This is a genomic window from Flavobacterium qiangtangense, from assembly GCF_042658345.1.
GTDB lineage: Bacteria > Bacteroidota > Bacteroidia > Flavobacteriales > Flavobacteriaceae > Flavobacterium > Flavobacterium qiangtangense.
In genome coordinates, this window is record NZ_JBHSQB010000007.1 from 461,373 (window position 1) to 519,043 (window position 57,671).

The window sequence follows — 57,671 nt, forward strand, 5'->3', positions numbered from 1 at the left end:
CGTTAAAAGCCATTCCCATATTGGAAACCAATAGGAAAAATGCTAAAATTAAACTTGTACTCTTTTTAAAACTCATCGAATTGAAACTTAATTCGTTGCAAACATATCAAAAATTCGAAGGAAAAACTGTTTATGACTTGTTATTTTTTTTTTCTAATTGCTTCTGATAATAAAAAGCTGGAACAAATAACAGCACGAAAAGTGGCTGGATCAAAAATCTTCTGACATAAAAAAGAAGCAAATTATTGGCTTCCGCCGAAAAAGTTAAGATGACAAAAAAAGCAATTATTAAGATGATAAAAAATATCAGGTACAAAACCGAAGCAAATTTGGTCAATGAAAAATCCTTGAATAAAACCTGAATTATCGCCAGAGAAACGATCGAATTTAAAGCGTATCGTAATAATAAACTGAAAAATAATTTGAGCGAATCATATTCGGGAAAAGGCAAATTTGAATAATCTGTCTTAAAATAATTTAAAAACGGATCATAAAATAAATCTTCAAAAGCACGGATTATGGCCAGCAAAAAGACGAGCGCAATTGAAAAGGCGATTTCCTTTTTATAGTTAAGAAGCTTTTGCATAAGACGAAAATTTTTGAACCCAAATTACCCACAAACCGAAAACGACTCCATAAATAAACAACGGAAAAATCACGCCGTGCAACAGATGTTCGTATTCTGGATAATGGAAAAGCGCAATTGTCAACAGCGCAATTCGCAAGACATTCAATAAATGTATGATTAAAACTCCGATGATTAAAAATAAGATTGTGTGTTTCAGTTTTCCTTTGAAAGCAATTACAAAAGCCACAAAAAGAATCATCACGCTCATCGCATTGCAACCTTCCACTACTCTTGCCAAATATTTTTCATTTAGAAATAATTTCATGCACGCTTGCCCCAGATGCGGAATTGTGTACGCGTCTTGACCAATGAATTGCAGTAAATCTTCGGTTTGATAGGCCACAAATTTTGTCATTCCGTCGATTTCCAATTCTTTTGAATCAAAACTATTCAAATACATTTGGTAGCAGAAAGTAAGGATTCCGTAAGTCACAAAAAACTTTAGGAGGAAAATAAAAAACGGGCGGTAAAGCTGGAAATACTTTTTCAAAAAATTGAGTTTTAACAAAACTATACAATTTTATCGTCTGTCAAATAAATACTTTTGTAAAAAAATTATCAATTATGACTTTCGAAGAATTAAAACCAAAGGTTCAAGATATATTACACCATAAAGACACATTGCGCGACGACAAATTATTACAGCTTTGTCATCTTTTAAAAGACAATATTGATTATTATGACTGGGTTGGATTTTACTTCCGCAATGGCGAAAAAGAAGAATTATTACTGGGGCCATACGCCGGAGAGCCAACTGATCACACGGTAATTCCGTTTGGGAAAGGAATTTGCGGACAAGTGGCAGTTTCAAATGAAAACTTTGTGGTTCCAGATGTAAAAGCTCAGGATAATTATATCGCTTGCAGTTTTACGGTAAAATCTGAAATCGTGGTGCCGCTTTTTGTGGATGGAAAAAATATTGGACAAATTGATATTGATTCTAATGTATTGGACCCATTTTCTGACTTGGACGAAAGATTCTTGGAATTTGTAAATGCAGAAGTAGCGAAGTTATTTTAATTTAAAGATTTAATTATTAAAAGATTGCATTCGCTTTTTCGAACAATTTTCAAATTCTTCAATCTTTAAATTTTTTAATCTCAAATTAATAGTTACCTTTGCACACGAATAAGAAAAACTTGTTCATACATAATAATCATTTAAAATAATATTAGCATGTACTTAACTAATGAAGTTAAAGCGGAAATCTTCGCTAAACACGGAGGAAAAGCTGAAAACACTGGTTCAGCAGAAGGTCAAATCGCATTATTCACATTCAGAATTAGCCACTTGACAGAGCATTTGAAAAAAAATCGTCACGATTACAACACTGAGCGTTCACTTGTACTTTTAGTAGGTAAAAGAAGAAGCTTACTTGATTATCTTAAAAAGAAAGATATCAACAGATATCGTGAGATTATCAAAGAATTGAATATTAGAAAATAATTCAATAGAAAAGAGGTGCTCACGCGCCTCTTTTTGTTTTTACACATATTGCAATAAAAGTTTGGTTTTTCATTGGGTTTTAGAACAATAACTACACACAACAACTACAACACAACTAAAACCCATTGTTTAATCAATTAGAGAATTAATTTATGATTCCACAATTATTTGTAGAAAGCATCGATTTAGGTGATGGCAGAAGCATCACAATCGAGACAGGTCGTTTAGCAAAACAAGCTGACGGTTCTGTAGTAGTAAGAATTGGAAAAACTGTAATTTTAGGTACAGTTGTTTCCGCAAGAAAAGCAAGTCCAGGTATCGACTTTTTACCGTTAACGGTAGATTACAGAGAGAAATTTGCTGCAGCAGGTCGTTTTCCTGGAGGTTTCTTCAAAAGAGAAGCACGCCCAAGTGACAACGAAGTATTAACAATGAGATTAGTTGACCGCGTTTTGCGTCCGCTTTTCCCATCAGATTACCACGCAGAGGTTCAAGTTATGATTCAGTTGATGTCTCATGATGAAGACGTTATGCCAGATGCTTTGGCAGGTTTGGCAGCTTCGGCAGCACTTGCTTTGTCTGACATTCCTTTTGAAACATTGATTTCTGAAGCTAGAGTTGGAAGAATTGACGGTAAATTTATCATCAACCCATCTCGTGCACAATTAGAATTGTCAGATATTGACATGATGATTGGAGCTTCAACAGATTCTATCGCGATGGTGGAAGGTGAAATGAAAGAAATTTCAGAAGCAGAAATGGTGGAAGCCATTAAATTTGCACACGAACACATCAAAGTACAAATCGCTGCTCAAGAAAGATTGGCTGCCGCTTTTGGAAAAAAAGAAGTTCGTACGTATGAAGGAGAAAGAGAAGATGAAGCAATTTACGAAAAAGTAAAAGCTGCTTCTTACGATAAAATTTACGCGATTGCAAGCAAAGGTTCGGCTAAACACGAACGTTCAGCTGCATTTGACGAAGTAAAAGAAGAAGTAAAAACGTTATTTACTGACGAAGAATTGTTGGAAAACGGAGATTTAGTTTCTAAATACTTCAAAAAAGTTAACAAAGAAGCTGTTCGTAATGTAACTTTAGACTTAGGAACACGTCTTGACGGAAGAAAAACTACAGAAATCAGAGATATCTGGTCTGAAGTAGATTACTTGCCATCAGTTCACGGTTCTGCATTGTTCACACGTGGAGAGACTCAAGCTTTGGCTACGGCAACTTTAGGAACTTCTAGAGAAGCCAACCAAATCGATTCACCATCTGAACAAGGAGAAGAAAAATTCTATTTGCACTATAATTTCCCGCCATTTTCTACAGGAGAAGCGCGTCCATTGAGAGGAACTTCAAGAAGAGAAGTTGGTCACGGAAACTTGGCTCAAAGAGCGTTGAAAAACATGATTCCTGCTGATTGTCCTTATACAATTCGTGTGGTTTCTGAAGTATTGGAATCAAACGGTTCGTCTTCAATGGCAACAGTTTGTGCAGGAACTTTATCTTTGATGGATGCTGGTATTCAAATGATCCGTCCGGTTTCTGGAATCGCGATGGGATTGATTACTGACGGAGATCGTTTTGCCGTTTTATCTGATATCTTAGGTGATGAAGATCACTTGGGTGATATGGATTTCAAGGTAACGGGTACTTCTGAAGGTATCACGGCTTGTCAAATGGACATCAAAATTGACGGATTGAAATATGAAATCATGGAGCAAGCTTTGGCTCAAGCTCGTGACGGACGTTTGCATATTTTAGGAAAATTGATTGAAACTTTAGACAAACCAAGAACTGACGTTAAAGTTCACGCTCCAAAAATCATCATGCGTACTATTCCTGGTGCTTTCATTGGTGCATTAATCGGACCTGGAGGAAAAGTAATTCAAGAATTGCAAAAAGCTACAGGAACAACTATCGTGATCAACGAGGTTGACGAGCAAGGTGTTGTTGAAATCCTTGGAACTGATCCTGACGGAATCGCAGCTGTATTGGCTAAGATCGATTCTATCATTTTCAAACCACAAATGGGAGAAGCTTATGAAGTGAAAGTAATCAAGATGTTGGATTTTGGTGCAGTTGTAGAATATACAGAAGCTCCAGGAAACGAGGTTTTATTGCACGTATCTGAATTGGCTTGGGAAAGAACTGAAAACGTAACTGATGTTGTTAACATGGGTGATGTTTTTCAAGTAAAATACTTAGGTTTAGACCCAAAAACAAGAAAAGAAAAAGTTTCTAGAAAAGCGTTGCTTCCAAGACCTCCGAGAGATGAAAATGCTCCAAGAGAAGAAAGAGCGCCACGTCCTGAAAGACGTGACGATCGTAGAGACGACAGAAAATAATAATTATTCTTTTTTAAAGGTTAATTCAACTAAAACCCCATTTCATTTTTGAGATGGGGTTTTTAAGTTTTATCTAATTCGTGAAATCAAAAAGTGTTAAAATGAATTATGAAATATTTTTGTAAGATATTTTACCTACATTTACTTTCTTAACATTCCATTTGCATTTTCGATATTATGACCACAAAACCACTTTTATCAGTTTGCTCAATAATTTTATACTCGCAAGTTTGCTTTTCCCAATCTTCAAACAATTCTCTATCTAATTGGTTTGATGCGACTATAGGCAAAGAAAATTTAAGCATCAGCAACGGTTTTATTGCTAATGAGCAATATATTACCAACAATTCAAATTTGTATTTCAAAGATTCCAAATTTTCTCTTGGTTCAGTTTCTTACGAAGATCAGTTTTACGCTGATTTATATATAAATTACGATTCTTACAATGACGAGCTTCTACTGAAACCAAATGGTACCGAAGACTTAAAATCGATAATTGTCAAAAAAGAATACACGTCAAGCTTTACTTTTTTAGGCAGAAATTTTGTGAATTTGACATACAATAAAAAAACTTCGGAAAATTTTTTAAACGGTTACTTTGAAGAGAAAATATTCGATAAAAATTTAATTTTATATACGAAATATGCAAAAACCAGAAGTGAAAAAATCGATAAAAATCAGTTAATCAGTGAATTTTCTAGTTTTAATCAATTCGTAATTTTACACGACGGAAAATATTTTAAATACAGCCAAAGCGCTATCGAGCAGTTATTTCCAGATTTGAAAAATCAAATAAAATCTTTTTATTCTGAAAACTCAATTATTCAGAAATCTGATGAAAAGTCTTTTGTTGAAATGTTATTAGAACGAATCAATTCCTTATCCAAATAGTTTATATGAGAAATTTAATCTTAGCATTGTTGTGCACTTTTGGGTATGCTTCTTATTCGCAAAATAATAATGAGAATTACAATCTCGAACTTCAAAATGCAACGCTAAAAAACGCGATTGAAAAAATCGAATCAACCACAAAATACAGGTTTTACTTCGATCCACAGTGGATTGAAAAAGACAGCACGGTCGTATCTAAATCATTTTCGCAAAAGAATATAAAAGAAATCGTAGAATCTGTTTTATCAAATACCGATTTCAATTTTTTAATTCAAAACAATAAAATTGTCTTAACTAAAAATAATATTATCAGAGACAACCTTCCTGATAATTATTTTGGTAAATCACTTGAAAATCCTGCGTCTTCAGGCAATGTCGAAAGTCCTATTTTTCGTGAACAACCAATAGTGCAAACTGAGAAAGATTTTGATCCAAACATTATATTTATAGGAAAAGAGTCAAAAACTGATAACAAAAAATCAAAAAAACTCACCGGATACTTAAAAGATATAAAAACGAACAAGCCTGCTCCTGATGTAACCATTCGAGTAAAAGGGAAAAATATTAGCGCTATCACCGACGAAAGAGGGTTTTATACATTGCAAGTTCCAAGTGGTGTCGTAACTTTAGAAACAGAATCGATAGATTTCAACAAGATTGAGCGAAAAGTGGTTTTGTATAGCGATGGAAAACTTGATCTTGAGTTATCAGAAAATGTAACGCTTCTTCAAGAAGTATTGATTAATGCGAAGGCAAATGAGAAATTGGTTAGCACAAAAACCGGTGTAACTTCCATTGATCTTGAAAATTTAAAAAGGGTTCCTTTAGTTCTTGGAGAACGCGATATCTTTAAAGCCGTTACCATTTTACCTGGTGTGAAAACAACTGGCGAAGGCGCTGCAGGATTTAGTGTTCGAGGCGGAAAAGAAGATCAAAACTTAATTCTTTTAGATAACGGATTAATCTATAATCCGTCGCACTTCTTTGGTTTTTTCTCGGCGGTAAATCCATTTACGACACAAAAAGCAGATTTATACAAAGGAAGTATTCCTGCAGAATTTGGCGGAAGACTTTCATCTGTTTTTGACATAACTTCAAAAAGTGGCGATGAAAATAAATTCTCCGGCGAAGGAGCAATTGGTCCGGTCACAAGCAATCTTGCAGTAAGCACACCAATAATAAAAGGAAAATCAAGTCTTATGGTTGGCGGCCGAGCTACTTATTCTGACTGGATTTTGAAATCTTTAGACGATGAAAACTTAAAAAATAGTAAAGCTTCTTTTTATGATGCCATTGTAAAATACAGCCACAAGTTTAACGAAAATAATAGAATTGAAGCCACATTTTACATGAGTAATGACAAGTTCAATATTTCATCTGATTCTCTTTTTAATTATAGCAACAGGCTCGCGACTTTAGAATACAATCACAAATTTAATGATAAAAATAACGGCCAATTAGTCCTTACAAATACTGAATATAAATTTGGAATCGACTATGACAGCGATAATTTGAATGCCTTTGATTTTGGATATAAATTAAATGAAACGCAAATTTTAGCAAAATTTAATTATTTGTTGAATGACAAGCACAAAATTACTTACGGAATTTCAAGCAAATTATACGGAATTAGACCTGGATTCTTAAATCCAAAAAATGAAAGTTCGCTTTTAAACAGAACTGACATTGATAAAGAAAGAGGTTTAGAATCTGGCATTCACATTTCTGACAGCTACACGATTAACGACAAACTTTTAGTCGATATTGGTTTGCGTTATTCTACTTTTTCGGCTTTAGGAGAATCTACACAAAGAATTTACCAAGCTGGCGCCCCAATTACTAACGGATCTGTTATTGAAACGCGAAATTTTAAAAAGAACGAAGCTTTTAAAACTTACGGCGGATTAGAACCTAGAATCTCAGCTCGTTATTTTATCGCTGACGATTTCTCGGTTAAAGCAAGTTATGACAAGGCTTATCAATATATTCATTTACTTTCAAGCAATACTACTCAATCGCCAACAGATACTTGGAAACTTTCTGACATGAACGTAAAGCCACAAGTTTCACAACAGTTTTCAGTTGGTTTCTTTAAAAACATCAACTCAAAAGACTTAGAACTAAGCGTGGAAGGTTATTATAAAAAATCAAAAAACTTTTTAGATTACAAAACTGGAGCGACATTGCTTTTAAACGAAAATATAGAAACAGAACTTTTGCAAGGAGAAGGAAAAGCGTATGGAGTTGAATTCTTAATCAAAAAAACAGCTGGAAGATTAAACGGATGGCTTGGCTATACTTATTCGAGAACATTGATAAAATTAGACAGTGAATTCACTGAAAACAGGGTAAACAATGGTGATTTCTTTGCAGCAAATTTTGACAAGCCACACGATTTTAGTTTAATTTTAAATTATAAAATTACTGAACGATATAGTTTTTCTTCTAATTTTATTTATCAAACCGGCAGACCAATCACTTACCCAATTGGTTCTTATCAATATGGAAATGCCGAATATACACTTTACAGCGACAGAAATAAATTTAGAATTCCAGATTATTTTAGGCTAGATGTTGGATTCAATATCGAAGGAAATCATAAAATTAAAAAATTGGCACACAGTTTTTGGAACATTTCAGTCTATAATGTGTTAGGCAGAAATAATCCTTATTCTATTTATTTTGTAACTCAAAGTGGAGAAATTAAAGCATATCAAACTTCAATTTTTGCGATTCCGATTCCAACGGTGACGTATAATTTCAAATTCTAAATGGGCATGAAAAATAAATTTCTAATAAAAACAACTTGCTTTATATTGCTAATCATTAGCACGATCAGTTGCGTTGATCCTTATCATTTAGAATCAACGAATTTTGAAGAAGCAATTGTAATCGAAGCTACGATCACAAATGAGCTTAAAAAGCACGAGGTTAAATTATCAAAAACATATCGATTTGAAGACAACGGTCCAACATTTCAAAGTGGCGCTTCTGTATATGTTTCAGACGATATGGGTAATACCTATGATTTTGAAGAAGATAATGGAAAATATATCTCCGTTTCAGAATTTCAAGCAATGCCACAGCGAAAATATCAACTGAATATAACTACAAGCGATGGAAAATCATACATTTCAAACGAAGAAATACTAACAACTTCAATTCCAATTTCTGATGTCAACGCAATTGTAACCACGAAAGAAGGACAACGTGGCGTGCAGTTGAACGTGAATAGTTTTGATCCAACAGCAACTTCCAAATATTATCGGTATGAATATGAAGAGACTTTTAAAATCGTCAGCCCTTCGTGGGTGGCGTTAAATTTAAACTATAATGAGCCTCCAGTCGATGATTTTTATTACACGATCAGAGATAACGATTCAAAAATTTGTTATTCTACTGAACTATCGAACGAAATTATTTTAAAATCGACGGCAGAACAAAGTGAAGACCGTGTTCAAGATTTTGAAGTGCGATTTATCAGCGATCAAAATTATATAATCTCACACCGTTACAGCATTTTGGTTAAGCAATATGTAGAAAATTTATTTGCCTATAACTTTTATGCAACGTTGCAAAAACTATCCTCTTCAGAAAGTATTTTGTCGCAAACCCAACCAGGTTTTTTATCTGGAAACATAAAGAGCACAACCGACGCGAATGAAAAAGTAATCGGTTTTTTTGATGTTGCGTCTGTTTCAAAGAAAAGAATTTTCTTTAATTATGCTGATTTATTTCCGGGCGAACCTTTGCCTCCGTTTAAAATTGATTGTGATCCTGGAATATTTGACCTTAATCCGGAAATCAATCCTAGAGCTGATTTAATTCATATTGTAAATACCGGCAACTTGTTATATTTTAATTTTGAAGCTAACATTTATTACATGGTTCCACCACCGTGTGGCGACTGCACGACATTTTCTTCTAACGTAATACCTTCATTTTGGGAATAAATAAAAACATAACATCAGCACTTTTTTTGTTGTTTTCGCTTTGTTTAAGCGCACAACAAAATACAGTTTTCAGCGCGCCATCAGTTGAAAAAACTACGCCAGAATCACTTTTCTTGCACTTAAACGCAAGCACTTTTGTCTCTGGAGAGACGCTGTTTTATAAGATTTATAGTTTAAATCAGGTTGATAATACGATTTCTCAAATAAGTAAAGTGGCTTATGTGGAACTGATTGATTCAAAGAAAAACAGTATTGTAAAACATAAATTATTTTTAAAAGAAGGATTGGCTAAATCCGATTTATTTGTTCCAATTACTTTAAAAACAGGAACGTACAAATTAATCGCTTACACAACTTGGATGCTTAACAAGAAAGAATCTGATGTCTTTCAGCAAGAAATTTTTATTATAAATCCTTTTGAAGAACTTTCTGAAAACAATATCGCGAAAGAAAATGAGAATTATGTTGCTACAAAAGTGAACGGTAATTCTTTACCGACAAATAGCACTTCAGAATTAAAAGTCAATTTAAATAAAAAAACATTCAATCAAAGAGAAGAAGCCATAATTAATTTCACTTCAAGCAAAAATTTGTCCGGAAATTACTCTGTTTCCGTAAGAAAAACTGATTCATTACCAAGTCCCTTTATGTTTTCGGCATTTGACTTTAAAAATAATTCGAATAAGTCATCCGTTTCGTTAGACTCAAAAAAAATAATTTTACCAGAAATGAGAGGCGAATTAATATCCGGAAAAATTGAGGCCGAAGATAAAAATTTGCAGGTTCAAAATATCGCAGTTGCTTTGAGCATTCCCGGAAAATCTTTTGTTTTTAAAATCGTAAGAACAAACAAACAAGGTGAATTCTTTTTCATTATTGACCAAAATTACCAAAATCAAGAATACGTAATTCAAGTCATCGGAGAAAAAAATATACAATATTCTGTGTCAATAAATAAAAAGGAAACAGTCGATTTAAGTAAATTAAGTGTTGCAAATAATTTCAAAATAAATTCAAAAATTAAAAATACTTTAAAAGAACGATCTATTTCTAGTCAAATTGAGAATGCATATTTTTCTAAGAAAACCGACAGCGTCACAGCAGTTAATCAAAAATATTTTTATGACCCATCTTCAAAGTCATATCGACTCGATGATTATACTCGATTTGCTACATTAAGGCAAAGCATTACTGAAGTTGTAAAAGAGATGAGTTACTCAAGAAGCGGTGGAAAATACATATTTCATTTAAAAGATTTTACAGCACAAACGCAAGTTCAAGAACCCGTTTTGACGTTAGTTGATGGAATTCTTGTTCAAGATGTTAGTGATATTATTGATTATGATGCAAAAAATATCGAAAAAATAAACATTGTTCCAAAAGGATATATTTATGGAGGAACCGTGACCAGCGGATTTGTGAGCATTTTTACAAAAGACGGAAGTTTTAATACCGACGCGCTTTCAACAAAGTTTTTCAATTTTAATTTTGATGCCGTACCGCAAAAAGAAAAAATTTACTTTGAGCAAATTTACGATGCCCAAACAAAAAGTTCTAGAATTCCAGATTTTAGGCAACAGCTTTTGTGGCTTCCGGAGTTAAAATTGACTGAAAAAAACACAAAAATTTCGCTATTTACCTCTGATATTCCTGGTAATTATGAAATTTCAGTTGAAGGATTTAGTGAAAAAGGAGAGCCAATATCTTTAAAAGAAACTTTTATTGTTGAATAATTTACAAACCCCATTTTGATTAAATGGGGTTTATTTTTATTGCCTGTAAACGACACCAAACATTAAACTCTGCGAACCAAAACCTTTCTCGAGTTTTTCATTAAAAAGTCCATACGGTGACCATTGATAATGACATTGCAAACCCACGTTTTTATAGTTTATTTTGACTCCTTGTGACAGAAAAAAAGTTGTCAAAACTTCGCCAGAATGCTCTCCTTTTTCAAATTGCAAAGTATTTGGCGCACTATAAACATTTAAAGCCAAACCGATTGCTGAGTTCCATTCTGCGTTGAAATTAGTTGCCTTTTGCGAAAGCGGAATTACTTTTGAAAACCGCGTTCCGATGTTTATTCCAAAGTATTTTGATTTGTATTTTACGATAGAATCTTGGTACTTAAAATTAGCTTCCACAGGATTTTTAGGAATAAAAAAATTGAATCCTAAGTCGACAAAATCTTCCTTGTTAATTTTATTTCTAAACCAAAAGCCGAACGAGGGTGACATTTCAAATTGCTTGGAGAGTTTTCCAATAGGTTGCAAAAAACCAGCTTCCACATAAATTCTCTCATAATCTGTTTCAGAAGAAACATCAAGAAAATCTTGAGCTTTTGCTTGAAAACCAATTATCGAAATCAAAATAATTAATAGCTTTTTCATAATTACCAATTTATTAAAGGCAAAGATCTTTTGCTATTTACATTCCAAATTCCGAGTTGAAAACCTTTTGAAAATGACTTGTTGTAAACCCCAATTTGAAGTCCGTCGTTTCTTTTCGCCCGATTTATGACACCAAAGTGCAAACCATTTAAATCTTGTGATTGATTGTAAATTCCAAAAGTAGCACCTGAAAGTTGGTTGTTTCCATTGATTATTCCAACAGACAATCCATTTTGTTTCCCTGCCAATGTTCCGAGTGGCGCCAAAGAAATTCCGTTAAAATTATTGAATTTATTGCCAAGCGAAATATTCAAACCGTTCATGCTTGTTGTTGTAAAAAAGCATCCAGTACTTAAATTTATTCCGTTTAATTTCAAATTTGGCGTCGTTGTCCAATCTTTAATTTTCATAAATCTTTCATCCTCAACCGCAATACTTTTGTCTCGTTTGTGCGCTTTAATAAACTCTGGAGTATGCATAATCATCATAAATCCAACTAAAGCTCCGGCTATTGGCGCAGGATTTACTTCTAGATTCATTCCGTTAATTGTCTGAGAAACAATTTTCTTGTTATCTATATGACCGATTCCAAAAGTCAATCCGTTGACATTATCCACTTTTTTTGAAATCGGAGAAAGACTGAACAATTGCGATCTCAAATTTGGAACTTGTAAACTGTCTTGTGAAAATCCTCTTATTGAAAAAAAGACTAGTAATGCTAAAATTTTAGTTTTCATAATTATTTTTTTAAAGATGTATTAATAGCAAATCGATTGTAAGAATTGTAGCTTGTGCCTCCAGCCATTAGCAGAAACATGCTGCTACTTTCATAAAATTTTTGGGTAAAAAGCGTAGAATCTTTTGCAATTGCAATACGAAGTCTGTCAATTTTTGTCTTGCAATAAACCGGCGGAAAAAAAACCTTTTTCTTTTCGAAATAAATCTCGAAGTATTTTTTTTTCAATTTTCCCTTAAAAACCTGTTGCTGTGGCTTTTTAAAATCAGGATTATTGTACACTATTCTCAAATCTCCAGAATCATCAAAACTAAGTTTGACATCAGTAGCTTTGTGACTAATCCCGAATAATTCGAGAAAATCAACTCCGCCAATATTTGTGGGCTGATTTTGAATTTCTACATTCATTTTTTGATTAATCTCTAACATATCTTTTTTTCTAAAATCGCTTGAAGCACAAGAAAAAAAGACAAAACACAATAAAATTGAAACTGTTTTCATAATGATTTTGTTTAAATTATTATCCAAACTTATTGCGAAATACACACATCAATTTGCTTTAAACAATAATTTAAAATCTTATATTTGCGATAATCGCAAAAGACATGGATAACCAAGCTATTTTACTGGGAAAAATCAGAAAGCAATTGGACAATAATTCTTCATTAATCGAAGAAATTGCTTCTGTGTTGCAAATAAGTTATGACGCATCGCACCGAAGAGTTTCGGCAAAAAGCAAATTTTCTATTGATGAAACTGTCAAGCTTTGCCAGCATTTTTCAATTTCTATGGATAAAATTTTTGGCGGAAAAGAAAATCAAGTCATTGCAGAAAAGACGAAAGAAATTCATTCGTTAGAAGATTTGGCCACTTATTTCAGACAATCCGCTTCCAACTTAAAACATTATGGAAGCAATTCTAAAATGTATTATTCTGCGAAAGATATTCCGCTGTTTTATACCATTGGAGGAACTTTCCTTTCTAAATTCAAATTATATGTCTGGCTGAATCTTTTGATTGGAAGTGAAAATCAGGAAAGTTTCGAGAAATTTACTTTAGATCAATCACTTTTGGAGTACAGTTCGCAATTGCAGACAGTTTATGACAATTCAGAAGTACACGAAATTTGGAATGACACGACGATAAACAGCACGTTGCAACAGATTTTATATTTCTTTGAATCAGGATTATTGTCACATCAAAACGCACTTTCACTTTATGATGACTTGAAAAAATTATTGCAAAAAGCAGAGGAAAAATCCAGTAAAAATTCTTCAAACTATCATTTGTATTATAACGAACTTTTGATTTTGAACAATAATGTGTTGATGTCAAAGCCAGAAAAGAAATCACTTTTTATTCCTTACACGATGCTGGGTTATTTTATTACCGAAGATATTTCTACTTGTGACAATGCTTCTGAATATTTTTTGCACCAAATCAAGAATTCGAAGTCCTTAAATCTTTCTGGAACACGAGATCGAAAATTATTTTTCAATAAAGCGAATCAAAAAGTAGATTTTTATCTACAGAAAATCAACCAGTTAGATTTAGAATTATAATTATTTTAGAACAAATAAATATTTCTTTGAAACTTTTGTAACTTTTTGACAACTCATTACGTATAACAACCTGAATACTTAAAATTTAAGGAAAACCTACATGAGACAACTCAAAATTACCAAGCAGGTAACGAATCGTGAAACTGCTTCTTTAGACAAATACCTACAAGAAATTGGAAAAGTTGACTTAATTACCGCCGATGAAGAGGTAGAATTAGCACAGAAGATCAAGGCGGGAGACCAAAGAGCATTAGAAAAATTGACAAAAGCCAATTTGCGTTTCGTGGTTTCCGTAGCAAAACAATATCAAAATCAAGGACTTACACTTCCCGATTTAATTAACGAAGGAAATTTAGGTTTAATTAAAGCCGCACAACGTTTTGATGAAACGCGTGGTTTTAAATTTATTTCATACGCAGTTTGGTGGATTCGTCAATCAATCTTGCAAGCTTTGGCAGAACAATCTCGTATTGTTCGTTTGCCGTTGAACAAAATTGGTTCTATCAATAAAATCAACAAAATGTATGCTTTGTTAGAGCAATCTAATGAAAGACCGCCTTCTGCTGAGGAAATTGCGAAAGAACTTGACATGACGGTGAATGACGTAAAAGAATCGATGAAAAATTCTGGCCGTCACCTTTCAATGGATGCACCGCTTGTGGAAGGAGAAGATTCAAACCTTTATGACGTTTTGCGTTCTGGTGAGTCTCCAAATCCAGATAGAGAATTGATCCACGAATCTTTGCGTACAGAAATTGAGCGTTCATTGGAAACTTTGACGCCAAGAGAAGCTGACGTAGTTAGACTTTACTTTGGTTTAGGCGACCAACACCCAATGACTTTAGAAGAAATCGGTGAAACTTTCGACTTGACTCGTGAGCGCGTGCGTCAGATTAAAGAAAAAGCAATCCGCAGATTGAAACACACTTCAAGAAGTAAAATTCTTAAAACGTATTTGGGATAATCAATTGCAAAGTTTTCTAAAATCAATTTTGATTCTTAGAATAAATTTGTAAATTGTTTTCTGAAACAAACACATACAACAATATTTAACGCAACAACAGTTTCAAAACTGTTCGTTTTTTGATTGATGATTGAAACTCCGGCTGATTACCGGAGTTTTGTTTTTTATAAACCAAAACTTCCGGTCTGTTCGCTATCGCTCGGGTTTCCGGAGTTTTGTTTTTTATAAACCAAAACTTCCGGTCTGTTCGCTATCGCTCGGGTTTCCGGAGTTTTGTTTTTTATAAAACTTCACAATTCAAAATTCTAAATTGAATATTCAAATTTCGATTAAATAAATAATTTGGGCGTGCCACCAAAAAAAAGCTAGCGCATTTTTCTGCTGTCGGGCTTACCGCTCCCAATCTTTTATTTTTTTTAAAGAAAAAAAATAAAAGATTTCCGCTCAAATCCCTCACGCTCACGATTTCAAAATAGCACTCTTGCTTTATGACAACTTCACAATTCAACAATTCCAAATTGAATATTCAGCGTTCAAAAAGTATTTAGAATTTGTACCTTTGCAAAAAATTTGAATGTCCAACTAGGAATTTTCAATTTTCAACACAACAAACAACTACAAAATGAAAAACACATTAATTGCACCATCAGTTCTTGCAGCTGATTTTGGAAATTTACAGCGCGATCTTGAAATGATCAATAAAAGCGAAGCCGACTGGTTCCATATTGACATCATGGACGGCGTTTTTGTTCCGAATATTTCTTATGGAATGCCCGTTTTAGAAACTATTCAAAAACACGCTAAAAAAACGATTGACGTTCACTTGATGATTATTGACCCTGATCGTTACATCAAGACTTTCGCATCGCTTGGAGCAAATGTTTTGAGCGTACATTATGAAGCTTGCAATCACCTCCACAGAACGCTTCAGGCGATCAAAGCTGAAGGAATGAAAGCTGGAGTTGCGATTAATCCGCATACGCCAGTAAGTTTGTTAGAAGACTTGATAAATGATATTGATGTCGTTTGCGTAATGAGCGTAAATCCTGGTTTTGGCGGCCAATCTTTCATTGAATCGACATATAAAAAAGTAAAACAATTGAAAGAAATTATTACCAGAAATAATGCTTCGACTTTAATCGAAGTTGATGGTGGCGTAACCAATAAAAATGCAAAGCAATTGGCTGATGCCGGAGCTGACGTTTTAGTTGCCGGAAGCTATGTTTTTAAAGCTGAAAATCAAATCGAAACTATTGCAGATTTGAAGAAAATCACTGCAATTTAATTTATTATAAAATACACATTAAAAAGCCTGCAAAGAAATTTTGCAGGCTTTTTTATTCAAATAAATCGCCTTGTTGTGGACCTTTATCAGGATTTTTTAAATCTAATTTTAATTCTTTGTTCAATCGTTCGATAAAATAAGAAGCCAACAAAGGTGATTCAAGCTCAACATTTTGATGAACGAAGAAATATAATTTCTCCAATCCTTCTTTGCGCCATCTTTTAATTCTTTCAATCCAATCATCTAATCTTTCCACATCTGACGGATGATTTGCTCCAACATATCTGATAAAAGCTACAGAATTTGTCAATCTCATGTGCAATATATCACGTCTTCCGGCGGTATCGACAATGATGTTTGTCATATCGTTTTTTTCTAATAATTGGCAGAATTCATCTTGCACTTTTGGGTCGCTGAACCATTCGTTATTCCGAACTTCGATGCCAAGCGGCACTCCTTTTGGAAAATCTTCGACCACTTTTTTTAGTCGTTCAAAATCTTTAGGCTTAAAATTATCGTGCAACTGCAAGAAAGTCATCCCGAGTTTTTTATCGAAATTGCTGATGGAATTGCAGAAATCGTTTACCGCTTCTTTCACATCAATCAATCTTTTAAAATGGCTGATGGTATTGGTCAGCTTTGGAAAAAATTTAAAATTATCGGGAGTTTTATCTTTCCACGTTTCGACTTGTTCCCAAGAAGGCATTCTGTAAAAAGTCGCGTTCAATTCAATCGAATTAAACTGTGTGGAATAATAGGCCAATTCATCTTTTGTCCCACGCGGATAAAAACCTTTAAGTTCGCTTCTGTTCCATTTTGCGCAACCGACGTAGGCTTCAAAATCATTTCCTTTTGAAGCGCTCAAAACCTTTTTGGTTTCGGGAGCATCTTTCGGCAATTTAAAATCTACCGAACCGGGATTATCTACTTTTCCAAAATCCATATCTTTTTATAGGAAAGGTACGAAATATGTTAGGTAAAAAAAAAGCTCGTTTTCGGAGCTTTTTGAATTTAATTCTTTAATAATTTTGAATTGAAGAGATTGTTATTGGCTTGATCTAAAATTTTTACAACATACATTCCCTTCTCCAAAGCAGAAATATCGATTGGATATTCATCTCCGACTGCTCCAGAAATTGCTTGTTTTAAAACCAAAGATCCTTTCAAATCATACAATTCAACTTGACTCGGAATTTCTTGCAAAGCGTTATGATTCATTTTTAAATTAAATGTTTCAGATGCTGGATTTGGATATAGCAACATTTTATTATTTGTAGCAAAACTTTCTGTACCCAAAAATTGATCATAATTAATTATGAAAGGCATATCAACGGATAAAGTTGAACCTCCGTCAACAATCGGCGCCCACGCAGTTCCGTTATGTTGTTTTGCATTCCAAGCTGGCAAATTAACCGTTCCGGCCACGGTAACCGAAGGGAAAAACATAGCGGCATTGTTTGTTGGATGCGCTTGATAATCTACCCAATATGTTCCGGGGGTAAGATTTATTGCTATTGTAGCTCTGATTCTCCAAATTTTGCGAGTTGTTCCCGGTACAGCATTTCCAATTCTATAAGACAATGCATCACCACTGCCCGAAACTGCATAGGCATTTGCCGTCAAGTTTCCGGCCAAAACTGTTGAAGTTGCAACAGAAGGATCACCACTCCAGATTTGAACTCTTAATTGATCGATTGGAGGGACAGTTCCAGTGAAACTTGTCTGATAACAGTAAAAGTCAATTGATGTAACATTAAGTTGCTGACCAGCAGGAACCGTAAAATCGTCTGCCAACCTATAGGTGGTTGCGCCAGATGTCAAATAGTAACCAGCAAGACCGAGCGAGGTATTTGTTACACCGCCCACACTCTGAAGCTCACTCCAGGTATATCCGGATGGTGAGGTTGTTGCTCCATTTGCCGTCGTGGTTCCTGTTGTAAAACCTCCATTATTGTAAAAAGCTTGAGAAAACATTGGCGATCCTGCAAACAGAAGCGAAATAAATACCAATAATTTTTTTTGAGTAATTTTTTTCATAGTTGGGATTATTTAAGTTGTTGATAACAAATTTAATTTATTTTTAAATACATATTATCAAATTTTTAAATAAATATTAGCATTATTTTATTCTTATTTATTAAAAACTAAAATATAATTTACTAAAAAACAAAAAACTCAAAGCATTTTTAAAATCTAGAACTTATTTAAAGTTGATCATTTTCCGCACCCTTTCGTATAATTCAGGAAATTCTCTTCGAAAGATTTCTGGCGATTCAAAGAAATGTTCTAAAATTACTGCTAGAAACTCGAATTGATTCTCAAAAGCGTAATCTCTAAAATATTTTTTAGAAACTAACTCAGAAAATAGTTGCTCGTTTTTATAGAATTTTACGATTTCATCAAATTCATCATAAAAAATAATGGCACTTGGGTCGTTACTTTTCATGGTGTGAAAATGTAAAACGTGTGAAAATTCATGAAGCCCGAGATTTATGTTATCGTTCGAGGTTTGGAGTCCCAAAAGAAAGTCTTCCCATGAAAAAACGACGGCTTTCAATCTCGGATTGAATTCACCTTTGTGATACGTTTCATTAATTGTAGAGAAATACTGGCGCGGATAAATAATAATTTTAGTAAACTGTTGAATGATGTACTGTCTCATGCCAAAGGTCAGCATCACATAAGTTCCAGCAATGATAATCATCATTTCGGCGGTAATTTCGATGTCTTTCCCGATAAATTGATAGTTTTTCAGGAAGCAACTTACTCGATGTTCAAAGTAAACTTTTCTCCTATCCGGCAGTCTTCTGTAAAAGGGAAATTCATTTTGCAGTATTAATCTGTATTGTGATTTCAACTTCTTTGGAAACGGATAGAAATAAAGATATAATGGCCTGCTATAAATAAAAATATAGCCCGATTCAACAATTTTAAATACTAGTGCGATACTAAAAATTAAAATTGGTCCAATCAATAAAATAAGAAGAATTATTTTAAAAATCATCTGGCAAAAATTATAAAAAAAGCCAAACAAATGTTTGGCTTTAAAATGGTGACCGCGGAGGGGTTCGAACCCCCAACCCTCAGAGCCGAAATCTGATATTCTATCCAGTTGAACTACGCGGTCAATTTGATTGGTTTTTCGATTATTGGATTTTTCGATTGTTCGAAGAATCAAATAATCGAAAAATCTAATTTACGATAATAATTTCTTTACGATTGTAGAAATCGTTTTTCCGTCTGCTTTTCCAGCTAATTGAGCAGCAGCTTCGCCCATTACTTTTCCCATTGACGCCATTCCTGACGCGCCTGAATCTGCTATGATTTTTGCGACTATTGTTTCTACTTCTTCTTCAGATAATTGTGCTGGAAGGAATTTTTCGATAACTGCAGCCTGCAATAATTCTGGTTCGGCCAAGTCTGGTCTCCCTTGTTCTACATAGATATTTGCGCTGTCTTTTCTTTGCTTTACCAATCTTTGCAAAAGCTTGATTTCGTCTTCTTCAGAGATTTCTTCTTTTGAACCTGTTTCAGTTTGTGCTAATAATAAGGCAGATTTTACGGCTCTTAATGACTCAAGACTTAATGTGTCTTTGGCTCTCATTGCCGTTTTAATTTCTTCGTTGATTTGAATTTGTAAGCTCATTTTATTACGTTTTATGTACGTTCTGTTTGCGTTATTGTTCTGTTGTTTAAAGAAATGCGAATGGTTTCTCAATTAACCCCGATTGCAGGGAAAATCCTTTTTTATTTTTTCTTTAAAAATAAAAAAGATTGTACCGGAAAGCGGGAATTGCCATCACTGAAAATGCCCGACGATTCGTTTCTCAATATTATGTGATTGCTTCGTTCCTCGCAATGACGATTTTCGCAACGAATGCGAAGATAAAAAAAATAACCCGAAAACTCAATGAATTTTCGGGTTATCGGATAATGGTTTTGAGTTAGTTAATCTACGTTATCGTGAAGGAACGAGTTGTTTGAACGCAACTGTAAGTCGTCGTTGCTGTCTGTTCCTAAAGACATCCTAGATTTGCTATTGTCAGCCTGAGTATTGTTTAAATCGATACCCATTCTTTTGTATGCTGGTTCTTTTTCAAATTCGTCAACTCTCGATGGATTGTTGTGGAATTTATAATTAAATTCTTTCATTTTCATTCTTCTCTCGTCAGCTCTTTTTTTCAAAGTCTGCTCGATTGTCATTTCCAACGGAGAAATTTCTTCGAAAGCTGGATTGTTGAATTTTGGAGTTTCTACTTTCATAGTCAATTCTAATTCTCTGTCCACCGGTTTTTCAACAACGGCAACAGGCTTAGATTGAACCAATTCGTTTTCAACTTCCATATATTCTTCAAGAGAATATCTAACGATTCCTTTTTCATTTAATTCAGTCATCGGAACAACTTGAACTGGCTGATTTACTTGGATTTCTTTAGTTTCGTTTGACAATTCGAAAAGAATTCTGTCTTGTTTTGGAGCTTCTTTTGGCGCTTCAACTTCTTGTTTTACAGGAAGGTCAAACGAAAAAGTGATTTGCTCTTCTTCTTTATACGCTACGAATTCTGGTTGAAAAACTTCCATTTCTCTAACTTCAGGAGTCGTGATGTAAAATTCGTGCTCGCTGATTGGCGAAACAATTTGGAATTCAACATCGATGTTTTTGATGAATTCTGTTGTTTTAACTAAGTCAGAAACTGGCGCAACTGGCTCAGCAGGAACGATTGGTGCAACCGGAGCGACGAATTGTACTTGTTGAACTGGCTCTTCTACCACTTTTACTGGCTCTTCGATTTTTGCATCAAAAACATTATAGTCTTCTAATTCAAAAACGACTCTTTCAGTGTTCGCTACTGTTTTTTTTTCTTCTGGAGCAGAAAAATCAAATGATGAAACTACTGGTTTTGGAGACAAATCGTGACCCATTCTTTGGTTTTCTTCAAGAGAGTGGATTATTTTTTTTGGCTCTGTATTTACGATTTCATTTTGTTGTTCTACGTTGAAACCTGTAGCAATAATTGTTACAGCGATTGAATCTCCTAGCGTTTCGTCTTCACCAACACCCATAATGATGTTTGCGTTGAAACCTGCTTCCACTTGAATGTGGTCGTTGATTTCACCGATTTCGTCAATCGTGATTTCGTTAGTTCCAGAAACGATAAGCAACAATACGTTTTTGGCACCAGTAATTTTGTTGTCATTTAACAACGGAGAATCCAATGCAGAAACGATTGCTTCTTTTGCACGGTTTTCACCGATTGCCGTTGCAGAACCCATTATTGCAGTTCCGCTGTTTGACAACACAGTTTTAGCGTCTTTTAAATCGATATTTTGAGTGTAGTGGTGCGTGATTACTTCAGCAATTCCTCTTGAGGCTGTTGCCAAAACTTCGTCCGCTTTTGAGAAACCGGCTTTAAAACCAAGGTTTCCGTAAACTTCTCTCAATTTATTATTATTGATTACAATCAAGGAATCAACTTGTTTTCTTAATCTTTCAACACCCAACAAAGCTTGGTCTTGACGCACTTTTCCTTCGAATTGAAAAGGAATAGTCACGATTCCGACAGTCAAGATATCTCTATCTTTTGCCAATTGAGCGATAACCGGCGCAGCACCAGTTCCTGTTCCACCTCCCATTCCTGCGGTGATGAAAACCATTTTTGTGTTGGCATCCAACATTTTTTCAATGTCAGCAATACTTTCGATTGCAGATTGTTGCCCAACTTCTGGGTTTGCTCCAGCACCAAGTCCTTCAGTTAAGTGAACACCTAATTGAATTTTATTAGGCACAGTGCTATTTGCCAACGCTTGAGAATCTGTGTTGCAGACAATAAAATCTACACCTTTAATTCCTTGTTGAAACATGTGGTTAATCGCGTTGCTTCCGCCACCTCCGACACCAATTACTTTAATTACATTTGATTGATTTTTAGGTAAATCAAATGAAATGCTTCCAAAATCTGAGTTGCTCGTCATAATATTTGGTTTTAATTTCTTTTCTTTTTCTTTTTAATTTTTTCGGCTAATACTTTATCTGCCTCGTTATTCTGCATTATCTAAAAATTCTTTGATTTTGTCTATATACTTGTCAAAGAATGATTTTTTCATTCGTCCTTCTGTGGAAGTTGGTTTTTCTGCCATCGCCACTCGTTTTGGAGCTTCTTCTACGTGAACTTCTTCTTGTTCGTAAACTGGTTCTGCAACGACCTCTCTTCTGATTGGCGCTACAACCACTTTTTCAACTTCTAATTCTTTTAACGGAACCGCGCTAACTGTATTGTTTCTGATGCTGTTCATCACTAATCCAACTGCCGTTGCATATAAAGGACTAGAGATTTCTTCGCTAGAATTTCCAGCTAAATGCTCGTTTGGATATCCAATTCTAGTATCCATTCCGGTGATGTATTCCACCAATTGTTTCACGTGTTGCAATTGCGCGCCACCACCTGTCAAAACAATTCCTGCGATTAATTTTTTGCGAGGGTCTTCGTGACCATACGATTTAATTTCGGTAAAAACCTGCTCGATAATTTCAACAACGCGTGCGTGGATGATTTTTGACAAATTTTTCAAAGAAATTTCTTTTGGCTCTCTTCCTCTCAAACCTGGAATTGAAACAATTTCGTTGTCTTTATTTTCTCCTGGCCAAGCTGAACCGAATTTTACTTTCAATAATTCTGCTTGTTTTTCAATAATTGAACATCCTTCTTTGATATCATCTGTAATCACGTTTCCTCCGAAAGGAATTACAGCCGTGTGACGAATGATTCCGTCTTTGAAAATCGCCAAATCTGTTGTTCCACCACCGATATCTATCAATGCAACACCAGCTTCTTTTTCTTCTTGACTTAAAACGGCATCGGCTGAAGCCAAAGGCTCTAACGTCAATCCAGATAAATCTAAACCTGAGCTTTTGATACATCTTCCCACATTTCTGATAGAAGAAGCCTGACCAACGACAACGTGGAAGCTAGATTCTAATCTTCCGCCGTACATTCCGATTGGTTCCTTAATTTCGGCTTGACCGTCAATCTTAAATTCTTGTGGCAAAACGTGGATAATTTCCTCTCCAGGAAGCATCGCTAATTTATGCACTTGATTGATTAACAAGTCGATATCATTTTCACTGATTACTTCTTCAGGATTGCTTCTGCTGATGTAATCGCTGTGTTGAATACTGCGAATGTGCTGTCCTGCGATTCCCACGACAACGTCTTTAATCTTGTAACCTGAATCCACTTCAGCTTCGTGAACCGCTTGCTGAATTGACTGGATTGTTTGAGTGATATTATTTACAACACCTCTGGCAACACCCAAGCTTTTGGACTTTCCTACACCAAGGATTTCCAATTTTCCATACTCATTTTTCTTGCCAATCATAGCGACAATCTTGGTTGTCCCAATGTCTAAACCTACTGCAATGCTCTCTTTTTCCATATCCTAATTTTTGGTGCACACTACCTGTTGCGTAAACTTCAGATTTACTGTCTTGTAATTATTTATCAAACTGTCTTGAACCGCCTTTTGAAAAAAGGCTTTGTAGTTCTTGAACTTTTTATCAACATTTATCGTCTTGCCAAAATCGATGACATAATTAAAATTTCTGTTCATCATTTTAAGGCTTCCGTCTGGCAAAATTTCCACTCCAATGATGTTTTTTTGCAAGAAATCATCTTCATAGATATAGCGAAAAACCTTCGTCAAGTCTTCGCTATTTTTTTTGTTTATTGTACCCGAAATAATCGGAACTCTAGCCGTAAAATTGTCCGATAACGGCATCTTATGTCCTTCATAATCAACATAAAAAGAACCATTAGACCCGAACACTCTTGCTACTGGAGTTTTCTGTTTTACCACAGCTTTCAAGACACCATCAACCGTCACAAATACTTCACACTTTTGTATCATATTGTGATTATTAAGGTTTTGCTCCAATTCCTTCAAATCTACCTTATCTTTTTGAATGTTTTTCACACTCGAATTATTTTCTATTAACAATTTATTAACCGCTTCTTCGGTAATAAACGGACTATTTTCATCCACAAATTCAACAATGGTTTTCTTCAATTTTCGCTCTTCATTTCGTTTCGAAGTGAACGAAAAAAGGAAGATTACCAATGCAAACATCCCTATCAATTTTACATTTATCCAGTTAAACTTTTTCATTTAATGCTTGTTTAATTGGTTTTACTAATTCACCGATATCGCCCGCGCCAATCGTGACAATTACTTTTGCGTCGCTACTTAAAATTACGGAAATTAATTCAGATTTTGCAACTAATTTCTTGTTATTATTTGTTATTTTTTCTAAAAGCCAATTAGAATTCACTCCTTCAATCGGCAATTCTCTAGCCGGATAAATATCTAACAAAATCACTTCGTCAAACTGCGACAAACTTTCTGCAAAACCGTCGATAAAATCTTTTGTTCTGCTAAAAAGATGCGGTTGAAAAATGGCCAAAACTTTTTCATTTGGATACAATTCTCTAACAGCTTGATTTACTGCATTAATTTCTGTCGGATGATGTGCGTAATCATCAATGTAAACTAAATTTTCTTCTTTAATTTGGTACGAAAATCTTCTTTTCACACCTTTAAAACTGAATAATGCTTTGGCAATGTTGTCGGTCGGGGTGCCGTAGGTATTTGCCATTGCCAAAGCGATTAAAGCATTGGTCAAATTATGTTTACCTGGTAAATTAAATCTCAAATCTTTTATCGTTTCTGTTGGCGTTTGCACGTCAAAAACATAAGCGCTATTTTCAATTCGAACATTGAACGCTTTGTATTCTGCATCTTCATTTACCGCCACCGAAATGCCTTTCAACGGCAATCCTTTTGCAATAAATAACTTATTTTTATCTTCAACTTTATCCGCAAATTCAACGAACGAAGCTTCAATTGAAGCCGTGTCGCCATAAATATCTAAATGGTCTGCATCCATTGACGTGATGCAGGCAATATTTGGATGCAAATGCAAAAACGAACGGTCAAATTCGTCAGCTTCTACAACAGTTACTGTTTTTCCACTTCCGATTAAATTCGAATTATAATTTTCTACAATTCCGCCTAAAAACGCTGTTACGTCAGCACCACTTTCGTATAAAATATGTCCGAGAATACTGGAAGTTGTCGTTTTTCCGTGTGTTCCGGCAACTGCAAAACAGAAGGTGTCTTTAGTAATAATTCCAAGAACTTCTGCCCTTTTTTTGATTTGATATTCTCTTTCCAAAAAGTAATTCCATTCAGAATGTGTTTTTGGAACCGCCGGCGTGATAATCACCAATGTATTTTCTACGAAATAATCCTTCGGAATTAATCCAATCGAATCTTCAAAATGAATATCAATTCCGATGGAAGCCAAATCTTGCGTCAGCTCCGTTTCAGTCTTATCATATCCAGATACATTTTTTCCGATGGCCTTGAAATAACGCGCCAAAGCACTCATTCCGATGCCTCCGATTCCGATGAAATAAACGTTATGTATCTGATTTAAATTCATTTTTTTATTTAGTCATAATGTCGTAAAGTCACAAGTCGTAAAGTCGTTTGACCTTACCACTTTTGACTTTCGACTAATTTAATTATCTCGTCAACAATATCTTTTGTCGCATTTGGCGTGGCCAGTTTTTTTATGTTTTGACTTAAGCTATTTTGTAAATCTTGGTCGCTTAAAAGATTATTGAAAGTTTCGGTGAATTTTGTATCCAATTCACTTTCTCTAACCATTAAAGCGCCGTTTTTATCCACAATTGCTTTGGCATTTTTTGTCTGATGGTCTTCCGCTACATTTGGCGACGGAATAAAAATAACTGGTTTTCCAACCAAACATAATTCTGAAACCGATGAAGCGCCAGCTCTTGAAATAATGAAATCTGCCGAAGCGTAAACCAAATCCATTCTGTCAATAAACGAAACGACTTGAACATTTTCTTTCTCGTTGAAATGTTGGTATTCGTCAATGTAGAATTTTCCGCATTGCCAAATAATCTGCACATTCTGAGATGTGAAATTCACCAATTCTTTTGCAATTAATTGGTTGATTCTTCGTGAACCAAGGCTTCCGCCAAGAATCAATAATACTTTTTTATCAGCGTCTAATTTGAAATATTCCCTTGCTTCTGCATTTTTTCCGTGAATGTCAATTAAATCTTGACGCACCGGATTTCCTGTCATTACAATTTTATTCTTCGGAAAAAATCGCTCTAAATTTTCATACGCTACGCAAATTTTGTTTGCTTTGGCGCTCAACCATTTATTTGTAATTCCCGGATAAGAATTCTGTTCTTGGATTACTGTCGGAATTCCTGCAAAACCGGCAACTCTCAATAACGGTCCGCTGGCAAAACCACCAGTTCCGATGACTACATTTGGTTTAAAATTCTTTACAATAGTTCTTGATTTCAACAAACTGTCAAAAAGTTTGAACGGAAAAAGTGAATTATCAAGCGTCAATCTTCTTTGTATTCCTGAAATCCAAAGTCCTTTTATTGGATAACCAGCTTGTGGAACTTTTTGCATTTCCATTTTGTCTTTTGCTCCAACGAACAAAATTTCGCAATCAGGAAAACGCTCTTTTAATTCATTTGCAATAGCGATTGCTGGGTAGATGTGTCCACCAGTTCCGCCTCCGCTTAATATGAATTTCAATTTTTGCATTTTTTATTTAAACTTTTTTACCGCAGATTTTTAGATTTTTTTTCTGAAATCTTTGTATTTTTTTTGCCACAGATTACAAGGATTAAAAGGATTTTATTGCAACGTTCCCTCGACTGCGCTCGGGATGACAGACTATTAAATCTTAAATCTGCAATCTTAAATCATTTCCCCATTACCGCTTTCATTGGATTATCGCTTAAATCCTCAATTGCGTATCGTTGTTCTACTTTTTCGTTTGTGTATTCGCTTTCTTCCTCTTCATTTTTTTCTTCTTCATCGTCTATTTCGCCGTTCATTTCTCTTTCGATTAATCTTTGAAGTGCTTCTTCACGTTTTGCTTTTTCAAGAATTTCTTGAGCAATTTCCTCGTCTTTTTTGGTTACGCTTAAAATGATTCCGAGGGAAACGCAGGTCATCCAAATGGAACTTCCTCCGCTACTTATCAACGGCAATGTTTGTCCGGTTACTGGCAACAATTCTACGGCGACAGCCATATTTATCAAAGCTTGGAATACGATTGGAAATCCTAATCCGACGACTAGTAATTTTCCGAATAATGTATTTGCTTTGTGCGAAGCGATTAAAAATCGAATAAAAAGGATGATGTACAAAAACATAATCACGACGGCACCAATCAATCCGTTTTCTTCTACAATGATTGCGTAAATAAAATCGGAAGAAGATTGTGGCAAGAAGTTTTTCTGAACACTTTTTCCTGGTCCGACTCCATAAAATCCGCCTGTTGCAATTGCAATTTTTGCTTTTTCTATTTGGTAATTATCTTCGTCTGGTTTGTCGCTTGTGAAATTTTCAATTCGGCTTACCCAAGTATCCACACGGTTTGGGAACGCATCTGGAAAAGCTTTTGCAATTAATATGAAAAATGTCAAAGCAATTATTCCGGTTCCGATGATAATTGCTAAATATTTCAACGGATATTTTCCAACGAAAACCAACATCGAAACCATTGCAAAAATCAAGGCCGCTGTAGAAAAGTTAGCCGGAAGAATTAGTATTAAAATCGCAAAAACCGGAAGCCATAATTCTAAAGCTGACTTTTGGAATGAATCTTCAATTTCTCTTTTCTTGGCCAAATACCTTGCCACATAAATCATCAAAACCATTGACGCCAATGTGGAAGTCTGGAAACCAATTCCGATAAAAGGTATGTTAATCCAACGGCTGGCGTTTGCTCCACCGATGGTTTTTCCTTGCAATAAAGTGTAAAGTAAAAGCAACCAAACGATTGGCAAAGCCACCATAGAAATTGCTTTGAAATAATGATACGGAACTTTATGTACCATATAAACAATCAAAAATCCGATGCCAACGTGCGCAAAATGTTTAATCAAAAAGCTCACCGTATTTCCAGAACCATTCGCGCTGTGCGCCAAATTACTACTCGCGCTGTAAACCGGCATAAAGGAAATCAGCGCCAAAAGGGCGATAAATGCCCAAATGACCTTGTCTCCTTTAAGATTGTTTATAAACTCTTTCATAATCACTTACATTTTTATTTTTGGCTTTTCTTGACTTTGATTCTGTGATTGCTTCTCCCGAAATTTCGGGACTGCAATGACAAAACTTACTTATAAATTCTGAACGGCTTGCTTAAATTGTCTTCCTCTGTCTTCGTAATTTTCGAATAAATCAAAACTTGCACACGCTGGAGAAAGCAAAACTGTATCGCCTTTTTCAGTCATTCTTTGTGCTAATTTTACAGCGTCAACCATATTTTGTGCTTCAATCATTTCATCAACCACATCGCCAAAAGCATCAATAATTTTTTTGTTATCAATTCCAAGGCAGATGATTGCCTTCACTTTTTCGCGAACCAATGGCATCAATTCTGCGTAATCATTTCCTTTGTCAACACCACCAACAATCCAAACTGTCGGCGTGTTCATGCTATCCAAAGCATAAAATGCTGCGTTCACATTGGTTGCTTTTGAATCATTCACATACTGAACGTTTTGAATTTTCAGCACTTTTTCCAAACGATGCTCCACACCTTGAAAATCAGAAAGACTCTCACGTATCGTAGATTTTCTGATTCTTAACAATTGCGCAACTGTTGAAGCTGCCATTGCATTTTTCACGTTGTGTTTTCCTTCTAGGGCTAGTTTGTCTTGTGGCATAACAAATTCTTCGTTATTGATGTTTATATAGATATTTTCTTCTGTTGCAAAGGCGCCGTTTTCAAAGGTTTTTGTCATTGAAAAAGGCAATAATTGCGCTTTTGTTTTATTCATTTTAAGCCAATTTGTGATGGCTTCGTCGTCAGCATCATAAATCAGAAAATCTTCTTCTGTCTGGTTTTCCGTGATCCTAAATTTCGCTGCGATGTATTTTCCGTAATCGTAATCATATCGGTCTAAATGGTCTGGACTTATGTTCGTGATTATGGCAATATGCGGTTTGTAATCTATGATTCCGTCCAACTGAAAACTGCTCAATTCAAGAACATAAACATCATGTTTGTCATCAGCAACCTGCCAAGCGAAACTTTTTCCGATGTTTCCGGCTAAACCGACGTTGATGCCGCCTTGCTTTAGCAAATGATAGGTCAGCATTGTGGTTGTCGTTTTTCCGTTGCTTCCTGTGATTCCTACGGTTAGAGCTTTTGTGTATGGAATCGCAAATTCTATTTCAGAAATTACTTTGATACCTTTCTCCAAAATTCTCTTCACCATTGGCGACTTATCAGGAATTCCGGGGCTTTTCATCACCACATCTGCATTTAGAATTAAATCTTCTGTATGCTTTTCCTCTTCCCATTTGACGCCGTGAAGACCAAGAACTTCTTTGTAATTATTTTTTATTTTTCCGAAATCAGAAACGAACACATCGTATCCTTTTTTCTTCCCGAGAATTGCAGTTCCAACACCGCTTTCTCCTCCGCCTAAAATGACTAACCTTTGTTCCATTTATCTTAGTTTTAAGGTTACGATTGACAGAATTGCCAGCAAAATTCCCACGATCCAGAAGCGGGTCACGATTTTACTTTCGTGATAACCCTTCTTCTGGTAATGGTGATGCAATGGCGACATCAAAAATATTCTTCGGCCTTCGCCGAAACGTTTCTTTGTATATTTAAAGTAAGAAACCTGCAAAATCACTGAAAAATTCTCTGCCAAGAAAATCCCACACAAAACAGGAATCATCATTTCTTTTCTAACTGCAATTGCCAAAACAGCAATAATACCACCGATGGTCAAACTTCCTGTATCGCCCATAAAAACAGAGGCGGGATAAGTATTGTACCAAAGAAATCCGACGAGCGCACCGACAAATGCGGCGATGTAGACCGTCATTTCCCCGGAATTTGGTATGTACATTATGTTCAAATAATTCGAGAAAATAATATTTCCCGAAACGAAGGTGAAAATTCCTAAAGCTACTACTGAAATGGCGGAAGTTCCTGCGGCTAAACCGTCGATTCCGTCAGTAAGATTGGCTCCGTTTGAAACCGCTGTGATGATAAAAATTACGACTGGAATAAAAATCAACCAAGCGAAATCTTTATAATCATCTCCCATAAAAGAAAGAATTTCGGCATAATCAAATTCGTTATCTTTAAAGAAAGGAATCGTTGTTGCCGTTGATTTTTCTTCTAGAGGCGCTGCAGAAACCGTTGTTTGGTTTGTTGCAAAAATATTCGTGTTTCCGGTATCAGTTCTCACGGTAACTTGCGGATGGAAATACAAAACCGTTCCCACGATTAATCCCAAACCAACTTGCCCGATAACTTTGAATTTTCCTTTTAAACCTTCTTTATCTTTTTTGAAAATTTTGATATAATCATCTAAAAATCCGATGCAACCCATCCAAAGCGTGGTCACAATCAGCAAAACGATATAAATATTGTTCAGTTTTGCCAATAATAAAACCGGAATTAGCGTTGCAATAATGATAATAAGCCCACCCATTGTTGGAGTTCCTGCTTTTTCATTTTGTCCTGCCAAACCAAGTTCACGAACCGTTTCACCAACTTGCTGTTTTCTCAAAAAGTTGATGATTTTCTTTCCAAAAACGGTCGAAATCAATAGCGAAAGTATGATTGCCAAACCAGAACGGAACGTAATGTATTGAAACACTCCGGTTCCTGGAACGTCCATTCGGTCTAAATATTCAAATAGATAGTATAGCATAGTTTCTCTATTTATTCAGTTGTTCTAAAAGTTCTTTTACAATTTTCATATCGTCAAAATCGTGGCGAACGCCGTTGATTTCTTGATAGGTTTCGTGTCCTTTTCCTGCAATTAGGATGATATCGTTTGGCTGTGCCAATTGACAAGCCGTTTTTATCGCTTGTTTTCTGTCTAAAATTGCAAGCGTTTTTTTATAATTTTGAGGCTCCACACCTTTTTCCATATCTTCGATAATCGCTTGAGGATTTTCGGTTCTTGGATTGTCCGAAGTCAAAATCGCTTTATCGCTCAATGTCGAAGCGATGTTTGCCATAATCGGACGTTTTGTTTTATCTCTGTCGCCACCGCAACCCACAACTGTAATCAATTGCTCGTTTTTGGTGCGAATATCTTCAATCGTTTTCAGTACATTTTCTAAAGCATCTGGCGTATGCGCATAATCCACAACCGCCGTGATATTATCTTTTGAAACTATAAATTGAAATCTTCCGGAAACACTTTCTAATTCTGAAAGCAATCTCAAAACTTCTAAATTATCTAGACCTAATTCGATTGCTGTTCCATAAATTGCAAGCAGATTATAGGCATTAAAAGTTCCGATCAAACGAACCCAAACTTCTTGTTCATTTACTTTCAAAAGCAATCCTGACAATTGGTTTTCCAAAATCTGCGCTCTGTAATCTGCGTAAGATTTTAAAGCGTATGTCAGTTTTTTTGCTGCTGTATTTTGCAACATTACTTGACCATTTTTATCGTCAGAATTCACTAAAGCGAAAGCTGATTTTGGCAATTGGTCGAAAAATATTTTTTTCACATCACGGTATTCCGCAAATGTTTTGTGATAATCTAAATGGTCATGCGAAAGATTTGTAAAAACGCCTCCTGCAAATTGCAAACCCTCAGTTCTTTTTTGTGCGATTCCGTGTGAACTTACTTCCATAAAGCAATATTCTACGCCGGCATCGTTCATTTGTTTCAAGAACTTATTGATCGTAATTGAATCTGATGTTGTAAGCATTGACTTGTATTCCACATCATCAACCACGTTTTTTACAGTAGAAAGCAAACCGACTTTGTACCCCGCTTTTTTGAACAATTGGAACAATAATGACGCGATTGTCGTTTTTCCGTTTGTTCCTGTGATTCCAACCAATTTCAAGTTTGACGACGGATTTCCGTAGAAATTTGAAGCCATAAAAGCCAAAGCTCTATTCGTATCTTTTACTTGAACGTAAGTTACTCCAGCCACAATATTTTCTGGAAACGTGTCGCAGATAATTGCCGTTGCGCCTTTGTTAATCGCAGTTTCAATAAATTCGTGACCGTCGGCAACAGCACCGCGGATTGCAATAAAAACGTCATTTTCTTCAATCTTTCTTGAATCGAAGTCGATGTTGTTTACAGCAATTTCCGTTGAACCTTTGACTGCTTCAATCGCTACTTTATATAATATGTCTTTTAGAATATTCACGACAATTCTAATGTTATGGTGTTATTTTTAATAATTGGCTGGCCCGCTTGAATCGATTGTTTTTTCACTTTTCCAACTCCGATTACTTTCACTTTCATCTTTAAGTTTTCAAACAAGGCAACCGCATCCATTCCCGGCATTCCGTGAACATTCGGAACTTTTTCTGAAGAAACCAAGTTGGAATATTTTCCAAAATTAGCCTCTTGCATTTTGCTCTTCCTGTCTAAATTTTTGATTTCATTCGTAGAAGGAACATCCGTAAAAATCTTCTGTGCGATTCTTTTGAAAACCGGCCCGGAAACATCTCCTCCATAAAAACCTTTGCTCTTGCTTGGCTTGTGAATAATCACGATACAAGAATATTTTGGATTATCCGCTGGAAAATAGCCTGCAAAAGAAGATGCGTAATACATTGCATCTGAATGTTTTCCTTTGGCATAATCCACTTGCGCGGTTCCGGTTTTTCCCGCCATTGAAAAATCTTTGGAATACAATTTAGAACCCGTTCCCTTTTTTACTGTATTTTCTAAAATTTTTCTGACTTTTTTAACCGTTTCGTCAGAGCAGATTCTTGGATTAATCACTTCTTTATCGAACTTTTTAATCGTTTTATTCCACTCTTTAATTTCTTTTACGAAGATTGGTTTTACCATTTCTCCGTTGTTTGCAATCGCGTTATAAACTGTCAGAGTCTGCAACGGCGTCATCGAAACTCCGTAACCGTAAGCCATCCATGGAAGTGAAATTCCGTTCCATCTTTTTGTTTTCGGCTGTGGAATAAAGGGAATTCCTTCACCTTTAAAAGGCAAACCCAATGGCTTGTTTAGTCCCATTGCATTAATTCTATCCACAAACTGCTTCGGATTGTCTTTATAATTTTCATAGACCGCCTGAGCCATAATTGTATTGGATGACAATTCAAAACCTCTTGCCAAGGAAACTTTTCCGTAACCGCCTTTTTTAGAATCATTTACACGGCGATTGTGATATACGACGGTACCACCGTGGCTGTCATATACTTTGCTTGTATCCACTTTATTATCGTCAATCAAAGCAATCAAATCGATTAATTTAAAGGTCGAACCTGGTTCGTGAGATTCTGTAACTGCGTAATTTTGAGTTTCAGAATAGGTTCCGTCAGCGCCAATACCCAAGTTTGAAATTGCTTTTACCTCACCCGTTTTTGTTTCCATCACCACCACGCAACCGTGTTCTGCTTCGTAATATTCCAATTGTTTAAGCAACGCATGATGCGCAATATCTTGGATATAAACATCAATTGTTGATACAATATCATAACCGTCTTGAGGCTCCACTTGGTTGTTATCACTGATGGGTTTCCATTGCCCTTTTGCAATTTTTTGCTTTAAAACCTTACCGTCTTTTCCGTTCAGGTAATCTTTAAACGCCCACTCGATTCCTTTTCCGTCCACGCCACCGTCAACATATTGTCTTTCATAACCGATAGTTCTTTGGGCCACCATACCGATTGGATGTTCACGAACCGTTTTTTGTTCCGAAATTAAACCGCCTTTATTTGGGCCTAATTTGAACAACGGAAACGTCTTCATTCGCATAAATTCGGTGTAGCTCAAACCTCTTGCAAGCAATAAATACCTGTTTTTGTTGGCTCTCGCTTTTCTGAATTCGTTATAATAATGAGAACTTGGTTTTTCTAATAAAATCGAAAGCGAATCTGCCAAAGCTTTGATGTTTTTGTCAAAATCTTCCTTCTTTGGAGCCATCGCGTCAAACCGAACGGTATAATTGGGGATTGACGTTGCCAATAAACTTCCGTCAGCAGAATAAACATTTCCTTTATTGGCAGGAATTACAAATTCCTTTACTGTTTTATCTTTACCTTTTTTTCTGTAATAATCACCTTCAACCCACTGAATATTAGTCAGTTTTACCAAAATACCGACAGCCATTATCACGATCACAAAAGCGACCAGATAAATTCTATAAGAAATATTTTTTTCTTCTACTGCCATAATTTTTCAAAAAAGCCTTTTTCTTTTTCTTTTAAAACCTTGATTTTCTTTGGAGGAACTGACGATGGAAAAATCATTTTCGCTTCCATTTTTATTGCAATCGTCGACTCCATTTTCAATTTCATTAATTCTGAACGTCTGTCCACAAATTCAGAACGAAGCTCTTTTACTTCTTTATCTAATTCTGTAATTCTGTATGTTTTTTGCTCATAATTGTGTGAATTTGCAATCATTATCAAAGCCAAAACAATCAAGAAAATGATGAACTGCCAGTTTTTTGCTGCATCATCATTGATTAGAAACTTTGCTTTTAATATGCTGTAAACTCCACCTTTCATATCTATGATTTTTGATTTAAGATTTCTGAAGTCTGCCAACTGAAATCTGCAATCTGAATACTAAACTTTTTCTGCGATTCTTAATTTTGCACTTCTTGCTCTGTTGTTGATTCTGATTTCAGCATCATTTGGAACAATTAATTTCCCTATAGTTTTAAACGGAACTGAAAAATTTCCGAAGAAATCACGTTCTGGTTCACCTTCAAACATTCCGTTTTTAATGTATCTTTTTACCAATCGGTCTTCTAAAGAATGATATGAAATCACGCTTAATCTTCCGCCTGGTTTCAAAATTTCTAAAGATTGTTCTAGAAATTCTTTCAAAACATCCATTTCTTGGTTCACTTCAATTCGGATGGCTTGATACATTTGAGCCAAAATCTTATGACTTTTATGCGCCGGAAGAAATCTTCCCAAAACCGTTTTTAACTGTTCTGTATTTCTGATTCCCTCAATTTCTCTGGCTTCCAAAATAACTCTTGCAATTGTCGGCGCATTTTTCAATTCTCCATAGTCATAAAATACACGACGCAAATTCGCTTCGTCATATTCATTGACTACTTTATAAGCACTCAAGTCATTTTTTTGACTCATTCTCATATCCAATTCCGCATCGAAACGAGTTGAAAAACCCCTTTCCGCCACGTCAAATTGGTGTGAAGAAACACCCAAATCAGCCAAAATTCCATCAACGCTTTTCACATTGTGGAATCTCAAAAATCTTTTAATGAACCTGAAATTTTCATTAATTAATGTAAATCTTTCATCGTTTAAAGCATTTGCTAACGCATCTTCATCTTGATCAAAACCAAACAATCGTCCGTTTGGACCCAATCGTTTTAAAATTTCTTTTGAATGACCGCCACCGCCAAAAGTCACATCCACATAAACTCCGTCTGGCTTGATATCCAAACCATCCACAGTTTCCATTAACAAAACCGGATTATGATATTCCATTGTCGTCGTCATTTATATTTCCCATTACGTCTTCCGCCAAATCTGCAAAATCCATATCATCTCCAGAAATTGATTTTTCATACAAATCTTTATCCCAGATTTCAACGATATTTACTGCCGAAGACAACACTAAATCTTTTGAAATATTTCCGAAAGTCACTAAGTCCTTCGGAATTAAAAGTCGTCCCAAATTGTCAATTTCAACCACTTTTACACCAGCCGTAAATCTTCTGATGAAATCGTTATTTTTCTTCACAAATCGGTTTAACTTATTGATTTTCTGCATCATTAAATTCCATTCTGCCATTGGATATAATTCTAAACAAGGCTGAAAAACCGAACGTTTCAACACGAAACCATCGTTCAAAGAATCAGTCAATTGCTTCTTCAAAGGAGCTGGCAAAAGCACTCTCCCTTTAGCATCGACCTTACATTCATATGTTCCAATGATGGTATTCAATTAGTTACGTTTTTTAATGATTAATAGCAAATGTAGAAAAATAATTACCACAATTTACCACAAATTACCACTTTGTTGATAAGTTTTACCACTTTAGAATCAAATCAAATAATTTTGGCTTTTACGACATCTTGCCTTTCATTATCAATATTTTAACGAAATTTAAGTTTTACAAAAAAATCATCAAGAGATTTATGAATTTTGATATATATTTTAAACAATTCAGAAAACAAAAACCAAATGATTTAATTCAAAATAACTGATTTATAGAACTTTATCGATTTTTAGTGAAGAATTTAATTTTTGAGATGAAAATCCTTACGCCTATTCAAGTTTTTGCAAAAATTTAAAAGTAATTTATCTTACCAAAAATTCGTTTTTATTGATAAAATCATATATTTGTGTTCCCTACATTCTGGGGATCGAAATGCCTAAAACTACCAATGGAAGAATTAAAAAAAGAAGGAAAATATAAATATTTTGAAGCCGGAGAAGGCACACCAATCATTATCCTCCACGGATTGATGGGCGGATTGAGCAATTTTGGAGGTGTGGCCGAATATTTTCCAAAACACGGATATAAAGTGGTAATTCCAGAACTGCCGATTTATACCCAAAATATATTAAAAACCAACGTTAAAGCGTTTGCGAAATATGTAAAGGATTTTATCACTTATAAAGGTTTTGACCGCGTCATTTTACTAGGAAATTCACTTGGCGGACACATTGGTTTGTACCACACAAAAATGTATCCTGAGAAAATGCTTGGTTTGATAATTACCGGAAGCTCAGGACTTTATGAAAGCGCGATGGGCGACAGCTATCCAAGACGTGGTGATTATGATTACATTCAGAAAAAAGCGGAAGCCGTTTTTTATGATCCAAAAATTGCTACAAAGGAAATCGTTGATGAAGTCTATGAAATGGCAAATGACAGAATCAAATTAATTAAAACGTTGACCATTGCAAAGAGCGCAATTCGACACAATATGGCGAAAGATTTACCAAAAATGCACGTTCCTACTTGTATTATTTGGGGAAAAAATGACAAAGTTACGCCACCAGAAGTTGCAGAAGAATTTGATCAATTATTACCAAATTCCTCTTTATATTGGATTGACAATTGCGGTCACGCGGCAATGATGGAACATCCGGATGAGTTTAATAATTTGATGCACGACTGGCTTAAGAAAACACATTTATAGACCAAAAATAAAATATTTCAAACCGCTGATTTAAGAATTAATTTCTGAAATCAGCGGTTATTTTTTTTGACTACCTTTGCAGAAATCGAATATCCGTTATGAAAATCAATACCGCCGAATTTATCATCAGTAATTCAGAAGTTGCAAAATGCCCAACTGAACGTTTGCCAGAATATGCTTTTATTGGACGCTCAAATGTTGGAAAATCCTCTTTGATCAATATGCTGACCAATCACAAAAGTTTGGCAAAAACTTCTGGAAGACCAGGAAAAACGCAACTTATCAATCACTTTAAAATTAATAATAATTGGTTTTTGGTCGATTTACCAGGTTATGGTTACGCGAGAGTTTCGAAGAAAACTAAAGAAGTTTTTCAGAAATTTATTACTGATTATTTCGAAAAAAGAGAACAATTGGTTTGTGCATTTGTGTTGATTGACATTCGTTTGGAAGCGCAAGCAATTGATTTAGAATTCATTACTTATTTAGGAGAATACGAAGTTCCGTTTTGTATTATTTTTACGAAAGCGGATAAAATCAGCAAAACCAAAATCGATTCCCACGTTGCTGCTTACAGAAAAAAATTATTAGCCAATAACTGGGAAGAAATGCCACCTTACTTTGTAACTTCATCCACCGAAGGAACTGGAAAAGATGCTGTTTTAGAATATATTGACGAAATAAATCAGGAAGTTTTTAAGGACTTGAATAGTTTTTAATTTTATCGAAAATTTCACTGATTAAAAAAGAATAAAAAAAATCCCGAACTCAATATTGAATTCGGGATTTTTTATTTTTATGCGAAAATTATTCTGCTTTTTTCAAGTCCATTTTTTCTGCAAAATAATCACAGAAATCTTTCATTGTGTCCGCCATTTTTTCGTCATCTGTTGCTCTCTGAAACGTGTCAGCCATTGCAACCAAACTTTGGTGGAAGAATTTTTTCATCTCATCAACCGGCATATCTTTTGTCCAAAGGTCGATTCTCATTGTTTCTTGAACGTTGCTGTCCCAAAAAGAAAGCATCATCGCTTTTGATTCTTCTTGAACAACGCCTCCGTCTTGCGCAGCCCAAAATAATTTTTCTGGAACGCGATTATCGTCTAATTCAACAGTGATTTTTATTTCGGAAGTTATTTTTTTTGACATTACTTTTTAGGTTTGTATTTACTATTATCGAAAATTTCTTTTGCATCCGTTTGCAATAATTGCTGCAAAGATACGTCATTGTTTTGCATATACGAACGCACAATTTGCCATCCGATCCACATTCCGATTCTTCCGGGAGATTCGTTGTCGATTTCTAATCCAAATTTTGAAAACGGAGCTGGATTGATAAATCTTCCGCCCAACTTTGGATCTGAATCATACAATAATTTTTCATCCACAAAATACCTCCAAACATAACCTTCATTGTCTTTACACCACTCGATTTGCTCTGGCGTGTACGCGATTTTTACATCATCAGATAAATTCGGAAGCAACAAATCCTTCAGATATAATTCTTTTCCAAAATAAATCATTTGAGATAAAAGCGTTCTATCTGTTGGTGGCGGAATCACGCGCATTGAAAAATCAGAAACCACATCTGGAAGCATTTGAGATTTTTCGAAGCTCATTTTTTGGTAATTCGGAAAATCTACATAAAAGCGATGGTCTTTACCTAAATATGTATCCAAAGAAATTAAAAGCAAACTGTCTGCATAAATCGCCTTTGCTTGTGTATCTACTTCAGAAATTAACGTGATAACTTTTGGCACAGTTGTTTTTGGAAAATAAAATTTGATGTGACGAAATAATTCTTCCAAGTCATTTCGTTCGTTTGAGAAATCACCAAATTGTTTTTGAACTTCAGAATGTAATTCCTTTAAAAGCGGATCTTTCATTTTATCAGTCCAAACGACATCTTCATTTCCTTCTGGAAAAAAGTAAGGATATTTTTGTTTCAACTCAGGAAGCTCGTCTGGATTTGTCTCATAAAATAATTTATCAAAGCGCTCAACTTCTAATTTAACCGGAATTTCGTCAATTTTTTCTTGCACTTTATCCTTTTTTTCGCACGCAATGAAAATTGTTGCAAAAAATAACAAAATTGTAAATTTCTTCATATAAATTTGTTGGAATTTTTCTATTAAAATCTTAACCTAATATTATGAAATGTTTTTTTTAACTTTATAATAGAAATTAAAGATGCAAATATACACTTCAAGTTTCTTAAATATAAATTGAGATGCAAAAAAAGAATACTTTACGGGCAGATGCTGTAAAAAAATATATCGTTTCTTGGCTAAAAGATTATGCTACAAACGCAAAAGTTAATGGTTTTGTTGTTGGGATTTCTGGAGGCGTCGATTCTGCGGTAACTTCGACTTTATGTGCAGAAACTGGTTTGCCTACACTTTGTGTGGAAATGCCGATTCATCAAGCCGAAAGCCACGTTTCGAGAGGAAGAGAACATATTGAGCAATTAAAAAAGAGATTTCCAAATGTTTCGAGCGTTGAAACAAACTTAACGACGGTTTTTGAAATGTTTAAAAGTTTGGTTCCTGCCGGAGAAAGTGAAATTAAACATAATCTTTCGTTAGCAAACACAAGAGCTCGTTTAAGAATGACTACCTTGTATTATCACGGAGGAATAAATGGATTGATTGTTGCTGGAACCGGAAATAAAGTTGAAGATTTTGGCGTAGGTTTTTACACAAAATATGGAGACGGAGGCGTTGATATAAGCCCGATTGCAGATTTAATGAAGTCTGAAGTATTTCAATTAGCTGATTTTATGGGCGTTCCGAATTCTATTTTAAAAGCAGCCCCAACTGATGGTTTGTTTGGAGATGACCGAAGCGATGAAGATCAACTTGGCGCTTCTTATGACGAACTTGAGTGGGCAATGACCCAATCTGAAAATGGAAAAGAAGAGAAAGAGTTCTCTGACAGAGAATTAGAAGTTTTTAAAATCTATAAACGACTAAATTTCGTAAATCAGCATAAGATGAATGCTATACCAGTTTGTAAAATACCACATTCTATAAGATGATTTTCACAAGTAAATTATGTTAATGTCAAAATTTTAACTAAATTTACTTATGATTTATTTATTTAAATTTAAAAAAACAAAGTTATGATTAAAGTATGCCTGGCCGATAACCACCCAATTGTCCACTATGGAATTAAGTCTTATTTCAAAGATAGTTCTGAAGTAAGCATAGTTGGGCACGCCGAAAACTTCCAAGCACTGGAAGAAATCTTGAATAAAAAAGCAGTTGATATTGTGATTTTAGACTTAGATCTCGAAGGTCTTTCAAGTATTAATTTGGTTAAAAGTATGGTTAAAGACTACGCTTCTACCAAATTAGTGATTTACACAAATCTTTCTGAACAAATGTATGCCCCAAATGCATTAAAAGCAGGCGTTTCTGCTTATGTTCATAAAACTGCAAAACTTGAAACTCTTGCTTCTGCATTATCAAAAGTAAATAACGGAAGCGTTGTTTTCAGTGATGTTGTGAAGAAAAACTTAGCCTTAATTGGAAAAAGAAACAAGTCTGAGCGTTTGTACAGAAAATTATCAACACGAGAAATCGAAGTGCTTCGTTATTTGAGCGACGGTAAAAAGAACAAAGAAATTGCTAAAATTCTTGATTTGAACGAGAAAACAGTAAGTACTTATAAATTAAGATTACTTACCAAATTAAACGTGACAAATCTTGTGGATTTAGTAAATAAAGCGAAAACTTTAGAAATCGTTTAGATACTATAACGCGACATTACTCGTCCTAATTTTGACGAAAAAGAATTGATCAATTTGTAATAATCCATTGCCATTGATAACGTTTCTGCATTGTCAACTTCAGGATCTGAAGAAAGTTCTCCTTTTAGTTCTTCGATAATTCTATCGACTAAAAACCACCTCATCGTCAATATTGTTTCAGAAACATATTGGCTGATCGTTTGGTCTTTTTGCTTGACGATAATATTCTGTCCTTCCCAGTTGTGGAGCAAATCTCTTTCCTCTTGCATTAAAATATCTGTGACTTCTTGCGCTAATTCTGGCGCAAGATGCATAAGATAATGCTCTGCATTGAAAGTTTCATTTTGGTGAAAATAATTTATCAAATCGTTGTAAATATCTCTGAACAAAGGATTTGCCAATTCCACCTCATCTTCCTGAAGACTGAGATAAATTCTTTGGTACACTTTATATTCCTTTTTTTCAGAAACTTCGTGGATTTCTCCTTCTTCATTTGTTTTTAAGAGAACATCTTCAAATTCATCTTCTTTGTGTCCATACAAAAGAAGAATTTCAATGATTTTTCGTTCTAATTCAAATAAAATATCAATTTTTCTGGCTTGCTCTGGATTTTCATTTTTAACTACGTCAAAAACTTTTTGCTCCTGCTTTTGCTTTTTATCGGTTTCCGTAATGTCTTTTTGAACCAATTGTGCCAAAGTATTGACCAAAACCTGCTCAGAAATATCCATAATTCTGGAAGTTTCCTGAAGATAAATTTCTCTTTGGATTCTATCCGGAATTTTTGAAATACTTGTCACCATATCCCGAATCAATCCCGCTTTTTTCACCGGATCGTTCTTCGCTTCGTCCATTAACAAAGAAGCTTTAAATTGGATAAAATCCTTGGCATTGTTTTCTAAATAGTGAACCAAATCTGCGTAGGAATTTTTCTTGGCAAAACTATCCGGATCTTCTCCATCAGGAAAAGTGCAGACTTTTACGTTCATTCCTTCTTCCAAAATCAAATCGATTCCACGGATGGAAGCGCGCAAACCGGCCGCGTCTCCGTCAAAAAGAACCGTAATATTTTTGGTCAAACGATTTACCAAATGAATTTGATCTGGCGTTAAAGCGGTTCCTGAAGAAGCCACAACGTTTTCAATTCCGGCTTGACTAAACTGAATCACGTCAGTGTAACCTTCAACCAAATAACAATTATCTAATTTGGCGATCGATTGCTTTGCCTGAAATATTCCGTATAAAACTTTACTCTTGTGGTAAATATCACTTTCGGGAGAATTTAAATATTTGGCCGCTTTTTTATCATTGGTCAAAATTCTTCCGCCGAAGCCTAACGTCCTTCCAGACATACTGGAAATAGGGAACATTACGCGTCCTTTAAACCTATCAAATTGTTTATCTTCTTTGACAATTGTCAGTCCGGTTTTATCAAGATAATCTAATTTGTAGCCTTTTCCGAGTGCTTCTTTGGTAAAAGCATCCCAAGATTCTGGCGAATATCCAAGCTCAAATTTCTTGATGGTATCGTTCGTAAATCCTCTTTCTTTGAAATAAGAATAGCCAATCGCCCGGCCTTCTTCATCATTCAATAAAGTGTTGTGGAAATATTTTTTTGCAAATTCAGAAACCAAATACATACTTTCACGTTCGTTGGCTTCGGCTTTGTGCTCGTCGCTAAGCTCAGTTTCTTCAATTTCGATATTGTATTTTCGGGCCAAATACCGAATCGCTTCTGGATAAGTGAAATGTTCGTGTTCCATCAAAAATGCGATCGAGTTCCCTCCTTTTCCAGAACTAAAATCTTTCCAAATTTGTTTCACCGGAGAAACCATAAACGACGGAGAGCGTTCGTCAGAAAAAGGGCTCAAGCCTTTAAAATTACTTCCGGCTCTTTTTAATTGAACAAAATCGCCGATAACCTCCTCAACTCGGGCGGTTTCAAAAACTTTGTCGATGGTATTCTTAGAAATCAAATTATTTGGATTTTAATGGAGGGCAAAGATACGAAGATGCCTTGAATTTGTGACAAGCTCGCTGTTTTATTCCGATGTTGATTTTGCGTGTTTTTATTGAATTTTTTATGTCGGTTTGCATCTTCACGCTGTTGTTCTGATGCTTACAAAAATGCGGAAAGTTTCTCTAATACCCCCGATGGGCGGCACTAGCCTTTTTCCCTTGAACGGAGTTCGGAAAGGGAAAAAGCTAGTGCAGACAGCGGGAAAATGGTTGGCAAAAAAACACTGTCGATTTGGTTCAAAAAGAAAAAAAATGCTTTTCAATTTTACTCGAAAAGCATTTTTAACTAACGTAACAAACTCTAAAAATTCTAATTTAAATCGAATCGAAGACCAAGAGAAACATTGTTTTGATCAACAACATTGTCTTTAAATAACGGGCTTAAATCGTATTTTGCATAAAGACTCATTTGTCCATAACCGACGTAAGCGCTCAATCCGTACACGAAATTATTGACATTAAAATCACCTTTTGTTCTTTCTTTCACTTCGCGATCATCAACTTCATAACGAAGAATTTGCTTTGATTTCACGTTCACTCCGGCGTAACCACCGATTCCAAAACGGAAGCTTTCATGGCTTCGGAAATACACTTTATCTCCATCGATTTTCTTTTTTGTAAAGTCAAATTCTAAGTGCAACGGCAACACGAGATACACATTTCTGAATCGGGATTCTTTTAAATGGATGGGATTTTCAACTAATTCTGTCTGGTCGCCATTTACCACAAAACTTCTGTTGTCTGTCGCACGAAGATTGTTGTACATTAATGAAAGTCCGTATTTTGCGTGAAGCAAATTGCTGTTTTTAGCCAATCGAGAATTAAAAGTTATTCCCCATTCATAAAATTGTGATTTATTAAATTTGAAATCAGAATCGTTTAAAGTTCCTAAATCGCCTTCGTTAATTGTATTGTTAAATCCGGTTGCGAATACCAATTGAGAGGTTGTTCTGCGGTCTGATCTGGTTCTATAAATAGAATCTTGTTTTTGTTTGTCAGCGTCAGATTTTGTAGTATTTGATTTCCAAAAGATGCCAAACTGAGTTGATTCATGTCCAGAACTTACTTTTCCATCTACTTTTTCTTTGACCAAAGCTGTCAATTTTGCTTCTTCTGCAGCTACTTTTGTTTCGATATTATTTGCTCTTATTGTAGCATAAGCTTCCTTTCTTGCATCGGCTTGTTCCTGAGTTATTTCGCCATTGTCTAATTGTTTATTGACCGCTTCGACCTCAGATTTTAGTGCGTCTTTTTCTTCTTTTGTGACCGTTTCAATATTCTGAGCGATTGCTTTTGCTCGAGTTTCAAAGGTTTCCTGTGCAAAGACTTTGCTTGCAAAAAGACATAGCATTGCCACTGCGTAAAAAATAATTTTTTGCATAATTGTTGATTTTAAAATGTTTTTGATTGATTATTCTTGATTTCTGGTTGCCAAGCTTGACTTGACTGTTTCATAATTTTTGCCGATCGAACGCACTACTCTTTCTCTGAAAGTATCGTCTAATTCGCCTTCGACTGAATTGAGAAGATTTTTAGAATTTACTTTCACACCTGATTTTGCAACCGATGATTTGATGGATTCTGACTGCAATTTTGTTTCTGCTTCTGCCAAAAGACTTTCTGATTCGATGTATTTATTTTGTTTTACATCTGAAATCGCTTTTTCTTCAATAATTTGAACTTCTTCTGTGCCTTTTTGAGAAATTGATGAGTTTTCTTTTGAAGCGTTGGATCCTTTTTTCGAAGAAGTTGTTACCGAAGCAATCGCATTTTGGTTTGGCTTAACTGCCGTAATTGTTGATGATGAAACTGGCGATGATTCTTTTTGGCTTGTATTTTCTGATTGGCTTTCTGTATTTTCTTGAACGACAACTGCGTTATTTGTCTTGATTTCTGTTTCTGACTGGCTGAAAAATAAGGAACCAATCAGGATAAATCCTAAAAAACTGGCGGCGATATACATCCACGTTCTTTTTTTAGGTTTTTTATTTTCGGCAATCGAAAGCATGGCGTCTAATCGATCCCAAGCCATTTCTGACGGCCGAATTTCTCTTTTGTTCAGCTGTTCTCTAAAGCTATTTTCTAATTTATTCGGTTCCATTTTGAAAATTCTTTAACTTGTTAATTTGTTCCTGCAACATTTTTCGAGCGTGTGACAATTGCGATTTTGATGTTCCTTCATTAATTCCGAGCATCTTTGCAATTTCTTGGTGCTTGAATCCTTCGATGGCATAAAGGTTAAAAACCATTCTGTATCCGTCTGGCAAACCATCAATTAAAAACTGAATATCTTCTACATTAAATTGACTATCGGTATTATTAAAAGTTTCTTCGAAGTAATTTTCGTCTTCGATATACTTTACTTTTTTCTGAACTCTGATAAAGGAAATGCATTCGTTCACCATAATTCTTCTTATCCAACCTTCAAAACTTCCTTTGTGCTCAAAATTTTTCAGATTTGAAAAAACTTTCATAAAAGCGGTAATCATAACATCTTCGGCTTGGTGCAAATCTTTAATGTATTGCCTGCAAACGCTCAACATTTTTGGAGCATGAGAGGAATAAATTTTCTGCTGTGCGTGTCGATTATTCTCGACAGCCTGGCTGATTATTTCTCTTTCTTCTTGATGTAATGCGATTACTTTCACAATAAATGTTTGATTTCAGATTGATGATTTATGACTCGTTTGAATGTTTCAATCAGTGTTCTATTAGCATAGACGATTGTCGATTGAAAATGGTTGCACGAGGCGTGAAAAAAAATTAGAAAATTTTGAAAACAGATAATTAGATAGTGAAAAATAGAAACTCAAAAACCTAATATACAGGTATTTACAATAAACAAATTTTGAAATAAAAATCTATTTTTTTCTTTCAATAACATAATTAACCATCAAAGTAAGTGCGTCTTTATAAGGAGAATCTGGAAAATCTTGAATCAACAGCAAAGCTTCCTGCTGGAATTCGACCATTTTTTGTTCTGCGTAAGAAAGTCCGTTGTTGTTTTTTACAAAAGCAATGACTTCTTTGACGCGCTTTTTATCTTTATTATGGTTTTTGATGGAATTTATTACCCACTTTTTTTCTTTTGGAGTGCAATGATTTAAGACATAAATCAACGGAAGCGTCATCTTTTGTTCTTTGATGTCAATGCCGGTTGGCTTTCCGATGGCATCATCTGTATAATCAAAAAGGTCGTCTTTTATCTGAAAAGCCATCCCGATTAATTCTCCGAATTTGCGCATTTTTTCTACTACTACAGTATTTTCTGGATTTACGGAACAAGCTCCGAGTGAACAACAAGCCGCGATTAAAGTTGCTGTTTTTTGACGGATGATTTCGTAATAAACATCTTCTGTAATATCTAATCGCCTTGCTTTTTCAATTTGGAGCAATTCTCCTTCGCTCATTTCTCGAACGGCAACAGAAATAATTTTCAGCAAATCAAAATCGCCATTGTCGATGGAAAGAAGCAATCCTTTGGATAACAAATAATCTCCAACGAGAACTGCGATTTTATTTTTCCAAAGTGCGTTTATCGAGAAAAATCCGCGTCTGCGGTTGCTGTCATCCACAACGTCGTCGTGAACTAAAGTTGCTGTGTGAATCAGTTCTATCACCGAAGCGCCACGATACGTTCTTTCGTTTACGATTCCTTCTGAAACCATTTTTGCAGTCAGAAAAACAAACATGGGACGCATTTGTTTTCCTTTTCTGTTAACGATATAATAGGTAATTCTGTTGAGCAAAGCCACTTTTGAAGACATCGCTTCGTGAAACTTCTTTTCAAAAAGTTCCATTTCGGCAAGAATTGGCTGTTTTATTTGCTCGGTGATTTTCATTGGAAGCAAATATACGGCTTCTGATTGAAAATTTAAAGATTGAAATATTTAAAAGATTCTATATAAATAAAAACCCTGCTAGGGTTTTAAACCCTAGCAGGGATTGGATATTAATTTCTACGCTTCTTTATTTGCTAATTGTCCGCATGCGGCGTCTATGTCTTTTCCACGGCTACGGCGAACTTTTACTACGATTCCTGTGGCTTCTAATGCTTTAATATATTCATTGATTGATTCTTCTGAAGCTTGCTGGAATTCACCATCGTCAATTGGATTGTATTCAATCAAGTTCACTTTGCAAGGCACATATTTGCAGAATTTAACCAATGCATCGACCGAAGCCTTGTTATCATTGATTCCTTTCCAAACCACATATTCGTATGACACTTTGCTTTTGGTTTTTCTATACCAATATTCTAAAGCTTCACGCAAATCTGCCAACGGAAAGTTTTTGCTAAAAGGCATGATTCTGGCGCGAATTTCATCAATTGCAGAATGCAAAGAAACCGCCAATTTGAATTTCACTTCGTCGTCAGCCAGTTTTTTAATCATCTTTGGAACTCCAGAAGTGGAAACCATGATTCGTTTTGGCGACATGCCCAAACCTTCTGTGGAAGTAATCATTTCGATGGCTTTCAAGACGTTGTTGTAATTCATCAACGGCTCGCCCATTCCCATGAACACGATATTTGAAAGCGGATGATTGTAATACAAACGGCTTTCTTTGTCAATTGCCACGACTTGGTCATAAATTTCATCAGGACCAAGATTTCGCATTCTTTTTAATCTTGCCGTGGCACAAAAATTACAATCTAAACTGCAACCCACTTGGCTTGAAACGCAAGCTGTTGTGCGCGTATCTGTAGGAATCAACACCGATTCTACAACCAATCCGTCATGAAGACGAACGGCATTTTTCACGGTTCCGTCCTCACTTCTTTGCATCGTATCAACCTTGATGTGATTGATGACAAAATTTTCCTCTAACATTTGGCGCGTTGGTTTGGCCACATTTGTCATGTCGTCAAATTTGTGCGCTCCTTTACTCCAAAGCCATTCATAGACCTGATTTCCGCGAAAAGCTTTGTCTCCGTTAGAAACAAAAAAATCCCGAAGTTGGTCTTTTGATAATGCCCTGATGTCTTTTTTCTCAATTTGCATGCTGCAAAGTTAGATATTAGTATTGAGAGTTGCTACTATTTTATAATTTTGCTAAAAATCAATTACAATGCACTTTATATCTCCCGAATTAGAACTTTACGTAGAAAGACACTCTGAAGACGAGCCAACGCTTTTGGCTTCACTTCACAGAGAAACGTATCAAAAAATTATGCAACCCAGAATGTTGAGCGGGCATTTTCAAGGACGCGTTTTAAGTATGCTTTCCAAATTAATTCGTCCAATAAATATTCTTGAAATTGGAACTTACACTGGTTATGCGACTTTGTGTTTGGCCGAAGGAATGCAGGAAAATGGTTCTATCGACACAATTGATATCAACGAAGAACTGTTTGATATTCAGAAAAAATACTTTGATTTATCACAATGGAAAGGTCAGATTTCGCAACATCTGGGCGATGCTTTGGAGATAATTCCAGCTCTAAATAAAAAATATGATTTGGTTTTTATTGATGCTGATAAAGACAATTATTTGAATTATTGGGAAATGATTTTGCCGGTGATGAACAAAGGCGGGATTATTCTTTCGGACAATGTTTTATGGAGCGGAAAAGTTTTAGACAAGCCAGACCCAAGAGATTTAAGTACCAATGTTTTATTGGAATATAATAAAAAACTGAAAGAAGATTCAAGGGTTGAAACGGTTTTGTTGCCTATTCGTGATGGTTTGACGGTTAGTAGAGTTTTGTAAAAATGAAATATGTAATTAAGTTATTAGTCTTAAACATTCTCTTTATTTCTTGCCAAAAAAGAAGCGAGAAAATTGAGCAAGAAGACTTGAGCACTTATGAAATTACAAATGCTGATTTAAAGAGTGAACTCACGGATTTTATAAAAAAAATTGATGAACTAAATAAAAAAAATGTTGCTTTTAGTATTTATAAAGAAGATAGTTTTTTAATCGACTTTGGAACAATTATAACTGAAAATGAACCAAATGACACTTTAGTTTTTATATACAATGCAAAGCCGTATGATAATTCTACTTGCAAAGGAATTTTATATTATATGGGCAAGAAAGTATTTTTTTCATCACCTTTTGAAAACCTTGATGGAATTATTGAAATCAAAAAAATATTTAATGAATGTGAAAAATATTGTGGCGGTGAATTTGACTTGCCTCCGCAAAGATCATGGAAATTTTCAAAAGGGAAACTTTTAAAGTTAGATGAATGAAACCAATAAAAAAAAGGAGAACAGTTTTAAAACCGTTCTCCTTATTTTTTTACATTTCTAAAGGCGCATCATTTGTTGGATGATCGACTTCTTCTTTTTCTGGGAAATATTTATCTCGAAGGAAAGTATATAATTTCATCATTAACAGAGCCATTAAAATCCCCCAAATATAACCAGCTAAAATGTCTCCTGGATAATGCAATCCCAAGTAAATTCGGCTGTAAGCAAAAACTAACGGCCAAAGAAAAATGAATCCCATATATTTCAAGTAAGGCTTTAAAACTTTGTATAAAAAGAAAGCTGCTGCCATCGAATTTGAAGCGTGACCTGAAATAAAACTAAACGAAGATCGCTTGTGCACAAAGTGAATCACATTATCTAAATCAGTGTTATTCACCGGGCGAAGTCGCTGAAAATAGTTTTTAAATAAATTGGTCGTTTGATCTGTCAGGGCAATTAAAAGCGCCATAACCAAGATTATCATCAAAGCATGTCTCCAGCCAAGATGTTTGAAAACCAAATACATGATGATTAGAAATATCGGAATCCAATTAATTTGTTTCGTTATAAAAAGCCAAAAGCCGTCGAATCTTTCAGATCCAAGGCTATTGAGAAATATAAATAAATTTTTGTCGAGTTCCAATAATGTTTCCATCTACCTGTCTTGCCTTTTTATCGGACCTTCTAAAGTTTCAATATCTTCTTTTACTTTTTCGATTTCAGAACCCAGATCTTCCTTGATTTTATCGAGTCCAAAGCTTGGATCGTTTGAGTTTTCCATAATTTTAGCGAAGTTTTCCTTCACTTTTGCAACTTCGTCAGAAAGTCCTCCGGTTAACGAATTTTGATCAAAACCATTTTCGGTAGCCGTTTTTTGAATTTCACCTTTAATATCGTCAGTAGCATTTTTTAATTGCTGAATACCTTTCCCAAGTCCGCGCGCTACTTCGGGGATTTTATCAGCCCCAAAAAGCATCACAGCGATCACTATGATTAAAAATAATTCTGATCCTCCTATTCCAAACATAACATTGAATTTTAAACAAAGATACGGCAAAAAATCAGTCGCAGTTTTTACTTATGATTTTGAGAACCGATTTTAATATGATTTTAACTTAACCGCCAAACTGGTCAAATTTAGATTTTACTTCCACTTTTGGCCACGCATTATTGGTTACGTCGATATCGGCTGTTTCTAATTTTGGGTCCAGAACAATCTTCGAAACTTTTTTATCCGTAGCAAAAATTCGTGTTGCAGTTGCATTTCCTTTTCTCCAGATTTGAACCGGAAAATTATGAAATTCAGTGGTTCCATCTTCAAAAGTCAGTTCGACTAAAATTGGCATCAACATTTCTCCAAGCTTGTCAAACGTCACTTCATAAAAATATTTTGGAGATTTCAATTTGCTTCTTTCTTCCGAAGTATATTTTTCTTGGATAAAATCATTCAAGATTTTTACGTCAGCAACTTCCAAGTATTTTTGAGATTTTTTATCCAAATCTTTTGAATCTGAAGAAACAAAATACACAAACGGACCTTTTTCTTGATTGAAACGACCTCTTCTGATGGCCACTTCTTTTGCTTCCTTCGGAGCCGTTTCAGAAACATAATATTGTTTTACTTCCTTGATTCCCAAGTCAACATATTCTGTCGAGAAAAACCAACCTCTCCAAAACCAATCTAAGTCAACTGCCGACGCATCTTCCATCGTTCTGAAAAAATCATCTGGCGTTGGATGCTTAAATTTCCAGCGATTTGCATAAGTTTTGAAAGCATAATCGAACAAATCTTTGCCCATAATTGTTTCTCTCAAAATGTTCAAACCTGTTGCCGGTTTTGCATAAGCATTGGCTCCAAATTGGTGAATCCCTTCTGAATTTGACATAATTGGTTCCAAGAAATTTTGGTCACCGCTCATATAAGGAACGATATTTTTTGCCGGACCGCGTTGTGAAGGATAATTTGGATCCATCTCTTTTTCAGCCAAATATTGCAAAAATGTGTTCAAACCTTCGTCCATCCAGCTCCATTGGCGTTCGTCAGAATTCACAATCATCGGGAAGAAATTGTGTCCCACTTCGTGAATAATCACGCTTTGCATTCCATATTTAATTCGGTCGCTCACAAAACCTTTTTCATCGGGACGTCCATAATTCCAGCAAATCATCGGATATTCCATTCCTTGATCTTCGGCAGAAATTGAAATCGCTTTTGGATAAGGATAATCAAAAGTGTGCGATGAATAACTTCTTAAAGTATGCGCCACAGTTTTCGTCGATAAATCGCCCCAAAGCGGATTTGATTCTGGCGGATAAAGCGAAATTGCCATCACTGATTTCTCAGAAAGTTTCACCGCCATCGCATCATAAATAAATTTTCGTGAAGTAGAAATTCCAAAATCACGCACATTTTTTGCACTGAATTTCCACGTTTTTTTCTTGTCTGAAAAACTTTTTGAAGCTTGTTCTGCTTCGGCTTGCGTTACCACGACAACTGGCTTGTCATACGTTTTTTCGGCCAACTGATATCTTTTAAATTGTTCTGCCGTAAAAACTTCTTTTCTGTTCAACAAATCTCCGGTAGCTTCTAAAATATGATCTGCCGGAACGGTTATATTCACATCAAAATTTCCGAACGGAAGCGCAAATTCTCCGGCTCCCCAAAATTGCATATTTTGCCAACCTTCAACATCATTATAAACTGCCATTCTTGGATAAAACTGAGCCAAAACGTACAAATTATTTCCGTCAGAATCAAAATGTTCATACCCTGAACGACCGCCATCAACTCGATAATTATTGATTAAATACCACCATTTTATGTTGATTTCTATTTTCTCCTTTGATTTTAAAGGCATTGGCAAATCAATGCGCATCATCGTTTGATTAATGACGTATTTCATCGGCTTTCCCTTCGCGTCATTTACATATTCGATGTGGAAACCTCCGTCAAAATCTTCCTCCATAAATTTCTTTGAAAAACCACCAGGAGTCAACGCTGGATCCATTTTTTGATTTTCAATCAATGGCGATTTTGAATCTCTCGCATTTTGATTTTGGTCCAATTGAATCCAAAGATAGTCCAAGCTTTCCGGAGCATTATTATGGTATGTAATCGTTTCGTTTCCGTAAACTTTTGTGTTTTTATCGTCCAGCTCGATGTCCATTTTGTAATCGGCTTGTTGCTGGTAATAAGCTGATCCGGGCGCACCAGAAGCCGTTCTAAACATATTTGGAGTTGCCAAAAGATCATACATCTGGCTAAACTTATTGGTATCGTATTTTCCTGGTTCGCGCTTCTTTTCAGCAGTTTTTGTTTCCTGTGCCAAAAGCGAAATCGGAAGAATTGCGAGAAGACAAAATATTCTTTTCATTGATGATTTGTTCTTTAAAGTTGAAAAATACTCAATTTGAGTTAAAGCAGAAAAATTTGCTAATACTTTAACACACCAACCGTGTTTCCGTTGGTGAGCAAAACGCTTTGTTTTTGGCCTAAAATAGTGGTGTGAAAAATATGTTGCTGCTCATAAAGTTCCATCAAAACGGTGTTTTTTATTTCTAAGGAAGCAACTTTCGAAACATCTTTTACGTTGAAATAACAAATCAAAACGTTTTCTTCCACCTCTTTTCCAAGGAAATTAATTTGTTTTTGCTGACCGTTTACCTTGATGGAAAACTTTTCGTCGAAATATTTTTGGAGCAATTCTTTTGAATCAGAAATTTCTCTGGAAGTAGCGAGATACACTTTCTTTTTAAACTTTTTTTCCAAGGCCAAATCTAAATCGTCGATGAAAATTCGAGAGGTGATTTCGAGCGCTTTTTTCTTTGGAACAAAGTCAATTTGGTTTACCGAAACATAAAATTTGTGAACTGTCATTGAGGTTAAACTCAAGAAAAGCACAAAAATTAAGGCAACTTTAATTATCTTTTTCATTTTGTAAAAGTAATTAATCTGTAACGATTTAGGCATAGATTTGTCATTCAGAAATTTAAAAATCTAAAAAACTTGATTGAAATTTTATTGTTTTTCTTCTAATTGTTGTGCTTTATATTTTTCTGAAATTTGTACCAAAAGAAAATCGGTGAGCGTTTTATTTTTTGCCTTGATGGCTTGCGCCAATTCATTATTTTCGACTGCAAAATATTTAAATCCCGATACATTTTCAGCAGGAATTTTCAATGTTTTGACAAAATATTCGTCTTCATATAAATCTTCTAATTTTTCTAAATTGAAAATTTTCCGTTCAACTTCAACGTTTGATTTTAAGTCTTTTGTTCTTCCTGAAATTAAATTTAATAATGGATCTAAAAGTCCGGTAGTCGCAGCTCGCACTTTTCGCTCGGCTGGTGTGTACACTTTTGCAGGCTTAGACAAAATACCTAATTCCACCGCGTTCATATTGTATTTTTCGATGACAACTTCGTCGATTTGATTGGTTTTTGGAACCATTTCTATTTCGATAATTTTCAAATTCAAATCAGATTCGTCGATAATTTTTCTTTTGTATTCAAAATTTATAGCAGAAAAAACAAGTAAATCTTCGGCTTTAGCGAAAATATAAAATTCGCCGTTGTAATCAGAAACCGCAGATTTTTCGTTGACCAAATTGACAACATTAATACCTTCAACGCTATTTCCTCCAGCAGAAATTCTCACGTGAATGAGCTTTTCTTGCGCAAAAGAAATTTGGATAACGAATAAAAAAAGTAAGATTAATTTATTTTTCATCGGCTTGTAATTCTTTGTAAATTTCTGAAAGCTGTATTAATCTGAGTGAAGAAAGTGTTTTGTTTTTCATTTCAATTGCGTTGATTAATGACAAATCCTCAATCGCAAAATATTGAAATGCCAATACTTTTTCTGAAGGAATTTTTAAAGTTTCTAAAAAATATTCTTCCGAAAACAATGAATTTAAATGTTCCAAAAGACGTTCTTTTCGTTCAATCGAAAGATTCTGTTTTAGCAAATTTGTTCTTCCAGAAATTGCATTTATAATTGGATCTAAACTGAATGCAACGCCAAATCCTAGTTTTAAATTTAAGTCGGTTGCTGTTTTTACTTTGCGTTCTGCTGGCGTATATTGTTTTGCAGGTTTGTTTAAAATCCCTAAATCTACCGCGTTGATATTTTTATATTTCGTGATTACAACTTCATCAATTTGACCAACTTTTGGTGTCATTTCGATTTTTATAATTTCTGAATCTAAATCTGATTCAGATATTAATTTTCTTTTGTATTCAAAATTTATGGCTGAAATAACGAGTAAATCTTCGGCTTTAGCCAAAATATAAAAATCTCCGTTTTTATCAGAAACAGCTGATTTTTCATTAACTAGATTCACGATATTTATACCTTCAACATAATTTCCTTCGGCGCTGATTTTCCCGTGAATTAGTTTTTCTTGACTGAAAGAAATCTGAAATAAAAATAAAAAAGCAAGAAGTATTTTTTTACTCATTAGCTAGATTTAAAAAATATATTTTTGAAAACCTTACTTTTCACCAGCCAAAACCTCTTTATATTCGGCTGCTAAATGAAAAAATATTTTATCTAAAGCGCGCTTATTTTCTGATTTCAAAGTATTTAAAAATTCTTCATCATTCACTACGTAATATTTAAATCCGTCAACATAATCTTTTTGGATTTTCAGTTGATCTGTAAAATATTCGTCATCAAAAAGTTCTTCTATTCTGATTAAAGCCGCTTCCTTTTTTTCTACAGCCACTTCTTTTTTCATCATTTTTGTTTTACCAGAAATCGCGTTGATTATAGCGTCATTGCTGATTCCGATTCCTTGAATTTGACGAACCATTGTAGCGCCAGTTTCTAATTTCCTTTCTGCGGGAGTGTATTGTTTGGCTGCCTTATATTCATTACCAATTTCGTCGGTTTGTGTAACAACGACTTCTTCTAATTGCGTTACAATCGGCACGATTTTTATCTCAATTTTACCAGCTTTATATTCTGATTCCCAAAGTCTTTTTCTTGAATCTTCATAATTTGAATTTGAAAACAATAGCAAATCGTTGGTTTTCGCCCAAATTTCAAATTCTCCTTTTGCGTTTGTCATCACCACTTTTTGGTTTGCAACGTTGATAACTTCTACATTTTCCACGGTTACTGGTCCAGAAGTAATTCTACCTTTGATCAATTTTTCCTTACTCTGAGAAAATGAAAAGGTTGATATTAAGAATAAAACGATAAGTAGGTAATTATTTTTCATCTTCTAAAATTTGATTGTATTTTTTGGCCAATTCTCCGAGTAAGAAACGAGCCATCGATTTGTCTTTTGCTCCAATTGCATTAGTAAATCTTATATTTTCTACTGCAAAGTATTGAAAACCTTTGATATGTTCTGCAGGTATTTTTAATTTTTTAACAATATAATCTTCTGAATAAATATTTTCAATTTGATCAATCCAACGCTCTTTTTTCTCAATTTGAACTTCTTTTTCAAGCATGGCACTTCTTCCAGAAAGGAGATTGAAAAGCGGATCGAGTGTAAACGAAGAATTTAAACCCACTTGTGCATCGACACCAGTTGCCGTTCTTAATTTTCGCTCGGCAGGCGTGTAAACTTTTGCGGGTCTCGGAATGATTCCCAGGTCATAGGCATTTAAACTTTTATATTTTACAACCATAACTTCGTCGAGCTGATTAATCATCGTTTCCAATTTAACTTGAAACAAATCTTCATTCAAATCTTGTTCTTCGATACTCACAATTTTCCCTTTAAATTGAATTGAAGAAAACATCAATGAGTCGCCAACCTTTGAAGAAATCGTAAAATAACCGCCCTCTTTTGTAACTGTTTCTTTCTTTGAAGTCAAATTTAAAACATAAATTCCTTCAAGCGATTGACTTGGTGCTGACACTTTTCCATTTAAGTTTTTTCGATGGATATCTTGTGAAACCATGGAAAATGATGTAAAAAGCACCATTAAAAACAACATATTTTGCTGCATAATCTGTGGGGGTAAGTTTAAGTCGTAAAAATATCTGATGTATCTCCAAAAACATTGCCAAAGACGTACTAAATTTATGTTAATAATAAAGTATTCAAAATCATTCGTTTAATTCTTAGAATCATTTGTAATTTTGCTTCACAAATATATTTCAATGAAAAACCTAATCATAGCAAGCACTTCCACGCTTCACACCGGAGGATATTTAGAATATTTACTTCCAGAACTTTTGGTTCATTTTAAAAATGTAAAAACGTTATTATTTATTCCGTACGCGCGACCAAGCGGTATTTCTCACGAAGAATACACTTCAAAAGTAAGCGAGGCTTTTGCCAAAATAAATATTACTGTCAAAGGAATTCACGAGTTCGAAAGTCTAACGGAAGCCATAAAAAATGCGGAAGCTATTTTCACTGGCGGCGGAAACACATTTTTGCTTGTTTCACAATTGTATCGTTACAATTTAATGACGCTTTTGACCGAAACTTTAAAAAACGGAACGCCTTATCTGGGAACAAGTGCAGGAAGCAACATTACCGGATTGACGATGCAAACCACTAATGATATGCCAATTATTTATCCGCCGAGTTTTCAAACTTTGGGGATGATTCCGTTTAATCTGAATCCTCATTATTTGGATCCCGATTTAAATTCAAAACATATGGGCGAAACGCGCGAAACCAGAATTAAAGAATTTCACCAGTTTAATTCTTTGCCAGTTCTTGGGCTTCGCGAAGGAAGTTGGCTTGACGTTAAAGGCAATAAAATCACTTTAAAAGGAGATCTGTCTGCAAGATTATTTAAGCAAAATCAAAATCCAGAAGAATTGGAAACGGGAAGCGACTTGAGTTTTCTGAAGTAAATGTTTCCAAAATAAAATTTGCCACAGATTAAAGAATTTTAGCGGTTTCTGAAACCATTTTAATTCTATAATCTGTGGCAATAAGTCAAAATAGGAAATTGTATAAAAACAAAAAACCTCAGCTTTTAAACTGAGGTTTTTCCTTAAGAGCAGAAGACGAGGCTCGAACTCGCGACAACCAGCTTGGAAGGCTGGAGCTCTACCAACTGAGCTACTTCTGCGTTTCAACGGTGCAAATATACGTCAAAAGATTTCTTTGTTGCAAACTTTTTTCAAAAAAAATTGCAACTTTTTTTTGCCGATCTTTGCAAAATAAGACAATTTTAGACATAATCTTTTTATTATGAAATTGTTATCTCAAAAATTCTACGAAGAAAAAAAATAAAATTTTTATGCAATTGATTAAAGAAATTCCTGCTTTGGAAACATTTTCTGTGCGTCATC

57 protein-coding genes and 2 tRNA genes (2 of these 59 cut by a window edge) are annotated in these 57,671 nt (G+C 34.9%); 18 read left to right on the forward strand and 41 right to left on the reverse strand.

What is annotated here, in order from left to right; translation table 11 throughout:
• The 3 genes in view from ACFPVY_RS09900 to xrtF are tightly spaced (at most 54 nt apart) and all read right to left on the reverse strand, a layout consistent with a single transcriptional unit that may run on beyond the window.
• On the reverse strand, window positions 1-76 hold the 5' end (the start) of the coding sequence (locus ACFPVY_RS09900; RefSeq protein ID WP_379791826.1) for an HYC_CC_PP family protein. It extends 350 nt beyond the left edge of the window; the window shows 76 of its 426 coding nt (coding positions 1-76); it begins with the start codon at window positions 74-76; the stop codon falls past the left edge of the window.
• Between the two features lie 54 nt (window positions 77-130).
• Window positions 131-586, reverse strand: coding sequence for an exosortase F system-associated membrane protein (locus tag ACFPVY_RS09905; protein WP_379791827.1), 456 nt, complete (start codon window positions 584-586; stop codon window positions 131-133).
• Entirely contained in the window at window positions 570-1,118 is a 549-nt protein-coding gene (xrtF, locus tag ACFPVY_RS09910) for an exosortase family protein XrtF (RefSeq protein WP_379791828.1), read from the reverse strand. The genes ACFPVY_RS09905 and xrtF overlap by 17 nt, the downstream gene beginning before the upstream one ends.
• 74 nt (window positions 1,119-1,192) lie before the next feature.
• Here xrtF and ACFPVY_RS09915 point away from each other — a divergent pair, with 74 nt between their 5' ends.
• The 7 genes from ACFPVY_RS09915 to ACFPVY_RS09945 all read left to right on the forward strand — a co-directional run bounded on the left by ACFPVY_RS09915 (window position 1,193) and on the right by ACFPVY_RS09945 (window position 10,996).
• A complete protein-coding gene (locus tag ACFPVY_RS09915; protein ID WP_379791829.1) occupies window positions 1,193-1,648 on the forward strand; it encodes a GAF domain-containing protein in 456 nt (151 codons plus the stop codon).
• A 156-nt stretch (window positions 1,649-1,804) separates the two neighbouring features.
• On the forward strand, window positions 1,805-2,074 hold the full coding sequence (gene rpsO, locus ACFPVY_RS09920; RefSeq protein WP_121375174.1) for a 30S ribosomal protein S15: 270 nt from the start codon (window positions 1,805-1,807) through the stop codon (window positions 2,072-2,074).
• Between the two features lie 152 nt (window positions 2,075-2,226).
• Window positions 2,227-4,419 carry a polyribonucleotide nucleotidyltransferase gene (locus ACFPVY_RS09925; RefSeq protein ID WP_379791830.1) on the forward strand — a complete coding sequence of 731 codons (2,193 nt, stop codon included), beginning with the start codon at window positions 2,227-2,229 and terminating at the stop codon, window positions 4,417-4,419.
• A gap of 177 nt (window positions 4,420-4,596) precedes the next feature.
• Window positions 4,597-5,310, forward strand: a complete 714-nt coding sequence (locus tag ACFPVY_RS09930) for a hypothetical protein (protein ID WP_379791831.1) — start codon at window positions 4,597-4,599, stop codon at window positions 5,308-5,310.
• 5 nt (window positions 5,311-5,315) lie between these two features.
• Window positions 5,316-8,081: a TonB-dependent receptor gene (locus ACFPVY_RS09935; protein WP_379791832.1), complete on the forward strand. Its 2,766-nt coding sequence runs from the start codon at window positions 5,316-5,318 to the stop codon at window positions 8,079-8,081.
• A gap of 6 nt (window positions 8,082-8,087) precedes the next feature.
• Window positions 8,088-9,263, forward strand: a complete 1,176-nt coding sequence (locus ACFPVY_RS09940) for a DUF4249 domain-containing protein (protein ID WP_379791833.1) — start codon at window positions 8,088-8,090, stop codon at window positions 9,261-9,263.
• On the forward strand, window positions 9,254-10,996 hold the full coding sequence (locus ACFPVY_RS09945) for a hypothetical protein (protein WP_379791834.1): 1,743 nt from the start codon (window positions 9,254-9,256) through the stop codon (window positions 10,994-10,996). Before ACFPVY_RS09940 ends, ACFPVY_RS09945 begins: the two co-directional genes overlap by 10 nt.
• 36 nt (window positions 10,997-11,032) lie before the next feature.
• On the opposite strand, the gene ACFPVY_RS09950 is transcribed toward ACFPVY_RS09945, so the two are convergent.
• From ACFPVY_RS09950 to ACFPVY_RS09960, 3 genes are read right to left on the reverse strand one after another with little or no spacing between them, the layout of a single operon-like run.
• Window positions 11,033-11,653, reverse strand: a complete 621-nt coding sequence (locus tag ACFPVY_RS09950; protein ID WP_379791836.1) for a hypothetical protein — start codon at window positions 11,651-11,653, stop codon at window positions 11,033-11,035.
• A gap of 2 nt (window positions 11,654-11,655) precedes the next feature.
• A complete protein-coding gene (locus tag ACFPVY_RS09955; RefSeq protein WP_379791838.1) occupies window positions 11,656-12,390 on the reverse strand; it encodes a hypothetical protein in 735 nt (244 codons plus the stop codon).
• Between the two features lie 2 nt (window positions 12,391-12,392).
• Complete coding sequence (locus ACFPVY_RS09960; RefSeq protein WP_379791839.1) at window positions 12,393-12,890, reverse strand: hypothetical protein; 498 nt, start codon at window positions 12,888-12,890, stop codon at window positions 12,393-12,395.
• 104 nt (window positions 12,891-12,994) lie between these two features.
• Between ACFPVY_RS09960 and ACFPVY_RS09965 the strand changes: the two genes are divergently transcribed.
• From ACFPVY_RS09965 to rpe, 3 genes are all read left to right on the forward strand, one after another.
• Entirely contained in the window at window positions 12,995-13,951 is a 957-nt protein-coding gene (locus tag ACFPVY_RS09965; protein WP_379791840.1) for a hypothetical protein, read from the forward strand.
• A gap of 100 nt (window positions 13,952-14,051) precedes the next feature.
• A complete protein-coding gene (locus ACFPVY_RS09970) occupies window positions 14,052-14,915 on the forward strand; it encodes a sigma-70 family RNA polymerase sigma factor (protein WP_026707723.1) in 864 nt (287 codons plus the stop codon).
• Window positions 14,916-15,537: 622 nt separating this feature from the next.
• Window positions 15,538-16,200: a ribulose-phosphate 3-epimerase gene (gene rpe, locus ACFPVY_RS09975; RefSeq protein WP_379791841.1), complete on the forward strand. Its 663-nt coding sequence runs from the start codon at window positions 15,538-15,540 to the stop codon at window positions 16,198-16,200.
• Between the two features lie 52 nt (window positions 16,201-16,252).
• Here rpe and ACFPVY_RS09980 read toward each other — a convergent pair whose 3' ends face one another.
• From ACFPVY_RS09980 to mraZ, 18 genes are all read right to left on the reverse strand, one after another.
• Window positions 16,253-17,143, reverse strand: coding sequence for a DUF72 domain-containing protein (locus ACFPVY_RS09980; protein WP_379791842.1), 891 nt, complete (start codon window positions 17,141-17,143; stop codon window positions 16,253-16,255).
• A 68-nt stretch (window positions 17,144-17,211) separates the two neighbouring features.
• Window positions 17,212-18,237, reverse strand: a complete 1,026-nt coding sequence (locus tag ACFPVY_RS09985) for a T9SS type A sorting domain-containing protein (protein WP_379791843.1) — start codon at window positions 18,235-18,237, stop codon at window positions 17,212-17,214.
• Window positions 18,238-18,400: 163 nt separating this feature from the next.
• Window positions 18,401-19,057, reverse strand: a complete 657-nt coding sequence (locus ACFPVY_RS09990) for a zinc-dependent peptidase (protein ID WP_379791844.1) — start codon at window positions 19,055-19,057, stop codon at window positions 18,401-18,403.
• Between the two features lie 193 nt (window positions 19,058-19,250).
• Window positions 19,251-19,327: transfer RNA gene (locus ACFPVY_RS09995), tRNA-Arg, on the reverse strand.
• A gap of 69 nt (window positions 19,328-19,396) precedes the next feature.
• Entirely contained in the window at window positions 19,397-19,846 is a 450-nt protein-coding gene (locus ACFPVY_RS10000) for a GatB/YqeY domain-containing protein (protein WP_379791845.1), read from the reverse strand.
• A gap of 302 nt (window positions 19,847-20,148) precedes the next feature.
• The gene (gene ftsZ, locus ACFPVY_RS10005; protein WP_379791846.1) at window positions 20,149-22,173 is read right to left on the reverse strand and encodes a cell division protein FtsZ; all 2,025 of its coding nucleotides are present in this window, start codon (window positions 22,171-22,173) and stop codon (window positions 20,149-20,151) included.
• Between the two features lie 66 nt (window positions 22,174-22,239).
• Window positions 22,240-23,634, reverse strand: coding sequence for a cell division protein FtsA (ftsA, locus tag ACFPVY_RS10010; protein ID WP_379791847.1), 1,395 nt, complete (start codon window positions 23,632-23,634; stop codon window positions 22,240-22,242).
• 3 nt (window positions 23,635-23,637) lie between these two features.
• A complete protein-coding gene (locus tag ACFPVY_RS10015; protein ID WP_379791848.1) occupies window positions 23,638-24,363 on the reverse strand; it encodes a cell division protein FtsQ/DivIB in 726 nt (241 codons plus the stop codon).
• Window positions 24,350-25,699, reverse strand: coding sequence for a UDP-N-acetylmuramate--L-alanine ligase (murC, locus tag ACFPVY_RS10020; RefSeq protein ID WP_379791849.1), 1,350 nt, complete (start codon window positions 25,697-25,699; stop codon window positions 24,350-24,352). Before murC ends, ACFPVY_RS10015 begins: the two co-directional genes overlap by 14 nt.
• Window positions 25,700-25,752: 53 nt before the next feature.
• Window positions 25,753-26,856: an undecaprenyldiphospho-muramoylpentapeptide beta-N-acetylglucosaminyltransferase gene (gene murG, locus ACFPVY_RS10025; RefSeq protein ID WP_379791850.1), complete on the reverse strand. Its 1,104-nt coding sequence runs from the start codon at window positions 26,854-26,856 to the stop codon at window positions 25,753-25,755.
• A gap of 161 nt (window positions 26,857-27,017) precedes the next feature.
• Entirely contained in the window at window positions 27,018-28,355 is a 1,338-nt protein-coding gene (locus tag ACFPVY_RS10030; RefSeq protein WP_379791851.1) for an FtsW/RodA/SpoVE family cell cycle protein, read from the reverse strand.
• 90 nt (window positions 28,356-28,445) lie between these two features.
• Entirely contained in the window at window positions 28,446-29,783 is a 1,338-nt protein-coding gene (gene murD, locus ACFPVY_RS10035; protein WP_379791852.1) for a UDP-N-acetylmuramoyl-L-alanine--D-glutamate ligase, read from the reverse strand.
• Window positions 29,784-31,007: a phospho-N-acetylmuramoyl-pentapeptide-transferase gene (gene mraY, locus ACFPVY_RS10040; RefSeq protein ID WP_379791853.1), complete on the reverse strand. Its 1,224-nt coding sequence runs from the start codon at window positions 31,005-31,007 to the stop codon at window positions 29,784-29,786.
• Between the two features lie 7 nt (window positions 31,008-31,014).
• Complete coding sequence (locus ACFPVY_RS10045) at window positions 31,015-32,478, reverse strand: UDP-N-acetylmuramoyl-L-alanyl-D-glutamate--2,6-diaminopimelate ligase (protein WP_379791854.1); 1,464 nt, start codon at window positions 32,476-32,478, stop codon at window positions 31,015-31,017.
• On the reverse strand, window positions 32,475-34,472 hold the full coding sequence (locus ACFPVY_RS10050; protein WP_379791855.1) for a penicillin-binding protein: 1,998 nt from the start codon (window positions 34,470-34,472) through the stop codon (window positions 32,475-32,477). The genes ACFPVY_RS10045 and ACFPVY_RS10050 overlap by 4 nt, the downstream gene beginning before the upstream one ends.
• Window positions 34,463-34,810 carry an FtsL-like putative cell division protein gene (locus tag ACFPVY_RS10055; protein WP_379791856.1) on the reverse strand — a complete coding sequence of 116 codons (348 nt, stop codon included), beginning with the start codon at window positions 34,808-34,810 and terminating at the stop codon, window positions 34,463-34,465. The genes ACFPVY_RS10050 and ACFPVY_RS10055 overlap by 10 nt, the downstream gene beginning before the upstream one ends.
• Before the next feature lie 60 nt (window positions 34,811-34,870).
• Window positions 34,871-35,779, reverse strand: coding sequence for a 16S rRNA (cytosine(1402)-N(4))-methyltransferase RsmH (gene rsmH, locus ACFPVY_RS10060; RefSeq protein ID WP_379791857.1), 909 nt, complete (start codon window positions 35,777-35,779; stop codon window positions 34,871-34,873).
• Window positions 35,754-36,227, reverse strand: a complete 474-nt coding sequence (mraZ, locus tag ACFPVY_RS10065; protein ID WP_379791859.1) for a division/cell wall cluster transcriptional repressor MraZ — start codon at window positions 36,225-36,227, stop codon at window positions 35,754-35,756. Before mraZ ends, rsmH begins: the two co-directional genes overlap by 26 nt.
• A 443-nt stretch (window positions 36,228-36,670) precedes the next feature.
• On the opposite strand from mraZ, the gene ACFPVY_RS10070 reads away from it, so the two are divergent.
• Together ACFPVY_RS10070 and yihA are read left to right on the forward strand one after the other, a co-directional pair.
• The gene (locus ACFPVY_RS10070; protein WP_379791860.1) at window positions 36,671-37,432 is read left to right on the forward strand and encodes an alpha/beta fold hydrolase; all 762 of its coding nucleotides are present in this window, start codon (window positions 36,671-36,673) and stop codon (window positions 37,430-37,432) included.
• 98 nt (window positions 37,433-37,530) lie between these two features.
• Window positions 37,531-38,151, forward strand: a complete 621-nt coding sequence (gene yihA / locus ACFPVY_RS10075) for a ribosome biogenesis GTP-binding protein YihA/YsxC (RefSeq protein WP_379791862.1) — start codon at window positions 37,531-37,533, stop codon at window positions 38,149-38,151.
• Between the two features lie 88 nt (window positions 38,152-38,239).
• On the opposite strand, the gene gldC is transcribed toward yihA, so the two are convergent.
• Both gldC and gldB read right to left on the reverse strand, forming a co-directional pair.
• Complete coding sequence (gene gldC / locus ACFPVY_RS10080) at window positions 38,240-38,581, reverse strand: gliding motility protein GldC (RefSeq protein ID WP_379791863.1); 342 nt, start codon at window positions 38,579-38,581, stop codon at window positions 38,240-38,242.
• Window positions 38,581-39,540 (reverse strand): gliding motility lipoprotein GldB, encoded by a 960-nt coding sequence (gene gldB / locus ACFPVY_RS10085; protein ID WP_379791864.1) that lies wholly within the window; start codon window positions 39,538-39,540, stop codon window positions 38,581-38,583. The genes gldC and gldB overlap by 1 nt, the downstream gene beginning before the upstream one ends.
• Before the next feature lie 122 nt (window positions 39,541-39,662).
• On the opposite strand from gldB, the gene nadE reads away from it, so the two are divergent.
• Window positions 39,663-40,469 carry an NAD(+) synthase gene (gene nadE, locus ACFPVY_RS10090; protein ID WP_379791865.1) on the forward strand — a complete coding sequence of 269 codons (807 nt, stop codon included), beginning with the start codon at window positions 39,663-39,665 and terminating at the stop codon, window positions 40,467-40,469.
• 84 nt (window positions 40,470-40,553) lie between these two features.
• Complete coding sequence (locus ACFPVY_RS10095; RefSeq protein ID WP_379791866.1) at window positions 40,554-41,183, forward strand: LuxR C-terminal-related transcriptional regulator; 630 nt, start codon at window positions 40,554-40,556, stop codon at window positions 41,181-41,183.
• Here the strand turns inward: ACFPVY_RS10095 and dnaG are convergent.
• The 6 genes from dnaG to rlmN form a co-directional block, all read right to left on the reverse strand.
• Window positions 41,180-43,159 (reverse strand): DNA primase, encoded by a 1,980-nt coding sequence (dnaG, locus tag ACFPVY_RS10100; RefSeq protein ID WP_379791867.1) that lies wholly within the window; start codon window positions 43,157-43,159, stop codon window positions 41,180-41,182. The genes ACFPVY_RS10095 and dnaG overlap by 4 nt on opposite strands.
• A 353-nt stretch (window positions 43,160-43,512) precedes the next feature.
• Complete coding sequence (locus tag ACFPVY_RS10105) at window positions 43,513-44,583, reverse strand: hypothetical protein (protein ID WP_379791868.1); 1,071 nt, start codon at window positions 44,581-44,583, stop codon at window positions 43,513-43,515.
• A gap of 30 nt (window positions 44,584-44,613) precedes the next feature.
• Window positions 44,614-45,303, reverse strand: coding sequence for a hypothetical protein (locus ACFPVY_RS10110; protein WP_379791870.1), 690 nt, complete (start codon window positions 45,301-45,303; stop codon window positions 44,614-44,616).
• Window positions 45,290-45,850 (reverse strand): RNA polymerase sigma factor, encoded by a 561-nt coding sequence (locus ACFPVY_RS10115; RefSeq protein ID WP_379791871.1) that lies wholly within the window; start codon window positions 45,848-45,850, stop codon window positions 45,290-45,292. Before ACFPVY_RS10115 ends, ACFPVY_RS10110 begins: the two co-directional genes overlap by 14 nt.
• Window positions 45,851-46,063: 213 nt before the next feature.
• Entirely contained in the window at window positions 46,064-47,044 is a 981-nt protein-coding gene (locus ACFPVY_RS10120; RefSeq protein WP_379791872.1) for a polyprenyl synthetase family protein, read from the reverse strand.
• A gap of 117 nt (window positions 47,045-47,161) precedes the next feature.
• Entirely contained in the window at window positions 47,162-48,205 is a 1,044-nt protein-coding gene (gene rlmN / locus ACFPVY_RS10125; protein WP_379791873.1) for a dual-specificity RNA methyltransferase RlmN, read from the reverse strand.
• Between the two features lie 67 nt (window positions 48,206-48,272).
• Here rlmN and ACFPVY_RS10130 point away from each other — a divergent pair, with 67 nt between their 5' ends.
• The gene (locus ACFPVY_RS10130) at window positions 48,273-48,914 is read left to right on the forward strand and encodes an O-methyltransferase (protein WP_379791874.1); all 642 of its coding nucleotides are present in this window, start codon (window positions 48,273-48,275) and stop codon (window positions 48,912-48,914) included.
• Between the two features lie 2 nt (window positions 48,915-48,916).
• On the forward strand, window positions 48,917-49,399 hold the full coding sequence (locus ACFPVY_RS10135) for a hypothetical protein (protein ID WP_379791875.1): 483 nt from the start codon (window positions 48,917-48,919) through the stop codon (window positions 49,397-49,399).
• 49 nt (window positions 49,400-49,448) lie between these two features.
• On the opposite strand, the gene ACFPVY_RS10140 is transcribed toward ACFPVY_RS10135, so the two are convergent.
• The 8 genes from ACFPVY_RS10140 to ACFPVY_RS10175 form a co-directional block, all read right to left on the reverse strand.
• Window positions 49,449-50,054 carry a phosphatase PAP2 family protein gene (locus tag ACFPVY_RS10140; protein WP_379791876.1) on the reverse strand — a complete coding sequence of 202 codons (606 nt, stop codon included), beginning with the start codon at window positions 50,052-50,054 and terminating at the stop codon, window positions 49,449-49,451.
• Window positions 50,055-50,426 carry a twin-arginine translocase TatA/TatE family subunit gene (locus ACFPVY_RS10145; RefSeq protein WP_379791878.1) on the reverse strand — a complete coding sequence of 124 codons (372 nt, stop codon included), beginning with the start codon at window positions 50,424-50,426 and terminating at the stop codon, window positions 50,055-50,057. It lies immediately after the preceding gene.
• Between the two features lie 88 nt (window positions 50,427-50,514).
• Window positions 50,515-52,773 (reverse strand): M1 family metallopeptidase, encoded by a 2,259-nt coding sequence (locus ACFPVY_RS10150; protein ID WP_379791879.1) that lies wholly within the window; start codon window positions 52,771-52,773, stop codon window positions 50,515-50,517.
• Between the two features lie 59 nt (window positions 52,774-52,832).
• Complete coding sequence (locus tag ACFPVY_RS10155) at window positions 52,833-53,333, reverse strand: DUF6702 family protein (protein WP_379791881.1); 501 nt, start codon at window positions 53,331-53,333, stop codon at window positions 52,833-52,835.
• Window positions 53,334-53,417: 84 nt separating this feature from the next.
• Window positions 53,418-54,128: a peptidase associated/transthyretin-like domain-containing protein gene (locus tag ACFPVY_RS10160; protein ID WP_379791882.1), complete on the reverse strand. Its 711-nt coding sequence runs from the start codon at window positions 54,126-54,128 to the stop codon at window positions 53,418-53,420.
• Window positions 54,118-54,858, reverse strand: a complete 741-nt coding sequence (locus ACFPVY_RS10165; RefSeq protein ID WP_379791884.1) for a peptidase associated/transthyretin-like domain-containing protein — start codon at window positions 54,856-54,858, stop codon at window positions 54,118-54,120. The genes ACFPVY_RS10160 and ACFPVY_RS10165 overlap by 11 nt, the downstream gene beginning before the upstream one ends.
• A 33-nt stretch (window positions 54,859-54,891) precedes the next feature.
• Entirely contained in the window at window positions 54,892-55,623 is a 732-nt protein-coding gene (locus tag ACFPVY_RS10170; protein ID WP_379791885.1) for a hypothetical protein, read from the reverse strand.
• A complete protein-coding gene (locus ACFPVY_RS10175) occupies window positions 55,613-56,353 on the reverse strand; it encodes a hypothetical protein (RefSeq protein ID WP_379791886.1) in 741 nt (246 codons plus the stop codon). Before ACFPVY_RS10175 ends, ACFPVY_RS10170 begins: the two co-directional genes overlap by 11 nt.
• 166 nt (window positions 56,354-56,519) lie before the next feature.
• On the opposite strand from ACFPVY_RS10175, the gene pepE reads away from it, so the two are divergent.
• A complete protein-coding gene (gene pepE / locus ACFPVY_RS10180) occupies window positions 56,520-57,227 on the forward strand; it encodes a dipeptidase PepE (protein WP_379791887.1) in 708 nt (235 codons plus the stop codon).
• A gap of 148 nt (window positions 57,228-57,375) precedes the next feature.
• Here the strand turns inward: pepE and ACFPVY_RS10185 are convergent.
• Window positions 57,376-57,448 (reverse strand) — tRNA-Gly (locus ACFPVY_RS10185).
• 171 nt (window positions 57,449-57,619) lie between these two features.
• Between ACFPVY_RS10185 and ACFPVY_RS10190 the strand changes: the two genes are divergently transcribed.
• Window positions 57,620-57,671, forward strand: the 5' end (the start) of a protein-coding gene (locus tag ACFPVY_RS10190; protein ID WP_379791888.1) for a GNAT family N-acetyltransferase. Its footprint extends 389 nt past the window's final position; the window shows 52 of its 441 coding nt (coding positions 1-52); its start codon is at window positions 57,620-57,622; its stop codon lies off the right edge, out of view.

Excerpts from the sequence above, each read along its gene's own strand:
- ACFPVY_RS09905 (WP_379791827.1), bottom strand. The coding sequence starts at position 586 with ATGCAAAAGCTTCTTAACTATAAAAAGGAAATCGCCTTTTCAATTGCG.
- ACFPVY_RS09915 (WP_379791829.1), top strand. The coding sequence starts at position 1,193 with ATGACTTTCGAAGAATTAAAACCAAAGGTTCAAGATATATTACACCAT.
- rpsO (WP_121375174.1), top strand. The coding sequence starts at position 1,805 with ATGTACTTAACTAATGAAGTTAAAGCGGAAATCTTCGCTAAACACGGA.
- ACFPVY_RS09925 (WP_379791830.1), top strand. The coding sequence starts at position 2,227 with ATGATTCCACAATTATTTGTAGAAAGCATCGATTTAGGTGATGGCAGA.
- ACFPVY_RS09930 (WP_379791831.1), top strand. The coding sequence starts at position 4,597 with ATGACCACAAAACCACTTTTATCAGTTTGCTCAATAATTTTATACTCG.
- ACFPVY_RS09935 (WP_379791832.1), top strand. The coding sequence starts at position 5,316 with ATGAGAAATTTAATCTTAGCATTGTTGTGCACTTTTGGGTATGCTTCT.
- ACFPVY_RS09940 (WP_379791833.1), top strand. The coding sequence starts at position 8,088 with ATGAAAAATAAATTTCTAATAAAAACAACTTGCTTTATATTGCTAATC.
- ACFPVY_RS09950 (WP_379791836.1), bottom strand. The coding sequence starts at position 11,653 with ATGAAAAAGCTATTAATTATTTTGATTTCGATAATTGGTTTTCAAGCA.
- ACFPVY_RS09955 (WP_379791838.1), bottom strand. The coding sequence starts at position 12,390 with ATGAAAACTAAAATTTTAGCATTACTAGTCTTTTTTTCAATAAGAGGA.
- ACFPVY_RS09960 (WP_379791839.1), bottom strand. The coding sequence starts at position 12,890 with ATGAAAACAGTTTCAATTTTATTGTGTTTTGTCTTTTTTTCTTGTGCT.
- ACFPVY_RS09965 (WP_379791840.1), top strand. The coding sequence starts at position 12,995 with ATGGATAACCAAGCTATTTTACTGGGAAAAATCAGAAAGCAATTGGAC.
- ACFPVY_RS09970 (WP_026707723.1), top strand. The coding sequence starts at position 14,052 with ATGAGACAACTCAAAATTACCAAGCAGGTAACGAATCGTGAAACTGCT.
- rpe (WP_379791841.1), top strand. The coding sequence starts at position 15,538 with ATGAAAAACACATTAATTGCACCATCAGTTCTTGCAGCTGATTTTGGA.
- ACFPVY_RS09980 (WP_379791842.1), bottom strand. The coding sequence starts at position 17,143 with ATGGATTTTGGAAAAGTAGATAATCCCGGTTCGGTAGATTTTAAATTG.
- ACFPVY_RS09985 (WP_379791843.1), bottom strand. The coding sequence starts at position 18,237 with ATGAAAAAAATTACTCAAAAAAAATTATTGGTATTTATTTCGCTTCTG.
- ACFPVY_RS10000 (WP_379791845.1), bottom strand. The coding sequence starts at position 19,846 with ATGAGCTTACAAATTCAAATCAACGAAGAAATTAAAACGGCAATGAGA.
- ftsZ (WP_379791846.1), bottom strand. The coding sequence starts at position 22,173 with ATGACGAGCAACTCAGATTTTGGAAGCATTTCATTTGATTTACCTAAA.
- ftsA (WP_379791847.1), bottom strand. The coding sequence starts at position 23,634 with ATGGAAAAAGAGAGCATTGCAGTAGGTTTAGACATTGGGACAACCAAG.
- ACFPVY_RS10015 (WP_379791848.1), bottom strand. The coding sequence starts at position 24,363 with ATGAAAAAGTTTAACTGGATAAATGTAAAATTGATAGGGATGTTTGCA.
- murC (WP_379791849.1), bottom strand. The coding sequence starts at position 25,699 with ATGAATTTAAATCAGATACATAACGTTTATTTCATCGGAATCGGAGGC.
- murG (WP_379791850.1), bottom strand. The coding sequence starts at position 26,856 with ATGCAAAAATTGAAATTCATATTAAGCGGAGGCGGAACTGGTGGACAC.
- ACFPVY_RS10030 (WP_379791851.1), bottom strand. The coding sequence starts at position 28,355 with ATGAAAGAGTTTATAAACAATCTTAAAGGAGACAAGGTCATTTGGGCA.
- murD (WP_379791852.1), bottom strand. The coding sequence starts at position 29,783 with ATGGAACAAAGGTTAGTCATTTTAGGCGGAGGAGAAAGCGGTGTTGGA.
- mraY (WP_379791853.1), bottom strand. The coding sequence starts at position 31,007 with ATGCTATACTATCTATTTGAATATTTAGACCGAATGGACGTTCCAGGA.
- ACFPVY_RS10050 (WP_379791855.1), bottom strand. The coding sequence starts at position 34,472 with ATGGCAGTAGAAGAAAAAAATATTTCTTATAGAATTTATCTGGTCGCT.
- ACFPVY_RS10055 (WP_379791856.1), bottom strand. The coding sequence starts at position 34,810 with ATGAAAGGTGGAGTTTACAGCATATTAAAAGCAAAGTTTCTAATCAAT.
- rsmH (WP_379791857.1), bottom strand. The coding sequence starts at position 35,779 with ATGACGACGACAATGGAATATCATAATCCGGTTTTGTTAATGGAAACT.
- ACFPVY_RS10070 (WP_379791860.1), top strand. The coding sequence starts at position 36,671 with ATGGAAGAATTAAAAAAAGAAGGAAAATATAAATATTTTGAAGCCGGA.
- yihA (WP_379791862.1), top strand. The coding sequence starts at position 37,531 with ATGAAAATCAATACCGCCGAATTTATCATCAGTAATTCAGAAGTTGCA.
- gldC (WP_379791863.1), bottom strand. The coding sequence starts at position 38,581 with ATGTCAAAAAAAATAACTTCCGAAATAAAAATCACTGTTGAATTAGAC.
- gldB (WP_379791864.1), bottom strand. The coding sequence starts at position 39,540 with ATGAAGAAATTTACAATTTTGTTATTTTTTGCAACAATTTTCATTGCG.
- nadE (WP_379791865.1), top strand. The coding sequence starts at position 39,663 with ATGCAAAAAAAGAATACTTTACGGGCAGATGCTGTAAAAAAATATATC.
- ACFPVY_RS10095 (WP_379791866.1), top strand. The coding sequence starts at position 40,554 with ATGATTAAAGTATGCCTGGCCGATAACCACCCAATTGTCCACTATGGA.
- ACFPVY_RS10105 (WP_379791868.1), bottom strand. The coding sequence starts at position 44,583 with ATGCAAAAAATTATTTTTTACGCAGTGGCAATGCTATGTCTTTTTGCA.
- ACFPVY_RS10110 (WP_379791870.1), bottom strand. The coding sequence starts at position 45,303 with ATGGAACCGAATAAATTAGAAAATAGCTTTAGAGAACAGCTGAACAAA.
- ACFPVY_RS10120 (WP_379791872.1), bottom strand. The coding sequence starts at position 47,044 with ATGAAAATCACCGAGCAAATAAAACAGCCAATTCTTGCCGAAATGGAA.
- rlmN (WP_379791873.1), bottom strand. The coding sequence starts at position 48,205 with ATGCAAATTGAGAAAAAAGACATCAGGGCATTATCAAAAGACCAACTT.
- ACFPVY_RS10130 (WP_379791874.1), top strand. The coding sequence starts at position 48,273 with ATGCACTTTATATCTCCCGAATTAGAACTTTACGTAGAAAGACACTCT.
- ACFPVY_RS10135 (WP_379791875.1), top strand. The coding sequence starts at position 48,917 with ATGAAATATGTAATTAAGTTATTAGTCTTAAACATTCTCTTTATTTCT.
- ACFPVY_RS10140 (WP_379791876.1), bottom strand. The coding sequence starts at position 50,054 with ATGGAAACATTATTGGAACTCGACAAAAATTTATTTATATTTCTCAAT.
- ACFPVY_RS10145 (WP_379791878.1), bottom strand. The coding sequence starts at position 50,426 with ATGTTTGGAATAGGAGGATCAGAATTATTTTTAATCATAGTGATCGCT.
- ACFPVY_RS10150 (WP_379791879.1), bottom strand. The coding sequence starts at position 52,773 with ATGAAAAGAATATTTTGTCTTCTCGCAATTCTTCCGATTTCGCTTTTG.
- ACFPVY_RS10155 (WP_379791881.1), bottom strand. The coding sequence starts at position 53,333 with ATGAAAAAGATAATTAAAGTTGCCTTAATTTTTGTGCTTTTCTTGAGT.
- ACFPVY_RS10160 (WP_379791882.1), bottom strand. The coding sequence starts at position 54,128 with ATGAAAAATAAATTAATCTTACTTTTTTTATTCGTTATCCAAATTTCT.
- ACFPVY_RS10165 (WP_379791884.1), bottom strand. The coding sequence starts at position 54,858 with ATGAGTAAAAAAATACTTCTTGCTTTTTTATTTTTATTTCAGATTTCT.
- ACFPVY_RS10170 (WP_379791885.1), bottom strand. The coding sequence starts at position 55,623 with ATGAAAAATAATTACCTACTTATCGTTTTATTCTTAATATCAACCTTT.
- ACFPVY_RS10175 (WP_379791886.1), bottom strand. The coding sequence starts at position 56,353 with ATGTTGTTTTTAATGGTGCTTTTTACATCATTTTCCATGGTTTCACAA.
- pepE (WP_379791887.1), top strand. The coding sequence starts at position 56,520 with ATGAAAAACCTAATCATAGCAAGCACTTCCACGCTTCACACCGGAGGA.